Genomic DNA, 55,167 nt, shown 5'->3' with positions numbered 1-55,167 from the left:
GTCCTGCGGGTCGGCCACGCGGCCCAGAGGGATGCGGTCCAGCACCTGCTTGCGTGTCTCAGGATTCTCCAGCCAGTGGCGCGCCATCTCGGTTTGCACCACCGTCGGCGCGATGCCGTTGACGGTGATGCCGTGCGGCGCAAGTTCACTCGCATGCTGGCGTATCAGCATGACCAGGCCGCCTTTGCTGCTGCTGTAGGCCGAATAACCGCGGCCGCGCAAACCGAGCTGTGCGCGCACTGAGAGCAAATGCACCTGCGCGCCGCCCTTGCCGCCTTCAATCTGTTTTTTCGCCGCGGCCTGCGCGAGGAACATTGCCGCCTTGAGGTTGACCTGCAGCACTTCGTCAAAGGCTTCTTCGGTCACCTCCAGCAAAGCCTGCTCGCGCTGCATGCCGACGCAGTTGACCAGGATGTCGAGCCTGCCCCACTGCGCGGCCACCTTGTCGACGGAGGCCTGCATGCGCGGCACCGAATGCGCGTCCATGGCAAGGCCCATGGCCTCGTGGCCCGCCGCCTGCAAGGCCGAGGCCACGGCCCGCGCCTTGGCCTCGTCGCGGCCCGAGACCGCCACGCGCGCGCCGGCCATGGCCAGGCCCCAGGCAATCGCCTCGCCGATGCCGCCGTAGCCGCCGGGCACATAGGCGGTTTTGCCGCGCAGGTCGAACAGGCCCGTCAGGGCTGTGCTGAAGTCGATGGAAGGTGTGATGCTGCTCATGGATGGCGAAATTGTGGGCGCAAAGCGCGCGGGCGGCGAAAGGGCTTTCCCTCACTCTCAATCCATCAGCAGGCCGCCATTGAGGTCGATGATTTCGCCGGTGATGAAACCCGACAGCGGCGAGGCCAGGAAGCGCACCACGTGCGCGAACTCCTCGGGCTCGCAGAAGCGGCCGACCGGGATGTCTTTCAGCAGCTTCTGGCGCTGCTCCTCATTGAGCTGTTCGGTGATCATGGGCGTCTTGACGTAGGCCGGCGCGACGGCGTTGGCCGTGACACCGAAGGGCGCGAGTTCGCGCGCCAGCGAAAAGGTCAGCGAACTCATCGCGCCCTTGGACACCGAATAGGCCGTGCCCGCCGTCAGCCCGCCGGTCTTGGCCGCCAGCGAACTGGTGTTGATGATGCGGCCGAAGCGCCGCGCCTTCATCGCCGGCACCACCTGCTGTGCGAGGTAAAACGCGCCGTCCAGGTTGGCGCCCAGCACGCGGCGCCATTCACCGGCCTCGGTGGCTTCAACCTTGTTGTTGGAAAGGATGCCGGCATTGTTGACCAGGATGTCGACAGCGCCCAGGGCTTCGACGATGAGCGCATGGCCCTCGCTCACGGCGGCAGGGTCGCTGATGTCAAACGAGAAGGGCAAGGCGCGCGGCCCGAGTTCACCGGCCAGCGCGCGGTTGCGCTCGTGGCTTACGTCGACCATCGCGACCTTGCAGCCGTCCTCGAGCAAGGCCTTGACGACGGCCAGGCCCATGGTGCCTGCCGCACCCGTGACCAGCGCGACTCTATCTTGTAGCGGTTTCATTCAAATACTTTCTGCGATTAACAGTGACAGGGGGCGTCAGGCATCCAGGACGCTTTTCTTCCCGAAGAGACCGCGCGAGCGGAAGGTGACCACGGCGATAAACAACAAATACATGGACATCAACGACCACTCGGATGCATAAGATCCCGTGAGCCCCACCACCATGCCGACCATCAACCCCGCAATCACCGCACCCCACAGCGAACCCACGCCGCCCAGCACGATGATCAGGAAGGCCGGCACCACCGCATCCACACCCACATGCGGGCGTATGCCCCAGATGGGCGCCATGACGACGCCGGCAATGGCCGCCAGCGCCACACCCAGGCCGAAGACGAAGAGGCGCAGGCGCGACAGGTTGATGCCCAGGGCGCGCACCATTTCGCTGTCATGCGCACCGGCCTTGATGATGGCGCCGTAGGGCGTCTTCTGCAAAAACACCCAGAGCAGCACGATCATCAGGATGGCGAAGCCGCTGGCGAAGAAGCGGTATTTCGAATAGACCAGGTCGCCCATCAAAAAGGCGCCGGAGATCACCTCGGGCAGCATGATCTGCTTTTCCGACGAGCCCCACACCAGGCGTATGCCTTCCTCGATCACCAGCGCGGCGCCGAAGGTCAGCAGCAGGCCATAGAGCGGGTCGCGGCCGTAGGTGCGCCGCATGCACAGCTCCAGCAGCATGCCGAAAATGCCGACAAAGACAGGCGCAAAAATCAGCGCCACGCCGTAGCGCGTGCCCAGCGGCAAGGTCATGTACCAGGCCTGCAGGTTGGGGAACATGCCCAGCTGCGGCGCGATCAGGAACAGCGCGAAGTACATGCCCAGCGCGAACAGCGAGCCGTGCGCGAGGTTGATGGTTTCCATCACCCCCACGATCAGCATGAAGCCCAGCGCGATGAGCGCGAACAGCAGGCCCAGCGAGACGCCGTTGACGAGGTGCGGAATAAGCTGAAACAGGAAATCCATGTCGGTCTTTATAGGTTGTAGGCCAGGCAGTCAGGGTCCGTAGCCTGGCGTAGCGGCACAGGACCCGTTGCATGACTGCGGGCTGTTTCAGACTTCGTAGCTGGGCGTCGCTTCGTAGCTCTCGAGCTTGCAGGCGCCGGTGGCGTCCTTGTCCATCACGTCCTTGGGCTCGGCCTGCGTGAGGATTTTGAAGATGTCGTCCTTCTCGGCGGGCTGGTCGTTGTAGCTGGCCATGTAAATCGTCTGCTGGCACTGGTGGGTGACCGGGTCCATCCACGCGTCGTAGTGCTGCAGGCGGTCGGCCGCGCTCATCTTGCGGCCTTCAAGTTTCTTGATGACCGCGATGTTGTTGGTGGTGCCGGCTTCTTCCACGCAGCGCAGCAGTTCGCGCGTGGCCATGTAGCCGTTGTGGTACACATTGCCCGGCACGCGAATCGCCATGCCCGGGAACTGCTTCTGGTAAGCCGCGACGAATTCCTTCACGCCGGGCAGGTTCAGGCGCCAGTACCAGGTGGTGCCGAAGACGCCGAAGATGGCCTCGGGGCCCAGGCCGTAGACGTCGGGCCAGTCCTGCTGGTTGTTGATCCAGGCCATGCTCTGGTTCATCTTGAGCTGCACCACCTGCTGGCGCAGCGCCTTGATGTCGTCGCCGCCCACCGCCGTGGCCACCACGTGGGGCTTGAGCTGCTGCAGCTTGAGCAGGTAGGACGAAAAGTCGCGGGTGTTCTGCGGCACCAGCAGTTCTTCCACAATCTTGCCGCCGTTGGCTTCGACGATGGCGCGCGTCGCCTTGGAAGTGGTGTGGCCCCAGACGTAGTCGTTGGTCAGCAGCACCCAGTTGCGGCCGCTCGCCTTGATGGCGTTCTTGACGATGGCGTTCGAGAAGTTGGTGCCGTTGCCGTCCCAGACGAACTTGGTGCGGTGGCAGTCCTTGCCGGCTTCGGTCGGGCTGCTGGAGTTGGTGTTGAAGAAGATCGTGCCGTACTTCTGCGCGACCTGCGAGATGGCGTTGGACACGCCCGAGTGCACCGCGCCTATCAGGAAGGAGGCTTCGTTGCGCGTGATCATGCGCTCGGCCACGCGCGAGCCGGTGGCCGGCGTGGTTTCGGTGTCGATGTGGATGGCCTCGATGCGCCGGCCCAGCACGCCGCCCTTGTCGTTGAATTCCTTGATGGCCATCATGGCGCCCAGGCGCTCTTCGGCGCCCGAGGCCGCGTACAGGCCCGAGGCGTCCATGGTGAGGCCAATGGTCAGCGGTTTTTTCTGGCCGGTCTGCGCCCAGGCGTGGTTGTGTTTCCAGGGGCCCATGAAGGGCGCCGCGCCGTACAGGCCCGCGCCCACCAGCGCCAGGCTGGAGTGCTTGAGCAGCGCGCGGCGCGAGGTGGCCTTGCTGTCGGGTGCCGGTTCAGGGCTTGTGTCGTTGTTCTTGATGTCGCTCATGGTTCTTGTCTCCTGCTTGTTAAGGGGTGGTTTAACGGGGAACGATCTTGACGTCGTTGAGTTTTTCCTGTGCTTCGAAAAGGGAGGCGATCAGCTTGTCGCCGAAGCCGGCGTTGCTGGCCTGGATCAGGCTCTGGTGCGTGGCCTCGCCCATGAAGCTGGCGACGGGCAGCATCTCGGCCAGGTGGGTGTAGTAGCGCAGGTCCTTCTGCGCGTTGGCGATACCGAACTTGAAGCCGGTGACGTCGCCTTCCTTGAGCGTCTTGGTCGCCATCATCTGGAAGATGCCGCAGTTCACGCCGCCGGCCGAGATCACGTCATAGAGGCGGTTCAGGTCCAGCCCGCTTTTGGCCGCGACCGCGAAGGCCTCGGCAATCGACGCCGCAAAACTCATGGCCATCATGTTGTTGACCAGCTTGAGCACATGGCCGTGGCCGGGCGGGCCGACGTGGAAGATGTTTTCGCAGAAGGCCTTGAGCACCGGCTCCAGCGTCTTGAAGTCTTCCGGCTCGGCGCCCACCATGGTGTTGAGCCGGCCTTCCTCGGCCTCTTTCGGCGTGCGCGCCAGCGGCGCATCGACCAGCTTGATGCCCTTGGCCGCGAGGTCGTTGCGGATGCGGGTGCTGGAGGCCGGCTCGGCCGTGGAGGTGTCGACCACGATCAGTCCCTTGCGGCCGCCCTCGAGCAGGCCGTCCTTGCCGTAGACGATCTCCTCGACCTGGGGCGAGCCCGTGACGCAGATGAACACGATGTCGCTGGCCTGCGCGCATTCGGCGTTGGTCTTGGCTTCCTTCGCGCCGGCGGCGACCAGGTCGGCCAGGTTGTCGCGGTTGCGGTTGACCTTGAAGGTCAGGCCGAAGCCTTTGGCCAGCAGGTTTTTGGCCATGCCGTGGCCCATCATGCCGATGCCGATAAATCCGATTCTGGGGGTGCTCATGTTGTCTCCGTCCTCTTTCTCTTTGTTGCTTGTTTGATTGATTGATCCAGGGATGCCGGCGCTCAGTTCACGGCCTCGGCCGCGCCCGCGGGGGCGCCCACCGGTTTGCCCGCGCGCGCCTGGTCCCACAGCACGATCAGCCGCGCATAGCGCTCGGCAATGTCCTTCACGACCGCCGCATCGTCCATGGCGCCGGAAAACCAGCCGTTCGCGGCGTCGGCAAAAATCGAACGCCCCACCGCGAAGCCGCGGCAGATGGCGTGCGGCGCCGCGATGCGAAAGCTCTGGTCGAGTTTTTCCTCGCTGGCTTCCAGGCCCAGCACCAGCACGCCGCGGCAATGGGCATCGTGCTGGTGGATGACCGTGGCGGTCTTTTCCCAGCCGGCCGCGCTGGCGGCGGGCGGCAGCTTCCACCAGTCGGGGAAGATGCCGGCCTCGTAAATCTGCTCCAGCGCCAGCGGCACGGTGTCGTCGTCGCAGGGCATGTCCTTGGGCGGAATCACCTCGACGAGGAATTCGTGGAAGCTGTCCACCGCGGCGCGCTGCAGGTCGGCCAGCTTGGCCAACTGGGCTTCGCGCAGGGCCGGCTTGTCGTGCGGGTGGTAATACACCAGGCATTTGGCGACGTGCTCGCCGGGCCAGGTGCGCATCGCCGCGCCCAGGCCGGCGCCGGCTTCGAACTGCAGCGGGCGCGAGCCCGGCAGCTCGACCGGCCGCGCCACCCACCAGCCCTTGCCGGTGACCGAAGGAAACACGTCTTCGCCGAAGCGGCCGTCGACGATCACGCCCACACCGGCGCGCTGGGCCGCGCCGCGGCGCGCGCCTTCGGCGATCAGCGCTTTGAACGGCGGTATGCGATCGTTGCCCGCGCCGTGGCGCGCGGCCAGCTCTTCCAGCTGCATGCGGTGGTCGAAGGCCAGGATGACCAGTTCCTCCCAGCGGCGCGTGCGCGTGCTGGCGCGGTGCAGGTGTTCAAGCTGTGCGTCTTCGCGCAGGCGGCGTGTGGCCGAGCCGTGCACCAGGAAGAACTGCAGCTCTTCCCAGCTGGCCATGGCCGGCGCGCAGCCGTGGCGCGAGACCACCAGCGCGCCGCAAGCATTGGCATAAGCGCAGCAGCGCGTGAGCGGCTCGTCGCGGATCCAGCCGCGCAGGAAACCCGACATGAAGGCATCGCCTGCGCCCAGCACGTTGTAGACGTCGACCGGAAAGCCCGGGCCTTGCAAACCCTTTTCCAGCGAATCGGGAATCTCGCCGTCGAACACCACGCAGCCCATGGGCCCGCGCTTGACGACCAGCGTGCCGGCCGTGAGTTCGCGCAGGCGGCGCAAGGCGGCCAACGTGTCGGTGCTGCCGCCGGCGATATGGATTTCTTCCTCGGTGCCGACCACCAGGTCGCACTGGCCGATGATGGTTTGCAGGTGCGCGCTGACCTCGCCCGAAGGCACGAAGCGCTGCTCGCCCATGCCGGGGCTGGTCAAGCCCCACAGCACGGGGCGGTAATCGATGTCCAGCACCACGCGCGTGCCGGCGGCTTTGGCCAGCGCCATGGCGCGGGTGCAGCTTTCATAGGTGAGCGGCTGCGACAGGTGCGTGCCGGAAATCAGCAGCGCCTTGGACGAGGCGATGAAGGCCGCGTCAAAGTCGTCCGGGCTGATGGCCATGTCGGCGCAGTTGTCGCGGTAGAAGATCAGCGGGAAGGTGTCGCGGTCCTGGATGCCGAGGAAGACCAGCGCCGTGAGGCGCTTGGGGTCGGTGGCCACATGGCTCACGTCCACACCTTCGGCCGCCAGGGTTTCGCGCACAAAGCGGCCGTTGTGCTCGTCGCCCACGCGGGTCAGCATGGCGGGTTTGAGGCCCAGGCGCGCCACGCCCACGGCGGTGTTGGCAGGCGAGCCGCCCAGGTATTTGGTGAAGCTCTGCATGTCTTCAAGGCGGCCGCCGATTTGTTCGCCGTACAGGTCGACCGCGGCGCGGCCCACGCAGATCAGGTCCAGCGGGCGGTTCATGCGGCCCCCTTGCGCACGGCCTTCACGGCAGTCTTCGAAGCCTTGGCCGCCGGCTTGCCCCTGGCCTTGGCCGGGCTTTGCTCGGCCAGCTGGTGGCCGGTGCTGACCACCAGCGCCTGCGCCAGGCACAGCGGCGCGACCAGCGAGCGGAAAGGCTTGGACGAATCGTCGGCCAGTTCCAGGCAGACCTTGGCCGAGGCCTTGAGCGGCGACAGCGGGCCGTCGGTGATGGCGATCACCGAGGCGCCCATCTTGGCGGCGATGGCGGCGGCCTCGATGACGTCGGGCGAGTAGTTGCGAAAACTCGCGGCGATCAGCACGTCGCCGGGCTCAATGGAGCGCAGGCTTTCGCGCAGCATGCCGCCCATGCCGTCGAGCAGGTGGGTGCGCAGCTCAAGCTGGCTCAAGGCATAGGCCAGGTAGCCGGCCACCGGGAAAGCGCGGCGCTGGGCCAGCACGTGGATGCGCGAGGCAGAAGCCATGAGCTTGACGGCGGCCTTCAGGTCGGCCTGGGCAATGGTTTCTTCCAGGTGGCCGAGTTCGGCCACCGATTCACCGACCAGCTGGTGCAGGATGCCGGCGGGCGCGCGCTCGCCGTTGACCTGCTTGCGGCGCATCTGCTCGATGCGTTCGCGGTAGCTGTCGGAGCGCTCCAGCAAATGGCCGCGAAACACCTGCTGCATTTCGGAAAAGCCGCCGTAGCCCAGCGCGTTGGCGAAGCGGATCATGGCCGACGGCTGCACCTCGGTGGCCTCGGCCACCGTCGCCACCGTGCCCAGCGCCAGGTCGTTGGGCTGCTCGAGCGCGAAACGCGCGATGCGCTGCAGCTGCTTGGACATGTCCGGGTAAGTCCGGCCAATCAGCGCTTTCAATTCTTCGTAGGTTGTTGCAGAGTCCATGGTCATCGGTTGCCTCGGGAATGCGGCTGGGCCGCTTGGGCTTGCACAGCATCAAAATAGAATAAATGTTCTTGCATGTTTTAATAATAGAACGTACATTCTGTTTTGTCCAGCACTTATTTCAAGTTTTCTTTCCAGGTTTGTCCAGTCCCATTCCACATACCAACTACCAAGAGACACATTTCCCATGCAACTCGCTTCCGGCCGCGCGCCGCTGATCCCCTTACCAATGCTCGCCACCCTGCTGGTGCTGCTGTCCACGCCGCTGTGGGTGGGCCGCGTCGGGCTCTACCAATACCTGGCCCTGGAAATCATGATCTGGGTGCTGTTCGCCATGGGCTACAACCTGCTGCTCGGCTTCACCGGCCTGCCCTCCTTCGGGCACGGCGCGTTTTTCGGCGTGGGCGCCTATGCCTTCGGTTTGCTGCAGCTCAAGGTCTGGCCCAACCTGTGGTTCGACCTGGCCGGCGCGGTGCTGGTCACGGCCGTGCTGGGCGGCATCGTCGCGCTGTTCATCTCGCACCGGCGCGGCATTTATTACGCGCTGCTCACCATCGCCTTCGGCCAGGTGTTCTGGTTCGTCGCCAACAAATGGCACACCGTCACCGGCGGTGAGGACGGGCTGCTCAACATCAAGCGCCTGCCGGCCGATTTCGGCTTCGTGTCCTTCAACCTGTCGGGCAACAACGCGCTTTTCTTCTTTTGCCTGGCGCTGTTCGCGCTGGTGCTGCTGGGCCTGTGGCGGCTCATCCATTCGCCGCTGGGCCGCATCTTCAGCGCCATCAAGCAGAACGAAATGCGCGCGGCCTTCGTCGGCTACAACGTGTGGCTCTACAAATGGCTGGCCTTCACGATCTCCACCGCGGTCGCCGGCCTGGCCGGCGCGCTGTTCGCCATGGCGCAGCAGTCGGCCTACCCCAACGTCATGAGCCTGCATAACTCGGGCTTCGTCGTGATGATGGTGCTGATAGGCGGCGGCCTCGTGAGCTTCTGGGGCCCCGTCATAGGCGCGACCTTCTTTATCCTGGCGCGCGACCTGCTGGGCGCCTACACCGAAACCTGGCTGCTCTGGTACGGGCTGATCTTCATGGCCATGGTGCTGTTCAAGCCCGAAGGCATCGCCGGCGCATGGCAGGCCTGGAAGGCCAGGCCGCGGCGCAACGCGCTGGTCAACAACAGCAAGGCAGCCCCCGCGGCGGGAGGTGCACTGTGAAGCTCTTTGAGGCCAGCGGCCTGTCCAAACGCTTCGGCGCCCAGGTGGTGCTGCAGGACATCACGCTCAGTTTCGAAGAGGGCCAGCTCAACGGCATCATGGGCCCCAACGGCGCGGGCAAGACCACCTGCTTCAACGTGCTGACGGGCCGCTACAAGCCCGACCGCGGCCGCGTGACCTTTGCCGGCGAAGACATCACGGGTTTGTCGCCGCGCGAGATCGCGCGCAAGGGCGTGTCGCGTTCCTTCCAGATCATGAACCTGTTCGACAGCTACACCGCGCTGGACAACGTGCTGGTGGCCACGCCGCACGTGCGCAAGCAGGGCTTCAACCCCTGGCGCGACCTGGGCGCCGACAGTACGGCGCAGCAGCTGGCCGCCGCCATCCTCGAACGCGTGGGCCTCAAGGGCAAGGAGCGCACGCTGGCCAGCAGCCTGTCTTACGGCGAGCGCCGCGCGCTGGAAATTGGCGTGGCGCTGGCGGCCGAGCCGCGCATGCTCTTCCTGGACGAACCCACCGCCGGCCTGGGCGCCGAAGGCACGGCGCGCCTGATGGAGCTGGTGAAAGAACTCAAGCGCCAGCTCACCATTGTGATCATCGAACACGACATGAACTTCCTCTTCAAACTCGCCGACCAGATCTCGGTCATTCACTGGGGCCAGGTCATCAGCCAGGGCACGCCCGACCAGCTGCGGCAAAACGAATGGGTGCGCCGCTCCAACCTGGGAGCGCTGGCATGAGCGCGGTCCTCAAATCCGTCATACAGACCGTCTCCGAACCGGCCGACATGCTGGCCGTGGAGCGCATAGACACCTTCTACGGCGAGACGCAGGTGCTGTTCGACGTGTCGCTCAAAGTCGGCGCCGGCGAAGTGGTGGCGCTGCTGGGCCCCAACGGCGCGGGCAAGACCACGCTGCTGCGTTCCATCCTGGGCCTGACGCCGCCGCGCAAGGGAAGCATAGCGTTCGACGCGCGCGACATCACACGCATGCCCACGCACGAGATCGCCAAGGCCGGCATGGGCTGGGTGCCCGACGACCGCCGCATCTTCCCGACGCTGACGGTGGCGCGCAACCTGGCCATCGCGCGCAAGGCCACGCGCTTCCGGTCCTGGCACGAAAAAGAGTGTTTTGAAATCTTCAGCGCGCTCGAGTACCTGATGCACCGCGAGTGTGAAAACCTCTCGGGCGGCGAGATGCAGATGGTCGCGATCTCGCGCGCGCTGCTGGGCTCGCCCGGCCTGGTGCTCTTCGACGAACCCAGCCAGGGCCTGGCGCCCAAGGTGGTGCAGGACGTGATGAAAACCATCAGCCGGCTCAAGGCCGAAGGCATCGCGGTGCTGGTGGTCGAGCAGAACGTGCAAAGCGCGCTGCAGGTGGCCGACCGCGCCTATGTGATGAACCAGGGCGTGATCGTCCACGAGGGCCCCGCGGCTCAATTGCGTAACGACGCCGTGCTGTGCCGGCAACTTTTGGGAGTTTGAGCCAGCATGAGCCATCCACTTTTACGCGTCGAGAACGTCGCCAAGCAATACCAGCGCGGCCTGATCCGCAAGACGACCACCTTTTCACTGAACGCCGACTTCGAGGTGAGCAAGCCTTGCGTGGTCGGCGTCATGGGCCCCAACGGCTCGGGCAAGACCACGCTGTTCGAGCTGATCACCGGCAGCAACCTGCCCAGCGCGGGCCGCGTGCTGGTCAACGGCCAGGACATCCACCAGGTGCGCACACGCGAGCGCGACCGGCTGGCCATCCACTACCACCAGTCCTACCAGGTGCGGTCCTTTCAAAAGACCAAGCCCGACTTCATGCTGGCGCATGCGCAAAGCGATTCGCCGCTGGTGCATCTGTTCGACGAGCCGCAGTTCAACACGCAGGACGGCTACATCGGCTTCATGCTGGACTTCTTCGCGAAGCTCAAGGCCAACGGCCGGCTGGTGTTTTTGTGCCTGCACCCGAACGAGCCCTACCACGTCGACATCCTGCGGCAGTGCTGCGAGCGTTTCATCTTTGTGCAGAAAGGCGCGGTCAGCGAGGCGCCCGATTTCGACACGCTGGCGCAGGACGAGAAGGTGCGGACCTATTTGGGCGCGTTGGCGCCGGCGCGCTGATTCGCGAAGGCCAGGTACCAGTCCAGGCAGGCCGGGTTGGCCATCGCGTCGCGGTTCACCACCTTCTCGAGCGGCTGGCCCAGCAGCAGTTTTTTGATCGGCAGCTCCTGCTTCTTGCCCGACAGCGTGCGTGGAATCTCGGGCACGGCGAAGATGTCGTTGGGCACAAAGCGCGGCGACAGCGCGGTCTTGACCGCGTGGTTCAACCGCGCCTTCATGGCCTCGTCCAGCGTGTGGCCGGGGCGTAGCACGACAAAAAGCGGCATGTAACTTTCGCGGCCCAGGTATTCAAGGTCCACCACCAGCGAGTCCAGCACTTCGGGCAGCGCCTCGATGGCGCTGTACAGCTCGCTGGTGCCCATGCGCAGGCCGTGGCGGTTGATGGTGGCGTCACTGCGGCCGTAAATGATGCAGCTGCCCGAGGGCGTGACCTTGAGCCAGTCGCCGTGCCGCCAGATACCGGGGTAGGTGTCGAAGTAGCTCGCCAGGTAGCGCTGGTTGTCCTTGTCGCCGACGAAGTAAAGCGGCATGGAGGGCAGCGGCTGCGTGCAGACCAGTTCACCGACCTCGCCGACGACGGACTCGCCCTTGTCGTTCCAGGCCTCGACGGCACAGCCCAGGATGCGGCACTGCATTTCGCCGGGGACCACGGGCAGTTCGCGGTTGCCGCCTATGAAGGCCCCCGCGAAGTCCGTTCCCCCTGAAATATTGCACCACCAGATATCAGGGTTGCCGATCTTCGTGAACTGCGCCGTTCCCCAGCGCTGTGTGTCCTCGCTGAGCGGCGATCCCGTCGTGCCCAGCGTGCGCAGCCGGCCCAAGTCACCGCACTGCGCGACGTCAACGCCCGCCTTCATGCAGTTGGCAAAAAAGGCCGCACCCGCGCCGAAGAAGGTCGCGCGTGTGCTCGCGACAAAGCGCCACAGCGTGCTCCAGTCGGGTTTGTCCTTGTTCGTGCCGGCCGGGTTGCCGTCGTAGATGCAGCAGGTCGTGCCGTTGAGCAGGCTGGCGGCCTGCACGTTCCACATGATCCAGCCGGTGGAGCTGTACCAGTGGAAGCGTTCGGGGTTCGCGGGGTCGGCATGGCTGGGCGCCAGGTCGTTGTGCAGGCGCAGCAGCGCCAGCCCCACCAGCGCCACGCCGCCGTGGCTATGAACGATGGGCTTGGGCAGGCCGGTGGTGCCGCTCGAATAAACAATCCAAAGCGGATGCTCGAAAGGCAGCCAGAGCGGCTCGAAGGCGGCGGTCTGCGCATCGTCACGCGCGACGGCATCCGCAAAGCGCGCATGGCCGGCCGGCAAACCCGATGCCGGAAGAATCTCATGAATGAGCACGTGCGTGACGCTGGGCAGCGCCGCCACCAGCTCGGCCACCGCCTCGCCGCGCGCCATGTCGCGCCCGCCGTAATGCACACCGTTGCAGGCGATCAGCACCGTGGGTGCGATCTGGCGGAAGCGGTCGAGCACGGCGGGCGTGCCCATGTCGGGCGCACACACACTCCAGACCGCGCCCAGGCTGGCCGTCGCGAGGAAGGCGACCATGGTCTCGGGCGTATTGGGCAGGTAGGCGGCCACGCGATCGCCGGGCTGCACGCCTTGCGCTTTCAGGTGCAGCGCCAGCGAAGCTGCCTGGCGGCGCATCTCGGCCCAGCCCAGTTCCCGCGGCGCGTCACCCGCGGCCAGGCTGGCTTCGCCGTGGCTGACGATGGCCGGCACACCGGCCGCTTCGGCTGCGGCCGCATGGCGGAACACCTGCTGCGCGTAATTGCCCTGCGCGCCGGGAAACCATTCAGCCCCCGGCATGCTGCGCCGGCCCAGCACTGCCGTATGCGGCGTGGGCGACTGGACCTCAAAGTAGTCCCAGATGCTTTGCCAGAAAGCGTCAAGGTCGCTGACCGACCAGCGCCACAAGGCTTCGTAGTTGTCGAAGGACAGGCCGCGTGTGGCCTGCAGCCAATTTTGGTAATGGCGTATCTGCGGAACAGGGGTCATGCAATAAGCTTACCCCGCGCCGGCCTCTCCACGCGTCGGGGATTCCCCCGTTGAGGCCGGTCTCTTACACCAGGGCCCGCAGCACCGCGTCGAGTTCCACGATGCCTTTGCGCGGCGTGTGCTCAAAGGACAGCCAGCCTTCGTTAAAGCCATCGAGCATGCGCATGCGCGGCTCCGGGTTCTTCATGCCCTGCGCGCTAAAGCTGGCCTGCCAGGTCTCGCGCGGCACCGCTTCAGCCCGCACCCCGGTGCGCAACAAGGGGGCAAGGCCGGCGGCGATGTCGTTCGGTGAATAGCGACTCGGTCCTTCAAGCTCGACGACACGGTGGCCTGTCCACCATTGCTGAAGGAGTTCAGCCGCCGTGCGGCCCACGTCGGCGGTGGCGACCATGGGAATCGCGCGGTCCAGCGGCTGCAGGAAGCTGGGGATGACGCCACTGTCGCGCGCGGGCGCCACATCCCAGGCGGCGTTTTCCATGAACCAGGCAGGCCTCAAGAAGGTCACCGGCATGGGTAAATTGCCCAGGCCTTGCTCCAGCAAACCCAGCTGACTCAGCAAGTTGGACTGTGTCGCCTGGGCGCCCACCGTCGAGATGCAGACCACGCGCGCCGGCCGCGCGGCCGCCAGGGCGCCTTGCAGCGCGGCGACGATGCGGCGCGTTTCCGTAAAGCCGGGCGAGGGGTCAAAGTGCGGCGGCAACAGCACAAACACCGCTTCGGCGCCCGTGAACGCTCGCGTGAGTGAGGCCTCGTCATTCATGTCGGCGAGCACTACCTCGCAACCCTGGCCCGCCCATGCCTGGCCCTTGGCCGGGTCGCGCACAACGGCCCGCACCGGTTTGCCTGCCGCCAGTAAAGTCCGCGCGACAACGCCGCCCACCTTGCCGGTAATTCCCGTGATCACATACATATTCGTTCCCTGGTTGCTGCGGCAAACACCGCGATGGACGAATTCTGGGCAAACCGCACCTATTTGGCGATAACATGAATGGCATTTGATTCATGACTGATTGGCATGTATGAACGGATTTGACGAGCGCATGCTCAACGGCATGGGCGTGTTTGCGGCCATCGTCGACGCCGGCACCTTTGCCGCCGCGGGCGAGCAGCTGGAGATGTCGCAGCCCGGCGTGAGCCGCGCCGTGGCACGCCTGGAAGCGCGGCTGGGCATACGCCTGTTCGACCGGACCACGCGCGCCATCTCGCTGACCGACGAGGGGCGCCGTTTTTACGAGCAGGTCATACCGCTGATGGCGGGCCTGGAAGAAGCCGCGGCCACGGCGGCCGGCGGCGCGACGGCGGTGCGCGGGCGCCTGCGCGTCAACGTGGACCCTTTCTTCTCGCGGCTGGTGCTGGGCCCCCGGCTCGGGTCTTTCATGGCGCGTTACCCGGAGCTGCAGCTGGACCTGGTGACCCGAGACCAGCTCGGCGACATGGTCGCCGACGGCTTTGACCTGGCGGTGCGCTTCGGCAACGCGGCGTCGTCCAGCCTGGTCTACCGCCGCCTGCTCGATTCGCGCATGGCCACCGTCGCGAGCCCCGCCTACCTCAAGAAGCACGGCCGCCCGCTGACGCCGCAGGAACTGGACCGCGGCTCCTCGCATGTCTGTATCGACTTCCGCAATCCCGAAACGGGCAAGCCCTTTAGCTGGGAGTTCCACCGCAAGCGCAAGAAGATCGAGATCTGGCCGGGCGCGCGCCTGACCGTCAACGACGCGGGGACGCTGCTGAGCGCCTGCCTCGCGGGCTACGGCATCGCGCAGATCATGACGCTGGGCTCGGAGGCTTTGCTGGCCAGCGGCAAGCTGGTGGAGCTGTTTCCCGACTGGCCGGACGAGCACTTCCCGCTCTACGCGCTGCATCCGTCGCGCCACCACCCGCCCGCCAAGACGCGGGCCTTTCTGGACTTTGTGGTCTCGCTGGCGCAGGAAGCTCGCGATGCGGCCTGAGGACGGGCTATGGACGATTTACTGCGACGGCAGCGCCGTGCCCAACCCGGGCCGCATGGGTATGGGCGCCGTGCTCACCGCGCCTGACGGCACGCAGCACACGCTGTCCCTCCCGGTTGAGGGCAGAGGCTGCAACAACGAAGCGGAGTTGCGCGCGCTGATGGCGGCCCTGCAACTTGCAAAGCAGGGCGGGGCAACCGCTTTGGTGATCCACTGCGACAACAGCGTGGTTGTTGAACAACTGGCCGGAACCGCCCTGGAGCCTTTTCTGCGCCTGGCCCCACTGTTTGACGAGGTGCGCGCCGAACTACGCTCTTTCGCGTCGGCGCGGCTGGTGTGGATACCGCGCCACCGCAACCGCGAGGCCGACGCCCTGGCGCGCGCGGCCGTGGGCTTGATGCCTAAAAGCCCCGCTCCTGTTGGCAAGCGCCGGCGTTAACGGCGGACGCGGATGCTTCGTTCCGGCGCGAAGCATGGCCATGCTGTTGCCGGGTACAAAGGGAGAACTCCACACCTCACCCCGTACACCGCCATGACCAAAGAAATCATTCGCGTCGAACCCCTGTCCACTTACCTGGAGCGATGGAAGGCGCCCACCTCGGTCGTTACGCGCCATGGCGACACGGTCTATGTCTCCGGCCTGCCGCCGTTTGACCCGGCCACGGGCGAAGTGATTGACGCGTCCATAGAGCGCCAGGCCGAGCTGGTGCTGGAGCAGATGAAGCTCTGCCTTGAAACGGCGGGGTCGTCGCTGGGCCAGGTGCTGAAATGCAATGTCTACTGCACTTCGGTCGAGAAGTTCGCGGCAGTCAATGCAATCTATGCCCGCTACTTTCCGCAAGACCCGCCGGCCCGGATTTTTGTCTGCGTGCCCGCCTGGCCGGGCCGCTTTGACATTGAGATGGATTGCGTCGCGGCCTGCTGAGGCAGCCAAAAACCGGGCCACAGGCAGGGATTTGCACTTTCGCACAATCGTGCTAATATCCGCGCCATGGACGCCAAGACCCAGAAAAGCGAGATGACCCGGACCGCGATCATTGGTGCGGGGATAGACCTTGCTTCGGCGGAAGGCCTGGAGGCCATCACCTTGCAGGCGGTGGCCGACCGCATCGGCATTTCCAAGAGCGGCGTGTTCTCGCGCATAGGCTCGCGAGAGGCTTTGCAAAAGGCCGTGATCGAGGAATACGGCCGGCGTTTCCTGGCCGACGTGTTTGTGCCCGCCATGCAGCAGCCCAAGGGCCTGCCGCGGCTGGACAGCATCGTGCAGCGCTGGATCGTGCGCATGCGCGATGTGGAAATCGAATCGGGCTGCATCTACACCGCGGGCGCCTTCGAGCTGGACGACCGCGAAGGCGAGCTGCGCGAGACCCTGCTGGGCCAGGTGACCCGCTGGCGCGCCGCGCTGAGGCGCACCGTGCTGCAGGCGGTGGAGGCCGGCCACCTGCAGGCCGACACCGACGCCGAGCAGCTGGTGGCGGAGATTTACGCCCTGTCCATGGGCTTGTTGCACGATGCCCGTTTCCTGCGCGACACGCGCGCGGCCGAACGGGCCCAGGCATCCTGGAAGCGCCTGCTCAAAAGCTACCAGGCAGAGGCAGCGACCCAAAAATAAGAGACAAACAAGCGCGGAAAGGGCAGCCACGCCATTTCCGGATATGTCGGCAAGTTCTAATTTCGCACGACTGTGCGGAGAAATGAGGAAATCATGTTGATCCTGATCATTGCCCTGGGTGTATTTTTCGGCGCCCGCGCCGTGATGGCGGCCCTGGCTTCGCTGCGCGGCCTGCCGCGCAGCAACGAAGACTGGGTCTGGTACTGAAGCGCGGAGGCGATACGCCATGACACGCACTTCCCTGCAAGCCACCTCGGCCTTCTACAACGCCAGCCCGCTGACGCGCATCTTCCGCTGGGGCCTGGGCGCTTCGCAGCAGCTGTGGCCGGCGCTGGCCGTGCGCGCGGCCTACCGGCTGTTCGGCACGCCGCTGCCGCCCAAATGGATCAGCCGCCGCCGAAGCTGGAGCCCCGAATGGCACATCGAGCAGTGGCCGTTTGAGGACGCCAGCCTGACGCTGTATTCGCGCCCCGCCGCGCCGCAGGGTCCCGTCGTGCTGCTGGTGCACGGCTGGGGCGGCCATGCCGGGCAGATGCTGGCGCTGGCCGATCAATTGAGCGCGCAAGGCCTGCGGCCTGTCATGGTCGAGATGCCGGCGCACGGCCGCAGCGGCGGCTCGGTCAGCAACCTGCCGCAGTTCGCGCGCGTGCTCGAGTACGTGGCGGCGCGCCTGCAGCAGCAAGGGCACACGCTGCGCGCGCTGGTGGCGCATTCGCTGGCGGCCAACGCCGGCGCCTATGCGGCCAGCCGCGGGCTGGCGGCCGGCCGCCTGGTGCTGCTGGCGCCGCCGGCCTCGCCGCTGGAATACACGCGGCTGTTCGCGCACGTGTTCGGCCTGCGCGAAACCACACGGGCGGCCATGCAGCGGCGCATAGAGGCGCGCGAAGGCGTGTTGATGCCGCAGTTCGAGCCCGCCGCGGTCGGCCCGCGCATCACGCTGCCCACGCTGGTGGTGCATGACCGGCAGGACAGCATCAACCGCTTTGCCGACGGCGTGGCCTACAGCGAGGCGATTGCGGGCGCGCGCCTCGTCGCCACCGAAGGGCTGGGCCACCGCAAGATCCTCAAAGACGACGGGGTGCTGCGCGAAGTGGCCGCCTTCCTGGCCTGACCGGGGTTGCTCCTTCTCCCTCCGGGAGAAGCTTGGCCTGTCCTGAGCCTGTCGAAGGGGGATGAGGGCTGGCGGCGCTTGCGCAACGCCCTGCGTGGTTGGAGGTCGCTGGCCCTCACCCTAGCCCTCTCCCGGAGGGAGAGGGAACAAGACAAGGTGGCCGGGAATTTGGAGTGACTCTGCGCCGCGCAGCCGTCCTACGGCGTGCGGCAGCGGCGTCCCACAGCGGTGGAACGACGGAGAAAAGACAGTAGCGGGACATTCCGGCAGCCCGCCGCTTTTCTCCATTTTTCTTTCCTGCCCTGCTGATGCCCACGACCTCACCGATGCACACAGCCCTCGTCCATCTCGGCGCCTGGCTGCGCTATGCGCATTACGAATTCACCACCGTCACACCCGCCACGCAGGCGCGCGTCAACGCCAGGCCGGGTACCGGCAAGGCCCGCACCCTGCGCGGCGTGTTCGGCTGGAGCCGGCCTTTCGATTCCACGCTGCTGCCCGCCGATGCCTTTGAAGCGATGCAGTCGGGCAACCTGCTGGAGCCGCAGGCCGGGCTGTTTCGCAGCACGGTGCGCTTTTCCAGCCTGGGCCGCATGCTGTTCGCGCACAGTGCCTACCCGACGCAGGGCGCCGACGCGGTGTTCTTCGGGCCGGACACCTGCCGCTTTGCCGCGCTGATCGAAAGCACGCTGCGTGAGCAGCCGCTGAAAGAGGGCGCGCGCATCCTCGACGTGGGCTGCGGCGCGGGGCCCGGCGGGCTGGTGGCTGCGAAGCAGAACGGCCTGCCGGCGGAGCTGGTGCTGGCCGACATCAACCCGCAGGCGCTGGCCTATGCGCGTGCCAATGCCGAGCTCAACGGCATGGCAAACGCGCAGTGCCGGCAAGGCGACCTCTACGGCGCGGCCGATGGCCAGTTCGACCTCATCGTCGCCAACCCGCCCTACCTGGTGGACCCGGCCGGGCGCACCTACCGCAACGGCGGCGGCAGCCTGGGCACCGGCCTGGGCGAACGCATCGTCGCCGAAGGCATCGCGCGGCTGCGCCCGGGCGGGCGCTTGCTGCTGTACACCGGCGTGCCCATCCTGGAAGGCCACGACCCCTTCCTGGTCGCGGTGGAACCGGCTCTCAAGCGCGCGGGCTGCCGCTTCGACTACCGCGAACTCGACCCGGACGTCTTCGGCGAGGAGCTCGAGACGCCGGCCTATGCCGCGGCCGACCGCATCGCCGCGGTCGCCCTTACCGTGTGGCAGCACGGCGAGGCCCGGCCATGAGGTTTCTCGGCATAGGCGACTACAACGACCTGGGCGCGATGTATTACGGGCTGGCGCGGCGCGGCCATGAGGTGCGCGTGTGCGTCGCGAACCCGGCTTACCGCGACGTTTACGGCGGCATGCTGGATTTCACCGCCGACTGGCAGGCCGAACTCGGCTGGCTGCGCGAGGCCGGCGAAGACGGCATCGCGCTGTTTGAATCGGCCACGCAGGGCCAAACGCAGGACGCGCTGCGGCGCGAGGGCTTCCAGGTCATAGGCGGCAGCGCCTTCGGCGACCGTCTGGAGGCCGACCGCGCCTTCGGCCAGCAGGTGCTGCAGGGTTTCGGCCTGCGCCTGGCGGTGACCCACGGTTTCACGGCCTATGCGCCGGCGCTGGACTTCCTGCGCCGCAAGGGCGGGCGCTATGTGCTCAAGTTCAACGGCGCCGACAACCCGCGCACGCGCAACTACATCGGCGAACTCGACGACGCTTCGGACATGCTGGCGCTGCTGGCCACCTACGCAGCCTACCCGGGCACGCGCGAGCAACCCGACTTCGTGCTCATGGAGTTTGTGCAGGGCGTGGAGGCCGGCGTCGGCGCCTACTTCAACGGCAGCGAGTTTTTATCGCCGGCCTGCCTGGACTTCGAGCACAAGCGCTTCTTCACGGGCGAACTCGGCGAGTTGACCGGCGAGATGGGCACCATCGTGAGCTACCGGGGTTCGGACAAACTCTTTGCCGCCTCGCTCGCGAAGATGGCGCCGCTGCTGCGCGAAGGCGGCTACTGCGGCTACATCAACCTCAACATGATCGTCAACGAAGAAGGCCTGTGGCCGCTGGAATTCACCAGCCGCTTCGGCTACCCGGGCTTCGCGATCTGCGAGGCGCTGCATGAAGAAGCCTGGGACCGCATTTTCCGCCGCATGCTCAGGAAGGACGGCCTGCAGGTCGCCACGCGCGCGGGCTACGCGGCCGGTGTGGTGCTGACGGTGCCGCCCTTTCCCTACACCCACGGTTATGACGAATTGTCCAAAGGCGCACCGCTGAGCTTCCGCCCCGGCATGACGGCGGCGGACCACGCGGCGCTGTATTACGCGGAGGTGGAGCGCCGCGGCGGGCACCTGGTGACCAGCGGCAGCACGGGCTATGTCGGCGTGGCCACCGGCACCGGCGACACGGTGGGCGCGGCGCGCGACGCGGCCTATGCACTGGCGCGCCAGGTGGTGCTGCCCAACCTGCGTTACCGCACCGACATCGGCGAACGCGTGGAGCGCAGCGACCTGCGCCGGCTTGCCGAATGGGGCTGGCTCTAGGAGCCGCCGAAATTTTTTGACATACCCACCGTAGGAAAGCGCCCACGGTCGGCGGCGCGAAGAACCTATACATAGGCGCGGGCGGCGAACGAATACTGGCCTTTCGTTCAACTCCTCCCCAAGCTTCCTTATGTTTGTTGCCGCCCACGAATGGTCGCCCCCGCGAAATGCGCAACGCCACGCATCCGGCGAGCTTTCTCGCGCCCACCATGACGGACGCTTGCGGCATTTGTATGAAAGCCTGTTGCAAGGTGAACCCGGCGACGCGCTGCGACATGCGGCCCGCGCCTTTCTGCAAACGGAACTGGCGGCGGTGCAAGACCAGGACTGCGACCTGCCCGCGTCGCCGCAGGATTTGCCGGCCTGGATGCACAACGCCGCCCAGTTGGCCCATGCGCAATACCTGGCCTACCTGGAAGAAAGAAAAGCCGGCGCGCCGCGCCGCTACTTCAGCAACCGCGCGCATGCGCTGCACTTTCTGCGCGGCGTGGCGCCGACCAAGCTGGTCGACGGCGCCTGGCTTTACGGCCTGCTGCGCCACTGGCGCAACCCGCGCTTTGGCGACCTGGTGCGCACCTACCTGGAAGAGCTGGGCGACGGCTTGGCCGGCAAGAACCACGTGCTGCTGTACCGCAAGCTGCTGGCGCAGCACGGGCTGGATCCCGTCACCGGGCTGGACGACGACGCCTACCGGCAAGGTGCGCTGCAACTGGCGCTGGGCTGGAGCGCGGAAGAATTTTTGCCCGAGGTGATCGGCTTCAACCTCGGTTATGAACAGTTGCCGCTGCACCTCCTGATCACGGCTTACGAACTCAACGAGCTCGGTATAGACCCGTATTACTTCACGCTGCACGTCACGGTCGACAACGACGACACCGGCCATGCGCGGCGCGCGGTGCAGGCCGTGCATGAGGCCCTGCCGAAACTCGGTGGCAGCGAAGATTTCTGGCGCCGTGTGCGCAAGGGCTGCAAGCTCAGCGGGGCCGGCATGGGCACGCGCGAGGTCATCGCCGGCTTCGACATTGATGCCGAGGTGCTGCGCATCCTCTCGCAGAAAAGCGCGGCCGGCCATGGCGCGCATTCGGACTACTGCCGAGTCGCGGGCCGCAGCGTGAACGACTGGCTGTCGCAGCCGGCGCACATTCCCGGTTTCCTGGTGGCGCTGCAGGATGCGGGCTGGATCAAGCTCGGCGCGCCCGCGAACGAGAGCCGCTTCTGGGGCCTGCTGCAAGGTGAGCGTGCCGAGATGTTCGGTGTGTTCAGCCCCTATGAGCTGCAGGTGATCCATGACTGGCTGCGCGGCGACGCCAGCGCGGACGGGCAGGCCTATGCGGAATCGGCGCCCACCGGCCCGCGCCGCGCCAGCTTTCGCGCGGCGGCCCGGCTGGCGGCGCTTCGGCAAGCCGGCGGCGCCGGCATGCCGGACGGCGAAGACCTGCTCGACAGCGACCTGCAGCAGCTGAAGCAGCAACTGGCCGCCACGCCGGATGCGCCGGCCGCCGCGCAACTGCTGGTCGAAGCGATGTCGCCCAGCACGCACTGGACGCCGGCCGGCCTCTACGCAACCCGGCTGTTCCAGCAGACCTTTGCCTGACGTCGCTGCGCCGCTTTAAAGTGGCGGCCTTGTGCGCCACCGCCATTGCCCCTAGCATTGCCTCACTTAACAATCGGAGGAGATGCCATGGCAATGTTCGACTGGACGGAAAAAAGCAGCGCGGTGCTGCAACAAGGCGGCGTGATCGGCCCCGATGAACGCCTGCCCTGGCCGCAGACCGCGGTGATGGGCGTGCAGCACGTCATCGCGATGTTCGGCGCCACGGTGCTGGCGCCTATTCTCATGGGCTTTGACCCCAACATCGCCATCCTGATGAGCGGTATAGGCACGCTGATCTTTTTCCTCGTCACAGGCGGCAAGGTGCCCAGCTACCTCGGCTCCAGTTTCGCCTTCATCGGCGTGGTGATCGCCGCCACGGCTTATGCGGGCAAGGGCCCCAATGCGAACCTGGGCGTGGCGCTGGGCGGCATCATCGCCTGCGGCGCGCTCTACACGCTGATAGGCGTGGTCGTGCAGTCCATAGGCACGGGCTGGATTGAGCGCTTCATGCCGCCCGTGGTCACCGGCGCGGTGGTGGCCGTGATCGGCCTGAACCTGGCGGGCATTCCCGTCAAGAACATGGCCGCGAACAACTTCGACGCCTGGATGCAGGTGGTGACCTTCGTCAGCGTGGCGCTGGTGGCGGTGATGACGCGCGGCATGGTGCAGCGCCTCTTGATCCTGGTCGGGCTGATCTTGGCCAGCGTGATTTACGCGGTGCTCACCAACGGCCTGGGCCTGGGCAAGCCGATAGACCTCTCGGGCATCGCCAACGCGGCCTGGGTCGGCCTGCCGGGCTTCACGGCGCCGGTGTTCAGCCTGAACGCGATGCTGCTGATCGCGCCGGTGGCCATCATCCTGGTGGCGGAAAACCTGGGCCACATCAAGGCCGTGACGGCCATGACCGGAAAGAACCTGGACGCCTACATGGGCCGGGCCTTTATCGGTGACGGCGTGGCCACCATGGTCTCGGGCGGCGCGGGCGGCACGGGCGTGACGACCTATGCCGAGAACATCGGCGTGATGGCCGCGACCAAGATCTACTCGACCGCCGTCTTTGTGGTGGCGGCGTTGATTGCGGTGGTGCTGGGTTTCAGCCCCAAGTTCGGCGCGCTGATCCAGGCGATTCCGCTGCCGGTGATGGGCGGCGTGAGCATCGTGGTGTTCGGCCTGATCGCGGTGGCCGGCGCCAAGATCTGGGTCGATAACAAGGTGGATTTTTCGGACAACAAGAACCTGATCGTCGCGGCCATCACGCTGGTGCTGGGCACGGGCGACTTCACGCTGCGCTTCGGCCAGTTCGCGCTGGGCGGCATAGGCACGGCGACCTTTGGCGCGATCCTGCTCTACGCATTGCTCAATCGCAAACGCTGAACCACGCCACAACAAAAAAGCCCCGGCTGGTCGACGACCAGCCGGGGCTTTTTCATGCCGGCGTGGCGGCCGGGATCAGCCCAGGAAACGGCCGGCGGAGCCCAGCACGCCCAGGTCCACAAATTTGGAACCCACAAAAGGCGCGGCGGCGGCGTAGTCCACGCTGAAGCCGCCCAGGTCGAACTTCTGCAGGCCGGCCAGCGCGGTGCGCAATTTCGCGCGCGTCAACTCACGGCCGGCGCGCTCCAGGCCCTCGGCCAGCACGCGGGTGTTGACGTAGCTCTCCAGGCTGCCCAGCGAGAACTCCGTCTGGCCGATGGCGCGCATCGCGGCCTGGTAGTCGCGCACGACCGGGCTCTTGGCGCGGTAAGGATCGGGGAACACCATGGTCAGCGCCAGGCCCGAACCGGCGGCGCCCAGCGCCTTGAGGCCGTCGGCGGTCAGCGTGACGCTCAGGCCCGCGACCGGCAGCATGGGCGAGGCTTTCTTGAGCGCGGCGATCAGCCCCACCGACGCGGCGCCCGCCGTGCCCAGCAGCACGGCGCCCGGCCTGGCGGCGGTGATCTGGCTCACCACCTCGCTGAGGTTCCTGCCGTCGGTGGCCAGCGCGGCTTGCGCCACCGCCTTGGCGCCCTGCGCCTGCAACGCCTGCACGGCGTCGGCCAGCACCTCCTTGCCGAAGCCGTTGTCCAGCTGGACGATGGCCAGGTCCTTGATGCCCATGCCCACGAGCTTTTGCACCAGGCGCCGGGCTTCGTCGGTGTAGCTGGCGCGCACGTGGAACACGTTGCGCATGCCGGGCTTGCGCAGCGAGGACGCGCCCGTCATCGGCGCGACGTAAGGCAGGCTGGACTCTTCAATCAGGGGCAGGATGGCCGCATTGTTGGGCGTGCCGACGCAGGACATCAGCGCGAACACGCTGCCCTCGCTGATCATCTTCTTGACGTTGTCCACCGTGCGCTGCGGCACGTAGCCGTCGTCCATCATCTGGAACTGCAGCACGCGGCCGTTCACGCCGCCCCTGGCGTTGATCTGGCCCATGGCGGCTTCCACGCCGAGTTTGAGGTCCACGCCAAAGCCGGCCAGCGGGCCGCTGAGCGCACCCGACGAACCGATGCTGAGGGCCTTGGCGCTCAGGCCGTCCTGGGCGTGGGCGCTGCGGATGAAAGCGGGGGCGGCGGCGAGCGCGGCCCATTGAGGGGCGAGCGAAAGAAAGCGGCGGCGAAACATCGCGAAGTTCTCCGGAACAGGGTGGCCCGGCGGGCCAAAAAGAAACAGGGCCGGATAGGCCTTGTTCAGAACACCGGCTGGGATAACAGCCAGGTTGGTTTAAATCGGAAAAATCTCGCTGCCTGCCCATTTCATGACGCCGCGGGGCGCTTGCCTGGCGGGGCTGGCAAAGGCTTGTGAATAACGGAAATGTCAACGCCCCGGCCAGCCCATAGACGGGCCCGGGGGCTTTAACCCAGCATGGCGGTTAACCGATAAAGCGGCCGCTGGCGCCCAGCACGCCGAGATCCACAAACTTCGACCCCGCGAACGGCGGCGCGGCGTAGTCGACGCTGAAGCCGCCGAGGTCGAACTTCTGCAGGCCGGCCAGCGCGGTGCGCAATTTGGCGCGCGTCACGTCGCGGCCGGCACGTTCCAGGCCCTCGGCCATCACGTAGGTGTTGATATAGCTCTCCAGGCTGCCGAGCGAAAACTCCTGTTGCCCGATGGCGCGCATCGCGGCCTGGTAGTCGCGCACCACCTGCAGCTTGGCGCGATACGGGTCGGGGAACACCATGGTCAGCGCCAGGCCGGCGCCGGCCGCGCCCAGCGCCTTGATGCCGTCGCCAGCCAGCGTGACGCTCAGCCCCGCGACGGGCAGCATGGGCGAGGCCTTCTTGAGCGCGGTGATCAGGCCGACAGAAGCAGAGCCTGCGGTGCCCAGCAGCACGGCGCCGGGTTTGCCCGCGACGATCTGGCTCACCACCTCATTGAGGTTCTTGCCGTCAACGGCCAGTGCCGCCTGCGCGGCCGCTTTTGCACCCTGCGCCTGCAAGGCGCGGTTGACGTCGGCCAGCACTTCCTTGCCGTAGTCGTTGTCGAGGTAGACGACCGCAAGGTCCTTGATGCCCATGCTCACAATCCGCTGCACCAGGCGCTGGGTTTCTTCGGTGAAGCTGGCCCGCACATGGAAGACATTGCGCATGCCGGGCTTGCGCAGCGACGAGGCGCCCGAGCGCGGCCCGACGTAAGGCAGGTTGGACTCTTCGATCAGCGGCACGATGGCAGTGTTGTTGGGCGTGCCCACGCAGGACATGAGCGCAAAAATGCTGCCGTCGCCGATCATTTTCTTGACGTTGTCGGCGCTGCGCTGCGGCACATAGCCGTCGTCCATCATCTGGAATTGCAGCACGCGGCCGTTCACGCCGCCCTTGGCGTTGATCTGGCCGATGGCCGCGTCCACGCCCAGCTTGAGTTCGGCGCCCACGCCGGCCAGCGGGCCGCTGGTCGCACCCGTGCTGCCGATGGTGATGGCCTTGGCGCTCAAGCCCTCCTGGGCATAGGCATTGCGGACGAAAGCGGGGGCGGCGGCAAGCGCGGCCAATTGAGGGGCGAACGAAAGAAAGCGGCGGCGAAACATCGCGAAATTCTCCGGAACGGGGTTGGCCGGCGGGCCAAAAAATGAGACAGGCCCGTACAGGCCTGTTCACGACACCGGCAGCGATCACAGCCAGGTTGGTTGAAGTCTAAACAAGCCCTAGGGGAAACCCTGATGCAAAACTGACAGCTCACCCTAAATTCGGGCAGCGTCCGGGCGCGAAGAGATGCGGAGGGGAAAGAGAGGGGGAAAGGTGAAAGCCCGCATGCCGGAGCGGCAGCCGGTCTCTGCCTGGCGCCTCAGTTCAGGGCGCGGCGCGGCGCGTGGCCTGGGCCAGCGCGGCTTTGGTGAGCTTGAGTTCGTGCTCCAGGTCGGCGCGTTCGCCGATCTGCTGCTCCAGCACCTCGTTGACCTGGGCCAGGTCTTCGGCGGATTCCTGGATGCGGGTTTCCAGGGCGTCGGTTTTTTCCAGGGCCTGGGCCACGTCGCCGGTCTGCACGTGGGGCGGGATTTCCTGTTTGAGCACGGTGTTGATCACCAGCAACTCGGCAGCCGACTGCTCGACCGTGTCTTTCACGGACTCGTTCTTGTCCAGCGCGCGTTGCAGGGGCGTGTCAGCGGATGCGGAGGCGGCAGAGGGCTGCTGGGGCATGTCAGTGGCCTTGATGGAAATTGCAAAATCGTTGCCGATGGGAGTCCTCCGGAAAAGCGAGGGCTTACAAACGGCGATGCGCGGGAGTCGCGGACGATTTTACGCGCTTAGTGCGCTGGCACACATTCAAAGGCTTTAGCCGGGCTGGGGTATACACCCGGGAGCCAGGCTAGCGGGCTTTTGCGGGCTTGGCCGCGCGGGCCGCCGGTGGTGGCGCGGAAGCCGGCGTGGCCGGCGCCGGGCTGAAGATCTTGCCTAGCGTGGCGCCTATGCGGGCGCCTATCGCCGTGCCCACGCCCGGCAACACGGCGGTGCCCACCACGGCGCCCGCGATGGCGCCGGGGGGCACGGAGAATTTCACCTTGTCGAGCGGCCCGCTGACGGTCAGCGGAACGCCCACGATGCCGTCCACCAGGTCGACGGCGAATTCGGCCTCGATCTGGCGGTTGGCGATTTTGGCCTCGCCCGATGCGGTGAGTGAACCCGAAGTCGCCTTGAGGTCCGTGTAAGTTGCCACCATGCCCTGCGGCGTGTTTTGCGTGTCCAGCCGGCCGGTGACCGAATCCAGCGGCGTCTGCCCGTCGTGCTCCTTGCCGGCCGTGCGCACGGCCTTGTCGAGGTCAAATCGCAGCAGCGTGGACTTGCCCATGGTGAAGGGTGTTTGTGTGTGCAGCGTCTGCGCGAGCTCGCCCACCGTGTCGCCGTTGGCGGAAAGCGTGGTGTCGCCCGAGGCCTTGCCGCCTATGACGGAGCGGCGGTTAAAGGCGGCCAGCGCGCTTTCGATCTCGATGCCCTGCGGCTTGAGCTTGCCCTCCAGGTGCATGCGGCCGCCGGCGCGGAAGTCCAGCCGGACTTCGCCGTCCGCCGTGCCGCCGCCCACATGGATGCGCGCGGCCCAGCGGTCGTCCTGGCCCTGGCGGGTCAGCACCAGATCGGTGACTGGCGTGAAGCCGGGCCGGCGCAGCGCGGCCTTGCGCGGGCGCCAGCCGGGGTCGAAATCGATCTCGCCGTCGTACACCACGGCGATGCCGCGGCGTGAAACCCAGGTGACGTCGCTGAATACGAAGCGCGCCAGCGGCAGTTCTTCGGTGGCCATTTCTTCTTTTTCACGGCCGCCGCCCAGGCCCCGCAGTGACAGCTGGGGCACCACGGCGCCTTCCAGCTCGGCCCGGTCTATCTTGATGCGGCGCTGCCACAGCGCGAACAGGTCCGGGTAAGCCGTGAGTTTTTTGATCAGGATGGGCTGGGGCTGGTCCGTCGCGACGTCCTCGATCACCACGGCGGGCGAGGGTAACAGCCGCCAGTGCAGCGCGCCCACGCGGACCTTGACGCCCAGCTGCCGCTCCAGTTCCACCGAGGCGCGACGGGCCAGTTCCTCGTCGGGCGGAATCAGGCGCAAGGCGACCACCCAGGCCGCGCCCACCACCAGCACCGCAATACCCAGGCCCAACAGCCATTTGCCCTTGCGTGTCATTGAAGCGCCCTTTTCATGCTGCCCAGCTTAGACCGCGGCGCGGCTGTTGCCGAGGCGACAAGGTGCCCACCTTCTGTAGGCCGCCAGCTTATAGAGTCTTATAGAGTCGGGTATTCACACCCCCCTGGAGCCTCCCGCCATCATGCGCATCTGGAAACAAGCCATCTCCGTCGAACTGCTGACCGCCTCCACGGCCGATACCGCCGTGACCCATCTGGGCATTGAATTCCTGGAAGTCGGTGACGACTTCATTCGTGCGCGCGTACCGGTGGACCGCCGCACCGTGCAGCCCTACGGCCTGCTGCACGGCGGCGTGGCTGTGGCGCTGGCCGAAACCCTGGGCTCCTGCGGCGCGGCCTTCGCGGCGCCCGAGGGCCACCGCACCGTGGGGCTGGACATCAATGCCAACCACCTCAGGGGCACGACCAGCGGCTGGGTCACCGGCATCACACGGCCGGTGCACATAGGCCGCAGCACCCAGGTCTGGCAGATCGAACTGACGAACGACGCGGGCGAGCTGACCTGCGTGTCACGCATCACCATGGCCGTGCTGCTGCCTAAATAACAAAACTCGGCTCCTTCAGTAACTTCTTAGTTGTTTTGGCTATTTAAAAGGAATTAATCAGTAGTTCCTCAAACAAGGGCTGCTGCCCACAATCCGGTGTTTGACCTCTTTCAACACCGCGCCGCGCGCGCCCTCGCCACCATGAATTTCCAGCAACTGCGCTCCATGCGCGAGGCCGTGCGATGCAACTTCAACCTGACCGACGTGGCCAATGCCCTGCACACCTCGCAGCCCGGGGTGAGCCGGCAGATACGCGAACTGGAGGAAGAACTCGGCATTGAACTCTTTGTGCGCGCCGGCAAGCGCCTGACGGGCCTGACCGAGCCGGGCGCCCATGTGCTGCCCATCATCGAGCGCCTGCTGCTGGAGAGCAGCAACCTGAAAAAAGCCGGCCAGGAATTCATGTCGCAGCAAAGCGGCCTGCTGTCCATCGCCGCCACGCATTCGCAGGCGCGCTACGCCCTGCCGCCGGCCGTGCAGGAATTCCGCGCCCAGTTCCCCAACGTGAAACTGCATTTGCACCAGGGCTCGCCCAAGCAGGTGGCCGACATGCTGATGTCGGGCGAGGTCGACGTGGGCATCGCCACCGAGGCGCTCAACGACTACCCCGACCTCGTCGCCCTGCCCTGCTACCGCTGGACGCATTCGGTCATCGTGCCGCCCGGCCATGCGCTGCTGGACGGCCCGCTGACGCTGGAGAGCCTGGCGCGCTTCGCGCTGATCACCTACGACACGGGCTTTACCGGCCGCTCGCACATCGACCAGGCCTTCACGCAACGCGGCCTGGCGCCCAACATCGTGCTGACGGCTATGGATGCCGACGTGATCAAGACTTACGTGCAGCTGGGCATGGGTGTGGGCATCGTGGCCTCCATCGCCTACGAGGCCGAACGCGACACCGCGCTGCGCGCGCTGGACGCGGGCGCGCTGTTCGGCATCAACCTGACCAAGCTGGCGGTGCGGCGCGGCAATTATCTGCGCGCGTATGTCTATGCGTTCATCGAGTCCTTCGCGCCCACGCTGAGCCGCGCCGTGGTCGAGAAGACCCTGAGCGACGAGCCGGGCGCCGCGAGCTACGACATCTAGGGCCTCCAGGCGCTTCGTTGCCAGGAGCGGCGCGCGTGCATACAATGGGCCCAGCTTGTCGGGGTGCCAAAGATCTTCCGTAAGGAATGTCGAGGCTGAGATCGCAGTATGCGAGACCCGCTGAACCTGATCGGGATTATCCCCGCGTAGGGAACAACGCAATTGGCTCCGGCATTCCGTAGCGGCACCCCACAGACGCCGCCCATGGACCCTCCGGCTCCCCAGCAGGCACCCCACCTCCTGGAGAACCACATGGCCAAAACCCGACTCACCGTTGACACCCAAGACCTCACGAGCCGCATCACGCGCGCGCCCTTTCCCGGCTCGGCAAAAATCTACATCGAAGGCTCGCGCCCCGACATCCGCGTGCCCTTTCGCGAAGTCACGCTGACGGACACCCTGGTGCACGAAGGCGCCGGTGAGCCGCGCCGCGAGGCCAACCCGCCGCTGCGCCTCTACGACGCCTCGGGCGTCTACACCGATCCGGCCTCTCCCATCGACATCACGCGCGGCCTGCCGCCGCTGCGCGGCGCCTGGATCAACGAGCGCCAGGACACCGAAGCCCTGCCCGGCATCAGCAGCGCCTACGGCCGCGAACGCCTGAACGACCCGGCGCTGGCCGCGCTGCGCATGGCGCATGCGCCCGTGCCGCGCCGCGCCAGGGCCGGCGCCAACGTGTCGCAAATGCATTACGCGCGCAAAGGCATCATCACGCCGGAGATGGAATACATCGCGGTGCGCGAAAACCTGGTGCGCGCGCAGCTGGCCGAGCGCCTGGCGACCGAACGTTTGCCGAAAAAAGGCCATTCCTTCAACGCGTCCATCCCGAAAGAGATCACGGCCGAGTTCGTGCGCGACGAAGTGGCGCGCGGCCGCGCGGTGATCCCGAACAACATCAACCACCCCGAGAGCGAGCCGATGATCATCGGCCGCAACTTCCTGATCAAGGTGAATGCCAACATCGGCAACTCCGCGGTCACCTCCAGCATCGAGGAAGAAGTCGACAAGCTGGTGTGGTCGATACGCTGGGGCGCCGACACGGTGATGGACCTCTCGACCGGCGAGAACATCCATGAAACCCGCGAATGGATCCTGCGCAACTCGCCGGTGCCCATCGGCACGGTGCCGATTTACCAGGCACTCGAAAAAGTCAACGGCAAGGCCGAAGACCTCACGTGGGAAATCTTCCGCGACACGCTGATCGAACAGGCCGAGCAGGGCGTGGACTACTTCACCATCCACGCCGGCGTGCGCCTGGCCTATGTGCCGCTCACGGCCAACCGACTGACGGGCATCGTCTCGCGCGGCGGCTCCATCATGGCCAAGTGGTGTCTGTCGCACCACAAGGAAAGCTTTCTGTACGAGCGCTTCGAAGAGATCTGCGAGATCATGAAAGCCTATGACGTGTGTTTCTCGCTGGGCGACGGCCTGCGTCCGGGCTCGATTGCCGACGCGAACGACGAAGCGCAGTTCGCCGAGCTGCACACGCTGGGCGAGCTCACGCAGATCGCCTGGAAGCACGACGTGCAGGTGATGATCGAAGGCCCCGGCCACGTGCCGCTGCAGCTGGTGAAGGAAAACGTCGACAAGCAGCTCGAGGCCTGCTTCGAAGCGCCCTTCTACACGCTGGGCCCGCTGATCACCGACATCTCGCCGGGCTACGACCACATCTCCTCGGCCATGGGCGCGGCCAACATCGGCTGGTACGGCACGGCCATGCTGTGCTACGTGACGCCCAAGGAGCACCTGGGCCTGCCGAACCGCGACGACGTGAAGCAGGGCCTGATCGCCTACAAGATCGCCGCGCATGCGGGCGACCTGGCCAAGGGCTACCCGGGCGCGCAGATGTGGGACAACGCGGTGTCCAAGGCGCGCTTCGAGTTCCGCTGGGAAGACCAGTTCCGCCTGGCCATCGACCCCGACACGGCCATGGCCTACCACGACGAAACGCTGCCCAAAGAGAACGCCAAGGTGGCGCATTTCTGCTCGATGTGCGGGCCGAAGTTCTGCTCGATGAAAATTTCGCAGGAGGTGCGCGAGTTCGCGCGCCTCAACCCGGCAACGACCACGCTGGCCGCGCCCGGCGTGATCGCGATCAAGCAGGTGCACAGCGGTTTTGAAGAGAAGGCCAAGGAGTTCCGCGAAGGCGGCAGCGAGATTTATTCTTGATGTAATGACCTCTTGTTCCCTCTCCCTTTTCTCCATCCCCTCTCCCTCTGGGAGAGGGTTAGGGTGAGGGCTCCCCGAATTCCAATGGACTCCTCTTTTTCATCCGCCGCTGGCCCCCACCCCAACCCTCCCCCAGAGGGGGAGGGAGTGAAACCATGAAAACCCTCCACATCGGCATCGCGGGCGCGGGCCTGGCCGGCCGTACGCTGGCCTGGCGCCTGCTGCGCGCCGGCTGCCGCGTGAACCTGTTTGATGCGCGCAGCCGCGGCGACCTCGCCACGGCCTCCATGACGGCGGCCGCCATGCTGTCGCCGCTGGCCGAACTCGCGGTATCAGACGACGCCGTTTTCGCGCTGGGCCAGCGCTCCATGCAGCTGTGGCCGCAGTGGATTGCCGAACTCGCTGCCGAAGGCCTGCCGGTGTATTTCCGGCGCGAAGGCACGCTGGTCGTTGCGCACGCGCCTGACCAGAGTTCGCTCGCGCATTTCACCGGTCTCTTGCTGCACAAGCTGCCCGAGGCCGCGCGCGCGCAGGTGCACACGCTGGACGCGGCCGCGCTGGCCCGCGCCGAGCCGGCGCTGGCCGGGCGCTTCGGCAGTGGCTTGATGCTGGACGGCGAGGGGCAGCTGGCGAATGACCAGTGGATGGCCGCGCTCGCGGTGGAGATAGACCGCCTGGGCGGCACGTGGCTGGAAGGCCGGGCCGTCGACGCCGTGGAAGACGGCCATATCGCATGCGGGGGACAGTCCTACGGCGTGGACGTCGCGGTCGATGCGCGCGGCGTGGGCGCCAGGGAGAGTTGGCCGCAGTTGCGCGGCGTGCGCGGCGAGGTGCTGACGGTGGAATGCAAAGGTGTGAGCTTGCAGCGGCCGGTGCGCCTGATGCACCCGCGCTACCAGCTGTATGTGGCGCCGCGCCCGAACCACCAGTTTGTGGTCGGCGCGACCGAACTGGAGTCGGAAGACACGGGGCCTGTGACCTTGCGCTCCACGCTGGAACTGGGCAGCGCCTTGCACAGCCTGCACCCGGCTTTTGGCGAGGCAAGAGTGCTGCGCCTGGCCGCGGCCTTGCGCCCGGCGCTGGACGATCACCGGCCTACGGTGTCGCAACGGGATGGCGTGTGGCACATCAACGGCCTGTACCGCCACGGCTACCTGTGCGCGCCGGCGCTGGTGGACGGCTTGGTGCACCAACTAGTGGGACAGCACAATGGATGACATGACAACACCGGGAATTTCGATGAAGGTCTCACTGAACGGCGAAGCGATTGAAACCGACGCGCCAACTTTGCAGGCGCTGCTGCTGGCGCGTGGCTATGAACTTCAAGGCGCGTTTGCCTGCGCGGTGAACAGCACCTTTGTGCCGCGTCCCAAGTGGTCCGAGTGCGTCTTGAACAACGGCGACCGCATCGACATCGTCACCCCCATAACCGGAGGCTGAATGGACACGCCCACCACTTCTTCCCCCATCGCCCACGGCAGCCCCTGGACGGTTGCCGGCGTCACGCTGTCCAGCCGTTTTTTCCTGGGCACTTCGCACTACCCGTCGCCGCAGGTGCTGGGCGATGCGGTGCGCGCCAGCGGCACCGAGGTGCTGACGGTGGGCCTGCGCCGCCTGCAGCCCGAGAGCGGCGGCGGCAACAGTTTCTGGCAGCGCGTGCAGGCCATGAACTGCCGCATCCTGCCCAACACGGCGGGCTGCCACAGCGCCGAAGAAGCCATCACGCTGGCCCAGATGGCGCGCGAGATTTTCGGCACGCCGTGGATCAAGCTTGAAGTGATTGGCGACGACTACACGCTGCAGCCCGACACGGTGGCGACGCTGCAAGCCGCGACCACGCTGGCCAAAGAGGGCTTTGCCGTGTTCGCCTACACCACCGACGACCTGGTGATGGCGCAGCGCCTGCATGCGGCCGGCTGCGCGGCGGTGATGCCCTGGGCCGCGCCCATAGGCACGGGCCGCGGGCCGCTGAATCCCTACGCACTCGAAACCCTGCGCCGGCGTCTGCCCGATGCGGTGCTGGTGGTCGACGCCGGCCTGGGCCGGCCTTCGCATGCGGCGCAGGTGATGGAGCTGGGCTTTGACGCCGTGCTGCTGAACACGGCGGTCGCGCAGGCCGGCGACCCTGTACGCATGGCGCGCGCCTTTGCCGACGGCGTGGCGGCCGGGCGCGCGGCGTATGAGTCCACACCCATGCCGGAGCGCGCGGCGGCGCAGGCTTCGACACCGACGGTAGGCGTGCCGTTCTGGCATGCACCCTGATGCTTGCGAGGCCCTCACTTTCTTGCTCCCTCCCCCTCTGGGGGAGGGTTGGGGTGGGGGCCAACACGGCAAGCGCGCTCCAAATGCTTCAGCTTCCCTTTCACAGAGCCCCATCCCAACCTTCCCCCAGAGGGGGAAGGAGCAATAACCGGAATGACCGCCATGAATCCAGCTCCCTTTGCCCCCCTCACCGGCCCCATCGGTTTTTACCCCGTCGTGCCCAACGCCCGCTGGGTGCAGCGCCTGCTGGACTGGGGCGTGCGCACCATCCAGTTGCGCATCAAGGCGGCTGACCATGAGGATGCGGAAGACATCGCGTGGGAAGTCCGCACCGCGGTGGCGGCCGGGCGCGGCGTGCCGGGCGCGCAGGTCTTCATCAACGACCACTGGCAGCTGGCGCTGGAGTACGGCGCTTACGGCGTGCACCTGGGACAGGAAGACCTGGACACGGCCGACATCAGCGCCCTGCGCGAGGCCGGCCTGCGCCTGGGCCTGAGCACGCACACGCCGGCCGAACTCGCGCGGGCCAAGGCCGTGCAACCTTCGTACCTCGCGATAGGCCCGGTCTACCCAACCACACTCAAGGTCATGCCTTACGAGCCCGTGGGCCTGGAGCGCCTGAAGCTGTGGGTGAAGGACGCCGCGCCCTGCCCCGCCGTGGCGATTGGCGGTATCTCGCTGGCGCTGATGGAGGGTGTGATCGCCTGCGGCGTCGATGGCGTGGCGGTGGTCAGCGCGGTGACGCTGGCCGCGGACCCTGAGCAGGCTGCGCGCGAAGGCTTGCGGCTGGCCGGTTCTTGAGAAAACCTCACGGCGCGGCGGCAGGCACCGGCCATGCCAGCCGCGCTGCCTCTTCGGCCAGCCGGATACGCTGCCGGCTCGGCATGGGGCGCATCGCCAGAATCACCCACTGTGTGCGCGCCACGTTGATCTGGCCGGTCTCAGCCCAGCGCCGTGCCTCCATCCCGGGGTTGTGAAGCATGGCGGCCATCCAGGCGGCCTGCGTGGGGCTGAGTTCATGGGCCGCGCGGCCAAAGTAGCGCCTTGACGCGGCCTCGGCGCCGCAAAGACCCGGGCCCCAGGGCGCGTGTGCCAGGTAGAGTTGCAGGATGCGCGGTTTGCCCAGCGTCCGCTCCATTTCGACCGCGTAGAGCAACTCGCGCAGCTTGCGCACGGGGCTGCGCTCGCCGCCGGTGATCAGCAGCTTGGCCAGCTGCTGCGGCAGCGTGCTGCCGCCGCGCTCGATACGGCCGTCTTGCCCCGCGCTCTGGTTGTGCGCCAGTGCGGCGGCGAGTTCGGCCAGGTCAAAGCCGCCATGCTCATAAAACCGCTGGTCTTCGGCGGCCACCACGGCGCGCGCGAGCCAGCTGCCGGTGGTGAGGCGGCCGGCGCTTTTGCCGCAGGCCGAGCGGGCCGTGACCAGCGCTTCGGTACCCAGGCCGCCGACCTGAAAACCTTCGACTTGCGGCACAACGCTGAGGCTCGCGCCCGGCAGGACCAAGGTGGCCTGCAGTGCAAAGCGGCCTTCGATGCGAGCCCGCGCGACTTCAGGAATGGCGGCGCTGAACAGCGCGTAGCCGTCGGCAACAGGCGTCATCGGCAACTGCAGGCGCAGCCGCAGCTGGTCGCGCGCCAGCTCGCCATGCCAGGTGGCGCGCAGCTTGCCGGAGCTTACTTCGCCATCGAGCGAGCCGCCGCGCCGGCGCACGGTGAGCTGCACTTCGTCGAAGGTGAGGGAATCTTTGCCCAGCCCAGGCGCCTGCACCTTGCACGGCGCGCAGCGCAACGCCAGCACCTGGCTGTGGGGCAACCATGTCATGTGAACCGGCCCGGCGCGCGTCCGCAAGGTCCGCCCCTGCAGCAGCGGCCCGACCCACGGAGCGGTGGCCAGCCGGATCAGCGATGGCACACCGGCCTGCAGTTGCACGGGGCCGGCGCGCAGCGGTATGGCCCACTCGCCTGGAAGCGGCGCGAGCACGGCCCTGGCCGCGCCGTAGAGCGCCAGGAGTGCCGCCACCAGCATGGCCAGCACACCCAGCGGCACCCAGACCCACAGGTTTGCCCGGCGGGGCTTCAAAGCGGCCTTGCGACGGTGATGGCTTGCCAGGGGCCTTGCGACCGGCCCATGGCGGCGGACCAGTACCAGGCCGAGGTGTCGGTGAAGCCCTGGCCCTTGGCGTCGACAATGCGTTCGCACACCCTCAGGCGCTGGCCACTGCCGGCTTGCCCGCGCGTGGCTTCAAAGCAGCGCCAGAGCTGCCGCTGGCGATCAAGCTCCAGCTGCTGGGCCGCGATGCGGTAGCCCAGGCCCTGGTAGCAGTCGGCCGCGGGGTGCAGCATGCGTGTCGGCTTGTCGACGCCGCGCAGCACCAGCACCTGCCAGCCTCCCGCATCGATAGACCCGTCGGCGCCGCCGCCCTCCGCAGGCGCTGTTTCGTCGTGGCGCGGCTCGATGGCAAAGCGCGCCAGGCTGCCGGGAAAATTCCGGGCAAAGCGCTGCTCGACTTCGCTGAGCGCCAGTGGCCGCAGCGGCGCACCCTGCCACTGCGCGGGCAGCTCACCGCCGGCGCGTTGCTGCGGCTGCGCCATGCCGGCCGGCCGCGAGAGCACGGCGAAGGCACTCCACAACATGCAGGCCGGCAGCAGCGCAACCCAAAGTGTCTTGTGCAGCACACGGTTGACGAAGCTGTTCTCAAACATGGCGATTCCTTTCGGGGCGGCTCATCACCCAGGCAATGGCGCCGCACACACCGGCCAGCACGAACAGGCCGACGCCTTCATGGGCCCAGCCGGGCAGGTGCCGGCCCGAAGCTTCGGCCGCCACCAGGATGGTGTTGCGCACGATGTTGCCGCCCAGCACCAGCACGCTGACGGCGGGCAGGCGGGTGAAAAAGGCGCGGTTGCCGCGCGCCAGGTAAAGCGTGACCACGCAGGCGGTGAAGTAGCCGAACCAAGCCATCTGCACACCCGAGCAGGGCGCGTCGACGATGACCAGGTGGCCGTCCACACGCAGGCTGGCGCCTCTGCGCTCTACGGCATGGCTGGCCATCAGCAGCCAGCGGCTGGCCTCGGCGGTGATCACGCGCAGCGGAAAACCGGCGTAGAACTGCAGCGAAGCCAGCAGCGGCAAGGCCAGCACCGACAGGCCGAACATGGGCGCCGTCGCTACGGTAGTGGGCAAAAATGCCGCCAGGCCCGCAGCCAGTGCCAGCACTGCCATCAGTGACACCGCCAGCGGCGGCAGCATGCCCTGCATGGCCGTTGCGAGCACCGCGCCGGCAAGCGCCATGGCAAGCCAGCCCAGCGGCGGTGCGGCACGCAGCCTGCGGCGGCTGCGCCAGGCCAGCCACCACAGCGCGGTCAGCGCCAGCAGCCCGAGCGGGTCGTCCGAGCCGTCCTGCATGCGCCTGCCCATCCAGAGCCAGGTCGGCCAGAGGGCGGCGACCAGCAGGGCCAGCCAGACACCGGCCGGCGCGGTGTCGATGCGGATGCCCCAGCGCACGAAGGCGGGCATGCCGACCAGGCGGTGCATGGAGAGAAGGGCAGGCAGCGTCATGGTGTTTCTCCTTGAGGGCCGGGGCATGCTCAGGCGGTGAAGCGGACGGCGCCGTCATGCCGCGCGTTGCGCCGCTGCCGCTCGCGGCGCGCCAGCATGGCCAGCACCGATAGCAGCACGACCACGGCGCCCCAGGTGGCGGGTTCGGGCGTGCCGGGCACTTCAGCGCCTATGGCCAGGTTGCTCACGCCGTGGGGCAGGGGCGACGGCTGGTTCACGGCGGCGGCATCCTGCGGCTGCGTGTTGCGCACCACCTGGTCCACGGCCAGGAAGCTGGTGTACTGGGTCAGCAGGTTGTACTGAAGGCCCAGTTCGGTGATGCGCTGGCGATGGGCGTCACCGCCTTCCAGCGCCTCCTGGTCCGACAGGCCGGCAATGCGGTGGCGTGCCCACAGGTAGCGCAGCGCCGCCATGTCCTGCCCCGCGGCAGCCGACACGGGCACGGCGTTGCGGTAAGGGCCGCTGGCGCCGTGGCCTTCGATAACCACCTGGCTGCCGGCGTTCAACGGGCCGCGCCATTTTCCGAACACCACGACCGGGCGTTCGCCAAGCACATCGGGCAGCTGGGCCGGCTCGACGTCATAGACATCGAGCCCTTCGAAGCGGGCCTTCACGCCGGTGAGCACGGGCGACTCGATCATCTTGCGAAAACGCCTGGCTTCGTCTTGCGCTTCGGACGGCTGCGTGATGATGAAAGGCTGGCCCATGCCGGCACGGGCCAGCCCCTCCATCAGGTGGCGATTCACCGAGGAGCCTATGCCGAAGGAAAAAAGGTTGGCCTGCGAGAGGTTGCGCCGCACCAGCTCGAAAGCTTCACGTTCCACGGAGACGTAGCCGTCGGTGACCACCACCACGGTGCGCGAGACGTCGGCGGCCTTGGGCTCGGCATAAACGCGCTTGAGCGCGGGAATCAGCTCGGTGCTGCCGCCGCCGCCCATCTCGTTGATGGTGCGGATCGCCTGCTCGATATTGGCCTGGGTGGCGGGCACGGACTTAGGGCTGAGAAAGCGGTTGCTGCCGGAAAACAGCATCACGTTGAAGGTGTCGCTGGGGCGCAGGTTGCCGATCAGCTCGCGCAGCAGCACCTTGGCGGTCTCCAGCGGAAAGCCGTGCATCGAGCCCGAGATGTCGACCACGAAGATGTAGTCGCGCGGGTTGATGGTTTGCACCGCGACCTGCTTGGGCGGCTCGATCATGGCCAGGAAGAAGTTTTCGCCGTTGCCCTTATCGCCCTGGTAGAGCATCACGCCCGACTCGATGCGCTCGCCGGCCAGCCGGTAGTCGAGGATGAAGTCGCGGTTGTTGCCGCTTTTCGCGTCGCTGCCGGGGCGCAGCGACACACTGGCGTGCCGGTCGCCTTCCCCGTCTTTTTTCACGTCGACGGCATGGGAATTTGAGCGCACCTCTTTCAGGCCGATCGGCGTGGCGATCTGCACCTTGATGTCGAAGGCGGTGGCGGAATCCTGGCCGGCCGGCAGATAGGGTTTGCTGATCCACTGCGCCTGGGCCTGCTCTGATTGCGGGCTGTTGTAGCGCGGGCCGACCACCGTGGGAAAGACGAACTGGTAGTTGCCCGCCTGCGGCACCAGCAGCTCGGTGTAGCGCAGCTCGACCTTGATGTCGTCGCCCGGCAGGATGTTGGCGACATTCATCTGGAACACATTGGGCAGTTGCTGCTCCAGCAATGCGGCGGTCTTGCCTTCTTTCTTCGCGCTGTCGTATTCGATGCGGGCCTGCTGTTTTTCGCGGATGTTGGCGGTGATCAGCCGGTCGGCCAGGCGCACGTTCATGCCGTAGACGGCGGCGCGGGTCGACCCGGGGAACACATAGCGCGCTTCGATGGCGCGCCGGCCCTCGTTTTTGTAATGCTGCGTCACGGTGACGTCGGCGATGACGCCTGAAATCCGCACGTCGACCTGGGTGGACTTGAGCGGAAGCTGGTCCAGGCCGGGCTCGTCGCTCTTGACGAAGAAGTAGGGGCTTTCGGTTTTTTTCCGAGGTGCCGCACTGTCCCTGGTTTCCTGGGCGCATGCCGGGCGCATCGCCAGGGTGATGAAGCAGGCTGCGGTGGCGACAGTCGCCGTGGCGGCCCACAGCCAGCGCGCCGCGGCCGCATGGGGGGACAGGGTTGGTTCCATAAAAAGCTCCTTGGCAGGCGTGCGACAGTGCACGGAGCCAAGCATCGGCGGCGCCCGGGAAGGCGGTTTGAAGCTTTCGGGAAGCCTGTGTGAAGTTCGCGTGAAAATGCCGTAGGCGTGTGCGGCCGCTGCCGGCTACATGGCCGCGCGCGGCAGCGACAGCGTGGCCAGGGCCCCGCCGCCCGGCGCGTTGGCCAGCTCGATGCGGCCGTGATGAAGCGAGGCGATTTCTTTCACGAAGGCCAGGCCCAGGCCGGTGCTTTTTTTGCGGGAGTGGGGCCGGGCCAGCGAGTAAAACTTTTCGAACACCTTGTCCTGGGCGTATTGCGGGATGCCCTGCCCATGGTCTTGCACCTGGATGCGCACCACGCGCGCGCTGCCGTAGAGCGAGAGGGTAACTTCACCGCCGTCGGGCGAGAAGTCGATGGCGTTGTCCAGCAGGTTGCTGACGGCGCGCCGCAGCAAAAAGGCATCGCCTTCCACGGCGGCGTCTTCCGGCGCATCGACCTTGACGCGGATGCCGCGCGGTGCGGCGGCGTCTTGCGCGGCGCCGGCCAGCTCTTCCAGCAAGGGCTTGAGCGCCACGGGCGACACCTTGTCCAGCGAGCGCCGTGTTTCCAGCGCGGTGAGTTCCATCATCCGGTCCACCATCTCCTGGATGCGCCCGGTCTCGCGGCTGATGTTGGCCAGGAAGCGCTCGCGCTCGGCCTGTGGCATGCCCGGTTCCTGCAGCAGCTCGGCCGCGCCGCGGATGGCCGACAGGGGACTCTTCACTTCGTGGGTCAGCGTCTGCACGTAGTCGGCCACATAGTTGCGCCCAGCCAGGGCATCGCGCATCTCGTCGTAGGCCGCGCCGATCACACCGAGCGCGCGCCGGCCCAGCCGCGGCAGGTTGAGCGAACGCTGGGCCCGCACATAGCGCACATAGTCGGCGATCAGGCCAAAGGGCCGCACCAGCCAGACCGACACAATGACCGCCAGCAGCAGCACCGCGAGCACGGACACCAGGCCGACGTAAAGGGTTTTCTCGCGCGCGGCCGAGACGAACTGCCCAAAACTCGTCACGGGCTTGCCCACCGCCGCAACGCCGATGATCTCGTTGTTCCAGCGGATGGGCGCGCCCACGTACATCACCGAACTGAGCGGGTCGCCTTCGACGTCGGGGGTGGTGCGCGCACCGTAGTCGCCGCGCAGCGTGTAGCTGACGTCGCGCCACTGCGAGAAGTCGGCCCCCGGCGCCTGGCCGAGCGAATGAAACAGCAGCCGGCCCGAGCGGTCGGTGACATAGGCGCGCAACTCGACCCGGGTTTTGGTGACCGAATAGATCTGCGAGAGAAATTTCCGCGCGTAGAGCGATTTGAACAGGGGCTCCAGCCGTGCGGTGTCGATGGCGCCGGCGCGCACGTCCTGCTCGACCAGGGTGGCCAGCAAGTGCGAGCTTTCCACCAGCGACTCTTCAGCGGACTCGCGGTAACGCGGGTCGATGTCCGCCACGACGCGGTACAGCATGAAGGCGATGCCCACCGCATAAATCAGCAGGATGCCGATGAAGATGCGGTTTCTTTTGGTCACGGGGCGGGGAGGTCTTCGGCCAGCGCGTAGCCCGAGCCGCGCGAGGTACGGATGGGCTCGGTGTGCGGCGCCACGGCTTTGAGCTTGGCGCGCAGTGTCTTGATGTGCGCGTCTACCGTGCGGTCCAGGCTGCCGCTGCCGTCTTCCCAGACCTTGTCCAGCAGCTCGTCGCGCGTGTAGACGCGGCCGGGCTTGAGCACCAGCAGGCGCAGGATGCCGTACTCATAGCGCGACAGCTCCAGCGTGCGGCCATAGAAGCGGATCTGGCGTCGCTCTTCGTCGAGCACGAACGGCGCGGCGGTGGCGGCGGATACCGTTGAGGGCCGCGCGGCCGCTGGCGGTGGGCGCACGCTGCGGCGCAGGATGCCGCGCACCCTTGCCACGAGTTCGCGTGGCGAGAAGGGTTTGGCGATGTAGTCGTCGGCGCCGAGCTCCAGGCCGACCACGCGGTCGATCTCGTCGCTGCGGGCCGTCAGGAACAGCATGGGCACATGGGCGCCGCCGGGCAGGGCCTGAAGGCGCTTGAACAATTCAAAGCCGTTGAGGTCGGGCAGGCCCACGTCCAGGATGGCGAGCGCCGGTGTTTCGGCGGCAAATTCCTGCAAAGCCTGCTGGGCCGTGCTGCACCACACCGGCGCGAACCCGTCGGTGGCCAGCACATACTGGATCGTGTCGGCGATGCCGGACTCGTCTTCGACCACAAGGATGCGCGGCTTGTTGAGCATGGGCGCTATCGTAGCGCCTGCGTGCTGCCGCCAAAGCAGCGGGGTTCAGGGTGGCGAAAACCGCTGCCAGGCTTCGGCCCAGCAGCAGGTATGGGTGAACGCCGGAACTTCGATCAGCCTGGGCCTTTCCGCGGCCGCAAAACGATCCACAAAAGGCTGCACGGCGGCCCTGCCGGCCACCCTGTCCTGCTGGCCGACAAAATGGATTTGCCGCAGGCCGCGCAGCGCCGCCCATTCATCGGCGGGGTTGAGCGAACCTTGCAGCGGCGAAAGGCCTTGCGCGCCTGTCCAGGCCTCATGGTCCAGCACGGCAGCCACGGTGACCAGCAGCGAAACATCCTGGCGCCGCGCGGCCAGCAAAGCCGCGACCGCGCCGCCGCCGGAATAACCGACCAGCACCAGCCGCTGCGCACCAAACATCGCCTTGAGTTGCGACAGGCCCTGGTCCATGGCGGCAATGATTTCCGGCGAGAAGCGCGCTTGCGTCCAATGCGAAACGCGGCAGTTGCCGGAAGCCAGTGGCGCATCGAACTGGCAAGGCCGGGCCAGGTAAGCGCTGAGACGATGGCGCTCGGCCAGCGCCAGGCGCAAGGCGATGGGCTCGACAGGCGTCGGGTCGGCGGACGGTGTGCGAGGGTCCAGCCAGGCCAGGCCGTCGCCTTCGATAAAGACCGCGAGTTCGGGCGTTGGTTGTGGCGCGGGGTGCAGCGCCAGCAGGCGGAAGTCACTGGCCGCCAGCGTGCTGGCCTGCCAGCCCGAGGGCGTGGCCAGGGCCAGCGCTGACTGCCGGCGCGCTTCGGGGCTGGTCGTGGCGCAGCCGGCGAGCCCGGCCACCACGGCGAGGGCGGCCAGGAGAACCGTGAGGCGCTTGACGATGTTCAGAACGCCCACATGGCGCGCGCCGACAGCTGGTGGCCCAGGTAACCGGACCTGACTTCGGCGTCGTAGCGCAGCGTGAAGGTCACGCCCTGCGCGCTGACGCTGCGGTAGCCCACGCCCAGCTGCAGCGAATCGCGGCCGGGCTGCACGCCGCCGGCGACAAAGCCCGGGCCGCCGGCGACGAACGAGGCCTTGATGTCCGGCGTGTTGGCGAACTCGTGCAGGTAACGCGCGCGCAGCTGCAGCGAGCTGGTGCCGGACAGCGCCCGTGTGAGCTCGGTGCCGAGCACCGACTGCAGGCTGCTGGCGCTGTTGGAATCCACGCGCTGTGCGGCGACGCTGCCGGTTTCGGTGTAGCCGTCGGTGGCCAGGTAACCGGCGCGGCCGCCGGCCAGCCAGCGGCCCGACCACGAAGCGCCGAGTGTGAAGGGGAAACCCACTTCCACGCGGGCGCCGGCCTGCCAGCCCTTGTAGTCGCCCTTGGCGATTTCGGAGAAACCGGGGAAGGCCACCTGGCGTTCGCTCTTGTAGTTGTTGTAGCCCAGCAGCACCGAGGCGTCGAGCGTCATGTCCGCGCGGTTCTGGCTGAAGTAGCCGACCAGGTTAAAGGCCTTGACGCGCACCTGGTCGCCTTGCGCGGCGTCCTTGCCGTCGGTGCCGGCCTCGGTGTAGGCCAGGGACATGCCCATGAGTTCATTGGCCGAGCGGTCGACCTCCAGGCCGGTGGCCAGGCCGTAGGCGTGCAGCTTGTAGCCGGGGCCGCCGTTGCGCGCATCCTGGCGGCCTTGCCCGCCCGTGCCCTGCAGCCACATGCGGCGGCTGGTATCGCCGCCGGCGGCCAGGCCGGTCTGGCCCTGGGCCAGCGCGCCGTCGCGGCCGGCGTCCATGCGGCTTTCCAGCGAGGAGAAGATGGTGCCCGTGGCGAGCTGCGAGGCCTGCTGGGCGCCACGCGCGGTGTCGGGCGCGATCTGCGCTAGTGCATCGCTGACCGCTTGCGTCGTGGGCAGGGTTTCCAGCGCGGCGAACAGGCTGTTGGCGCCGCCGCTTTGGCCCAGCGCTTCCAGCGCGGCGCCCATGCTTCCCAGGTTGGCCGGCGCGAGGGCGCCCAGTGTGGTGGCGCGCTGCGCGGTCAGCACCAGGTCGTTGCCCGATTTGGCCAGCGTGTAGTTGACCAGCGCGGTATTGGCCACCACCAGGCCGGCGGGCGTGGCGTTCAGGCCGCCGGCGGCGGAGACCAGGGTGTAGGCGCCGCCGGCCACATAGCCGCGCGGGACGGGGCGGATGGTCGCACCGTTGGCGAGGGTAGCGCTGCCGGTGACGCTGATCTTGTCGGAAACGTTGCCACCGCCTATGCCGGCTTCCAGCACGCCGCTTGCGCCTTGCGCGAAGTTGCCGCCGACCGCGATGCTGCGCGGCGCTGTGTCGGTCGCGGCCTTGAAGGTGCCGTTGACCGTGAAGTTGCCGGACAGGGACAGGGCGCCGTTGACCTGCAGCGTCGCGCCGCTGTCGACCTGCACGCCGGCGACCGGGCCCAGGCCGTAGGTGAAGGTGGTGCTGCCGTTGCGGACGATGAAGTTTTCAAAGCCAATGACGGCGCCGGGCGCGAAGGACTGGGTGCCGCCGGTTTCCAGCGTGTCGGTGCCGCTGCCGCCGTCGACCGTGCCGACGATGACGCCGGTGCTGCCGCCATTGAACAACGCGACCGTGTCGTTGCCCGCGCCCATGTCGATGGCCAGGCCATTTTTGCCTTCGATGCGCCCGTAGTTGGTCAGGGTGTCGTCGCCGCCGCCCATCTGGACGGCCGCGGCCGGCGCGGTGCTGGCGCCGAGGTCGACGCGGACCGCGTCCTTGCCGCCGGTGATCACGCCGGTCGCCAAGTTGGTGAGACTGTCGTTGAAGTTGCCGACCAGGCCGATGGCCACGCCCTTCTCGGCGGTGATCGTGCCTTCGTTGGAAATCTTCACGGCGCCGCCGGTGGCCGTGGCGGTGCCGCGCCCGGCCGCGATCGCCGTGCCGTTGGCGCCGTCGTCGACCAGGATGCCCTTGGACTGGCCGAAGATCGTCGCGCCTGCGTGGTTGATGATGGTGCCGCCGCCGGCGGCGATGCCGTCCGCGCCGTTGGGGTTGCCGCCTGAGTCGAAGCCGCCCGCGCCCAGGCCTTCGATGCGGCCGTAGTTTTCGACATAGGCGATGCCGTCGATGTCCACGCCGTCGCCGTCGCCGTTGCTGGTGGTGCGGCCCAGGCCTTCGTGGTCATAGACCTTGCCGGCGCCCGCGTACTTGCCGGTGATGGTGCCGTAGTTGATGACCACGCCGTGGCCGTCCAGGCCCACGCCCGAGCCGTTGTTGCCGGTGAGCACGCCGCCGGCGTAGTTGATGACGACAGGGTTGACGATCTTGACGCCCGAGGTGGTGACGCCGCCGGAGACCCGGTCGAAGGTCACACCGTTGGGGCCGGTGGAGGTCACGATCAGGCGGTCGGCGCCTATCAGGTTGGCGTCGGCCGCGGTGGCGACCGGGTCGCCACCGTCGATGCCGTGGCGCGGGCCGGTGATGCTGCCGTAGTTGAGGATGACGACGTTGGAGCGGGCGTTTTCAATCGCCACGCCGTCGGCCGCCGAGAGGTCGGCGACGCACAGGTTGACGGGCGTCTTCAGGTAGTTCGGGCAGCTGGTGTTGACCACGCCGGTCGAAAAAATGCTGCCGTAGTTGGTCAGCGTGAAGTTGTTGCCCAGGCGTATCGCGTCGTTGGCGTCGGAGCGGATGATGGCGCCGGTGTTGCTTGCCGAGCCGTTGATGATCTGGTTGTTGGTCGAGGTGTAGGCCGCGTCGGCCTTGATGGCGCGGCTGCCGCCCGGCGTCGTGCTGGTCTGCCAGATGGTGCCCTGGTTGTTGATGATGTAGCTGCCGGCGGGGCGGTTCAGCCGTATCACTTCGCCGCCCACGGCGGTGATCACGCCGCCCAGGTTGTTGGTGATGGTGAGGTTGGGCGTGCCGGTGTTCGCGTCTATCGTGCGGCCGGTGCCGGTCTGGCTGATGGTGCCGGAGTTGGTGATGGACGAGGTGCCGGCGTTGACGGTGATGGTGCTCGTCGCACCGCCCACCGACAGGATCCCGCCGCCCAGCACGGTGCCGGCAGCACCCGTGAGGGTCTGTGCGGTGTTGTTGGTGACGCCGGGGTTGACGGTGAACTGGGCATGCGCCGGAATCGCGAAGAGGGCTTGCAAGGCCACGGCGACGGGCAGGAGGCGAAATCGGTACGTTGTTTTCATCAGGGCGCTTTTTGTAACAAAGCGCTGATGGTGAAGGCCGATTGTGACGAAGCGATTAAACGCGGCGAACCGGCCGCTGCCGCAAAGGGTTTGTTGTTCCAGCGATAAAGAGCCAGTGGCAAAAAAGAAAAAAAGGCTGCGGGGTCAAACCCTGCAGCCTTTTTTTGCGGTGAACGCCGGCCGTGATTACGCTGCCAGCGCCGGGTAGTCGGTGTAGCCTTTTTCGCGGCCGCCGTAAAAGGTGTTTTTGTCCGGCGTGTTGAGCGGCGCCTTGGCGCGCAGCCGCTCCACCAGGTCGGGGTTGGCGATGTAAGGCTTGCCGAAGGCGACCAGGTCGGCGCCGTCGGTGATGGCTTTTTCGGCCAGGGCCTGGTCGTAGCCGTTGTTGACCATCCACGCGCCCTTGCCGCCGGCGCTGCGGTAGGCGGCTTTCAGCGCCTTGTAGTCGAATGGGCGGTCTTCGATTTCACGCGGGCCGCCGGTGGCGCCCTCGATGACGTGGATGTAAGACAGGTTCAGGGAAGCAAGCTGTTTGACCACGTATTCAAACAGCGCTTGCGGCGTACTGTCGTTCACGTCGTTGGCCGGGGTGACGGGCGACAGGCGTATGCCGGTTTTGCCGCCGCCGACCGCGTCCGCCACGGCGCGCGTGACTTCCAGCAGCAGGCGGGCGCGGTTTTCAATACTGCCGCCGTAGTCGTCGGTGCGCTTGTTGCTGCCGTCTTTCAGGAACTGGTCCAGCAGGTAGCCGTTGGCGCCGTGGATTTCCACGCCGTCAAAGCCGGCGGTCTCGACCGCATTGCGTGCGGCGGCGGCAAAGGTGTGGACGATGCCCGGAAGTTCGCCGGCGTCCAGCGCGCGCGGTTCGGAGGTTTCAACAAAGGTCGGCACGCCGTCCTCGATCAGCACCGTCTTGGTTTTGGCGGTGATGGCCGAAGGCGCGACCGGCTTGCCGCCTTCAGGCTGCAGTTTGGTGTGCGAGACGCGGCCCACGTGCCACAGCTGTACGACGATCTTGCCGCCTTTTTCATGCACGGCGTGGGTGACTTTTTTCCAGCTGTCGAGCTGCTCGCTGCCGTACAGGCCCGGCACGTCCGAATAGCCCTGGCCCTGGTGGCTGATGGCGGTGGCTTCGGTGATCAGCAGGCCGGCGCTGGCGCGCTGGGCGTAATAGGTTTGCGCGATGTCGGGCGGGATGGCGTTGGGCGAACGGTTGCGCGTGAGCGGCGCCATGACGATGCGGTTGGCCAGCTCAAGGTCGCCGGCTTTGTTGGTGTCGAAGAGGGTAGGCATGGAAAGGTCCTGAAGTCGGGAATGGGGTTGTGAATTTAAAACAGGGCCAGTTTGGCCCTGATCTGATTGGCGTGCCCAACACGGGTTGCTGAATTCATGATAGATGGAGCCCCGCGGACAAAACCGGCGGGGGCCGCGGAACCGGCTTTGCCGGGCCGCAGGCGCCGCCCCCTCGAAGGGGGGAACAGGCTACACGCAGTGAGCCTGGACGGGGGTGGGCTTACTTCGTCAGGCCTTCATGCTTCATGGCCGCCTGCACCGCAGGGCGGGCAGCAACGCGCTCACGGAAAGCCGCCAGGTTGGCAAACCCCGAAATATCCACCCCGACTCGGGGCGCCCAGTTGGTGACGGTGAAGAGGTAAGGATCAGCCACGCTGAAAGCATCGCCCATCAGGTATTGCTTGCCGGCAAGCTGCCCGTCCACCCACTTCAGGCGCGACATCAGCTTGTCGATGACGATGGTCTTGTACTCGGCCGGCGTGGCGGCGTTGAACAGCGGGCTGAAGCCCTTGTGCAGCTCGGTGCCGATGAAGGTCAGCCACGATTGCATCTTGTAGCGCTCCAGCGTGCCGTTGGCGGGCGCGAGTTTTTTCTCGGGCACCTGGTCGGCGATGTACTGCACGATGGCCGGGCCTTCGGCGATGCGCGTGCCATCGTCGAGCTCGAGCAGGGGCACGTAACCCAGGGGGTTGATGGTGTAGTAGTCGGTGCCGTCGTCCAGCTGGTGGGTCTTGGTGGGTGCGGCCACATGCTCGAACTTCAGGCCCGACTCATGCAGCGTGATGTGCGGGGAGAGGGAGCAGGCGCCGGGGGAGTAATAAAGCTTCATGGTGCGTCCTTTGTGTTGCGGGGAAACTGTGCTGTACAGCCCCTGATGCTAGCCGCAACCGGCAATTTTTGCTGCAGGCCGGGACGCCGTTCGCCATTCCCGTGCCGCGCCCCGCCACAATAGCCGCATGGCAAAAGTTTTCAAATGGCTGGTGTTCCTGGCCCTGGGTTTGATGGTGTTGCTGGCGGCGGTGGCGTTCACGCTGCACCGCTGGGTGAGCACCGACGATTTCCGCCAGCGCGTGGAGCGCGAGGCCTCGGCCGCGTTGGGCGTGCCGGTGGCGCTGGACCGCGTCGCGGTGGACGTCTGGCCGCTGCCGGCGGTGGCGCTCAGCGGCATTTCGGTGCAGAGCAAGCCGCCCCTCACGCTGGGGCGCGTGGAGGTGCGGCCGCAGTGGCAGCCGCTGCTCAAGGGCCGGCTGGCGGTGTCCACCCTGCTGGTGCGCAAGGCCGTGCTGCCGCAGCAGGGCATTGACGCGGTCTTGCTGCTGCTGCAAAAGAAAAAAGCCCAGCCCGCGGCCGCCGCTCCCGCGCCAGGCGCACAGGCCGCGGAGGCCGCGCAGGCGCCCACGGACTGGCTGCCGCGCCGCACCGTGCTGGACGAGGTGACCTGGGTCAATGCCACGGGCGCGCGCACCACGGTGAACGCCGAAGCCACGCTGGGCGACGACGGCCTGCCCGACATGGTGTCGCTCAAGCGGGTCCAGGGCAACCTGCAGGGGCTGGAAGCCAGCCTCAAGCGCGAGGAGGCCAAGGAGGCCCAAGCCGGCGCCGCGGGCGATGAATGGGCGCTGCGCGTGGACGTGGGCGGCGGCAAGGTGGAGGGCCGGCTGGGCCTGAAGAAAGTGCCGGTGGGTACTTCGGCGCGCGAAGAGCTGCAGTTGCAGGGCAAGCTGCAGACGCAGGGCGTCGAGGTCTCGGCCTTGACCGCGCCCAGCAAATCCCTGACGGGCCGGCTGGAGGCGACCACGACGCTGAGCGCGCGCGCCGCGACCACGGGCGCGCTGGTCGAGGCGCTGCAAAGCCAGACCACCTTCACGGTGCGCAACGCGGTGCTCAACGGCCTGGACCTGGCCAAGGCGGTCAAGACCATAGGCCTGAGCCGCGGCGGCCAGACGCAGCTGGACACGCTGGCGGGGCAGGTCAGCACGCACGGCAAGGCGGCGCAGCTGAGCAACCTGGTGGCGAGTTCGGGCGCGCTGAGCGCGACCGGCGAGGTCGCCATCTCGCCGGCCAAGGCGCTGAGCGGCCGCGTGAGCGTGAACCTGGCCGGCGATAGCAAGCTGGGCAGCGCCCTGGGCGGCGCGGTGGGCGTGCCGCTGGTGGTGGGCGGCACGCTGGACAAGCCCGAAGTCACGCTGTCGCGCTCGGCCCTGCTGGGCGCGGCCATAGGCACGGTGCTGATGCCCGGCGTGGGCACCGGGGCGGGCGCCGGCGTCGGTGAAAAACTCGGCAACAGCATTCGCGGACTCTTTGGCAAATAAGCCAGTCATTGCGATGAAATAAGGCTGTTTTGCTAGAAAAATCATAGCGAGTGGCAGGAGCTGCGCCCTTGTCCTACAGCGGCAAGCGGGCGCTGCTGATGGGTCGCGGACGCGCGCACTTTTAGCATGGGACATCACCGCGATGGTTCCGTTTACATGGCGCCAACGCGGTGCGCAGACCCCCGGTCTCGCCTGGCGCCATTTGCGCATGCGGCCGGGCCCCTCACCTTCCACAGGAGGCCAAGATGCTCAAGTACGCGATTATTTTTGCCCTGATTTCACTGATTGCCGGCGCCCTCGGTTTCGGCGGCGTGGCGGCGGGCGCGGCCGGTATTGCCAAGATCCTGTTCGGGCTGTTCCTGATCCTCGCCGTCGTGTTCCTGATCCTCGCTGCCCTCGGCGTGGGCGCGGCGAGAAAAGCGCTGAAGTAAATGACGCCTCGCGTGAACCCAGCCAGCGCGGCGCCCACCATGGTGTCGCGCTTCCGGCAGCGGCTGTTCCAGCCGTGGTCGGGGCCGCGCGCCACGGCATCGGCGCCGGATTTGCCGCTGCCCATCGCCAAGCGCAAGCTGGGTTTCCAGGCCAGCATCGCTGAATTCCTGCTCGTCAACCGCCTGCGCGCGCGCCGGCCAGCCGAGCCTTCGGCCGACGTGCTGGAGCGTGCCGCGCGCATTGTTTTTGTGACCTGCCAGAACTGGTTTGCGCCCGCGCCAAACCGGAACGTCAGCCACCGTACCCGCCTCTGAGAGAGGGTGGTTTTGCCCTTTTCTTTATTTGCCCGCCCAGGCTCCTTTCACGACGCCCCGTTTTATGCACACCACCCTGATCGATTTGCTGCTGGAGTATGAAGTCAGCGCACCGTCGCATTTCCTGTTTCACATCGAGACGGCTTTTCATGAAAGCCATCACGCGGTGGAGGAGCGGCTGACCATTACCCCCAGCATGAAGGTGCGTAACTTTTCCGACGAACGCAGCGGGAACCGTTTCATCCGGCTGGACGCGTCCAAGGGGGTGCTGTCGGTCAATTACCACGCGCGCATGGAACTGCATCCGGCGCCGGTGCCGCTGCACCTGGACGAAACGCCGGTGACGGCCGTGCCCGACGAAGTGCTGCGCTACCTGATGCCCAGCCGTTATTGCGAATCCGACGTGATGAGCCGTGCCGCGCAGCAGCTGTTCGGCCATCTGCCGCCCGGCATAAGCCGGGTGCGCGCCATTGAAAACTGGATCCACGACTCGATCGGTTATCTGCCGGGCTTCAGCAATTCCACGACCACCGCGCAAGAGGTGTTTGTGCAGCGCGCGGGCGTCTGCCGTGACTTCGCGCACCTGGGCATCACGATGTGCAGGGCGCTGAACATTCCCGCCCGGCTGGTGGTGGGCTATGTGCATTTCGAGGAACCGCCTGAGGACTTCCATGCCGTGTTTGAAGCCTGGCTGGACGGCCGCTGGGTGATCTTTGACCCGACGCGCATGGCGCCCATAGACCGCCTCGTGCGTGTGGGCACCGGCCGTGACGCCAAGGACGTGGCTTTCGCCACGATTTTCGGCGGCGTGCAGATGCTGCGCAAGGAGCTGACCATCACCGAGGGGGACCTGCTCCCCGCGGGCGCGGGCGACGTGCCGGCACCGGCGCTGTCTGTCGTCGTCGGCTAGGAGCCTGGACGGCAGAAGGCATCGAAGCGAAAAGCGAGCCCAGCGAGGACAGTTTTTGCCGGGTTTGCAGACCCATAGCCGTAGCTATGGGGCAAAAAAGCCGGTGAAAAATGGACCGCTGCGCTCGCTTTGCAGCCGATGCTCCTTCTGCCGCCCAGGCTCCTAGCGCGCCTGCGGGGCCTGCCCCGCCGCAATCCCAGGCGCACCGCGGCGCTTGAGCACCAGCAGCCCGAACAGCGTGGCGGTGATGTACATGCTGAAGGAATAAATCGCCGCCGGCAGCGCCAGCTGGACGTTGTTCAGCACGGCCAGCGCGATGAAGATCGCCAGCGTCGCATTGTGGATGCCGATCTCATAGCTGATGGCGGTGGAAATCGCTTTGTCCAGCCCCGTCGCCCGCGCCACGTAATAACCCGCCAGCAAACTCACGAGGTTGAACGCCAGCACGGCCGGGCCTATGGCCGCGAAGCCGCCGCTGAGCGCCTGCCATTCCTTGACGACCGCACCCACCGCCACGACCACCAGCACGATGATGCTGAAGATCTTGGTCGGGTTCTCGCTGCGCGCGGCCCAGCCCGGCTTGACGGTGCGCAGCCACATGCCGACGGCCACCGGCACCAGCACGATGACGATGACCTCCACCACCTTGCCGAATTGCAGCGGCACCACCTGCCCTGTCTTCGCGAAGGTATTGATGGCCCAGTTGGCGATGACCGGCATGGTGACGATGGACAGCAAGGTGTTGATGGCGGTCAGCGAGATGTTCATGGCCACGTTGCCGCCGAACAGATGGCTGAACAGGTTGGCCGAGATGCCGCCCGGCGAGGCCGCCAGCAGCATCAGCCCCACGGCAAACAGCGGCGGCACATTCAGCAGCACGATGATGGCGTAGCAGGCCACGGGCAGGACTATGACCTGCAGCACCAGCGCGACCACCACGGCTTTGGGGTATTTGAGCAGGCGCGTGAAATCCTCGACCTTGAGCGTCAGGCCCAGGCCCAGCATGACCAGCGCGAGCGCCACGATGAGCAGCTGCGCAACCAGGGGTGAGCCGCTCATGATTTGTAGCTTTCATCGAGTTTGTCGAGCTTGCGGATCAGCGAGGGCCAGACAAAAGCCCCGCCCATGCCGCCGGTCTGCACACGCATGGCCTCGGCCACGCCCTTGACGATGAGCGGGTTGACCTCGGTGAGCGGGCCGCCGGCCTGCGCATCGAGCTGGATGCGGCAGGTGTTCTCGAAGGTGTACATGCTGAGGAAGGCGTCGGCAATCGTCTTGCCCACGACCAGCAGGCCGTGGTTGCGCAGCATCAGGAAGTTGGCGCTGCCGAGGTCGGCCTGCAGGCGCGGCTTTTCGTCGTCGCGAAAGGCCACGCCCTCATAGCCGTGGTAGGCCAGCGAGGCCAGCACAAAGGTGGACTGCTGGCTGATGGGCAGCACGCCGCACTGCTGGGCGCTGACGGCGACGCCGGCGCGCGTGTGCGTGTGCATCACGCAGCCGGCATCGGCGCGCGCCTCGTGCACGGCGCTGTGGATCACAAAGCCGGCCGGGTTCACCGGGAAAGGCGAATCGATGAGCTTGTTGCACTGGCCGTCGACCTTGACCAGGCTGGACGCGGTGATCTCGTCGAACATCAGGCCGTAGGGGTTGATCAGGAAGTGGTGCTTGCCGGCGCCGGAGACCGACTCGGGCAGCTTGGCGCTGATGTGGGTGAAGACCAGGTCGCTCCAGCCGTACAGCGCGGCAAGGCGGTAGCAGGCGGCCAAGTCGCAGCGCAGTTGCCATTCTTCGGCGCTGACGACTTCCTTGAGGGATGGGATATGCATGATTTGTCTCCGTGGCATGTTTGGGGGAAAGGGCGGTCTTGAAGCTGCCTTGTTTGCACGATACGTTGTCGCTTGACGGCGAACTGTCAAAAATTTGACAATTGGCCGCATGCCTATCGTTCCCGCGACACCCTCCCCGCCTGCCCCGCCGTCCCTGATGGACCGCATGTCGGCCAACCCCTGGTTTGGCGCGCTGCCGCTGGCGGACCGCGAGGCGCTGCTCGATTCCGCCGAGCTGCTGCGCCTGCGGCCCGGCGAGATGCTGTTCCGCCAGGGCGATGCGCCCGGCGGCTTTTATGGCCTGCTGGGCGGCCGGCTCAAGATCTCTTCATTGCGTGAGGACGGGCGCGAGGCCATCCTGGTGGTGCTGGAGGCCGGCAACTGGATAGGCGAAATCTCGCTGATGGACGGCGAGCCACGCACCCACGACGCCACAGCCCAGTCGGCGGTGGAAGTGCTGGTGGTGCCGCAACCGGCCTTTGCCGCGCTGATGGAAGGCGCGCCCTTCGCGCGGGCCGTTGCCGGCCTGCTGGCTGCGCGCGTGCGTTCGCTCTACGGCATGCTGGAAGACGCGGCGCTGCGCTCGACACGCGCGCGCGTGGCGCGCCGCCTGCGGCTGCTGGCGCACGGCGACGCCACCCAGGCGCTGAAGGCGCGGCCGGTGGTGCCGGTGTCGCAGGAAGCGCTGGCCATGATGCTGGGCATCAGCCGGCAAACGCTGTCGGTGGAACTCAAGGCCATGGTGGCGCAAGGCGCCATCGCGCTGCGCTACAGATGCATCGAAATTGTCTCGGCGGCGCGGCTGGAAGCTTTAGGCAATATGTCGCGTTAGCGCGGGGCGTGTGTCGTTTTCAAGCTGGGCCAGCCAGCGCATCGCGGCGCCCGCATCGGCGCCGCACATCTCCGCAGCCGGCATGAGCTGCCCGCACACGGCAGGCCGTTCTGGCCGGCCGAAGATCAGGCACTGGTTGGCATCACCCAGCTGCACGCAGCGCACGCCGGCCGGCTTGCCGTTTGGCATGCCGGGAATGGCGGAGCTGATGGACGGCGCGATGCAGCAGGCGCCGCAGCCGGGGCGGCAGTTCATGGTGGCACTCAGTCGGGCTTGATTTTCGCGCGCGCCACCACCTCTTTCCAGCGCGCCTGTTCGGCCTTGATGAAGGCGCCGTACTGCGCGGGCGTGTCGCCCACGGGCTGGGCGGTGTCGCCGCGCAGGCGTTCGGTGGCCTGCGGGTTGCGCATGGCCTTGTTGCAGGCTTCGGCGATCTTGTCGATGGCGGCTTGCGGCATGTTGGCGGGCGCATTGAGGCCGTACCACTGCGTCATTTCAAAACCGGGGTAGCCGCTTTCGGCCACCGTGGGCACGTCGGGCAATTGCGACAGGCGTTCTTTGGTGCCGGTGGCGATGCAGCGCAGCTTGCCGGACTTGATGTGCGCCAGGATGGCGGGCGCGCCCACGCTGGCGGCTTCGAGCCGGCCGGCCAGCAGGTCGGTGAGCTGCGGGCCGGTGCCGCGGTAAGGCACGTGCAGCACAAAGATGTTGGTGGCGACCTTCAGGTACTCAAACGCCAGGTGGCCGGCGCTGCCGTTGCCGGCCGAGCCGTAGTTGAGCTGGCCGGGTTTGGACTTGGCGAGCGCGACGAACTCTTTGAGGTTGTTGGCCGGCACGTTGGCATTGACGACGTAGAGGCTGGGCACCTTGGCCAGCAGCGAGATGGGCTTGAAGTCCCGGTTGGTGTCGAAGGGCAGCTTGTCGAAGATGAAGGGATTGACCGCCATGGTGCCGATGTGGCCCAGGATGATGGTGTGGCCGTCGGTGGAGGCCGCGCATTCCTGCATCGCGATGTTGCCGCTGGC

52 protein-coding genes and 1 riboswitch (2 of these 53 only partly in view) are annotated in these 55,167 nt (G+C 66.8%); of the genes, 25 read left to right on the top strand and 27 right to left on the bottom strand.

Annotated elements, in window-relative coordinates:
- The 7 genes from ACLV8F_RS04110 to ACLV8F_RS04080 all read right to left on the bottom strand — a co-directional run.
- A protein-coding gene (locus ACLV8F_RS04110; RefSeq protein ID WP_411882974.1) for an SDR family NAD(P)-dependent oxidoreductase crosses the window boundary here: on the bottom strand, positions 1 to 717 show its 5' portion. Its footprint begins 96 nt before the window's first position; only the first 717 of its 813 coding nucleotides appear in the window; its start codon is at positions 715 to 717; the stop codon falls past the left edge of the window.
- A gap of 57 nt (positions 718 to 774) precedes the next feature.
- A complete protein-coding gene (locus ACLV8F_RS04105) occupies positions 775 to 1,518 on the bottom strand; it encodes an SDR family NAD(P)-dependent oxidoreductase (protein WP_411882973.1) in 744 nt (247 codons plus the stop codon).
- Positions 1,519 to 1,554: 36 nt separating this feature from the next.
- The gene (locus ACLV8F_RS04100; protein ID WP_411882972.1) at positions 1,555 to 2,484 is read right to left on the bottom strand and encodes a branched-chain amino acid ABC transporter permease; all 930 of its coding nucleotides are present in this window, start codon (positions 2,482 to 2,484) and stop codon (positions 1,555 to 1,557) included.
- An 87-nt stretch (positions 2,485 to 2,571) separates the two neighbouring features.
- Entirely contained in the window at positions 2,572 to 3,924 is a 1,353-nt protein-coding gene (locus ACLV8F_RS04095) for an ABC transporter substrate-binding protein (protein ID WP_411882971.1), read from the bottom strand.
- Positions 3,925 to 3,955: 31 nt separating this feature from the next.
- Positions 3,956 to 4,861: an NAD(P)-dependent oxidoreductase gene (locus ACLV8F_RS04090; protein ID WP_411882970.1), complete on the bottom strand. Its 906-nt coding sequence runs from the start codon at positions 4,859 to 4,861 to the stop codon at positions 3,956 to 3,958.
- A 62-nt stretch (positions 4,862 to 4,923) separates the two neighbouring features.
- Positions 4,924 to 6,867, bottom strand: a complete 1,944-nt coding sequence (locus ACLV8F_RS04085) for a bifunctional 5-dehydro-2-deoxygluconokinase/5-dehydro-2-deoxyphosphogluconate aldolase (RefSeq protein WP_411882969.1) — start codon at positions 6,865 to 6,867, stop codon at positions 4,924 to 4,926.
- Positions 6,864 to 7,766, bottom strand: coding sequence for a MurR/RpiR family transcriptional regulator (locus ACLV8F_RS04080; RefSeq protein ID WP_411882968.1), 903 nt, complete (start codon positions 7,764 to 7,766; stop codon positions 6,864 to 6,866). Before ACLV8F_RS04080 ends, ACLV8F_RS04085 begins: the two co-directional genes overlap by 4 nt.
- A 187-nt stretch (positions 7,767 to 7,953) precedes the next feature.
- On the opposite strand from ACLV8F_RS04080, the gene ACLV8F_RS04075 reads away from it, so the two are divergent.
- The 4 genes from ACLV8F_RS04075 to ACLV8F_RS04060 are packed head-to-tail and all read left to right on the top strand — an operon-like array spanning position 7,954 to position 11,089.
- Positions 7,954 to 8,979: a branched-chain amino acid ABC transporter permease gene (locus tag ACLV8F_RS04075; RefSeq protein WP_411882967.1), complete on the top strand. Its 1,026-nt coding sequence runs from the start codon at positions 7,954 to 7,956 to the stop codon at positions 8,977 to 8,979.
- Positions 8,976 to 9,719: an ABC transporter ATP-binding protein gene (locus tag ACLV8F_RS04070; protein ID WP_411882966.1), complete on the top strand. Its 744-nt coding sequence runs from the start codon at positions 8,976 to 8,978 to the stop codon at positions 9,717 to 9,719. The genes ACLV8F_RS04075 and ACLV8F_RS04070 overlap by 4 nt, the downstream gene beginning before the upstream one ends.
- Positions 9,716 to 10,462, top strand: coding sequence for an ABC transporter ATP-binding protein (locus ACLV8F_RS04065; RefSeq protein ID WP_411882965.1), 747 nt, complete (start codon positions 9,716 to 9,718; stop codon positions 10,460 to 10,462). The genes ACLV8F_RS04070 and ACLV8F_RS04065 overlap by 4 nt, the downstream gene beginning before the upstream one ends.
- Positions 10,463 to 10,468: 6 nt before the next feature.
- Positions 10,469 to 11,089: an ATP-binding cassette domain-containing protein gene (locus ACLV8F_RS04060; RefSeq protein WP_411882964.1), complete on the top strand. Its 621-nt coding sequence runs from the start codon at positions 10,469 to 10,471 to the stop codon at positions 11,087 to 11,089.
- Here the strand turns inward: ACLV8F_RS04060 and ACLV8F_RS04055 are convergent.
- Entirely contained in the window at positions 11,059 to 13,080 is a 2,022-nt protein-coding gene (locus ACLV8F_RS04055) for an acetoacetate--CoA ligase (RefSeq protein WP_411882963.1), read from the bottom strand. The two genes, ACLV8F_RS04060 and ACLV8F_RS04055, sit on opposite strands and share 31 nt — an antisense overlap.
- A gap of 64 nt (positions 13,081 to 13,144) precedes the next feature.
- On the bottom strand, positions 13,145 to 13,990 hold the full coding sequence (locus ACLV8F_RS04050) for an NAD(P)H-binding protein (protein ID WP_411882962.1): 846 nt from the start codon (positions 13,988 to 13,990) through the stop codon (positions 13,145 to 13,147).
- 109 nt (positions 13,991 to 14,099) lie between these two features.
- Here ACLV8F_RS04050 and ACLV8F_RS04045 point away from each other — a divergent pair, with 109 nt between their 5' ends.
- The 9 genes from ACLV8F_RS04045 to ACLV8F_RS04005 all read left to right on the top strand — a co-directional run bounded on the left by ACLV8F_RS04045 (position 14,100) and on the right by ACLV8F_RS04005 (position 23,286).
- Complete coding sequence (locus ACLV8F_RS04045; RefSeq protein ID WP_411882961.1) at positions 14,100 to 15,029, top strand: LysR family transcriptional regulator; 930 nt, start codon at positions 14,100 to 14,102, stop codon at positions 15,027 to 15,029.
- Complete coding sequence (locus ACLV8F_RS04040; RefSeq protein ID WP_411882960.1) at positions 15,019 to 15,468, top strand: ribonuclease HI family protein; 450 nt, start codon at positions 15,019 to 15,021, stop codon at positions 15,466 to 15,468. The genes ACLV8F_RS04045 and ACLV8F_RS04040 overlap by 11 nt, the downstream gene beginning before the upstream one ends.
- A 93-nt stretch (positions 15,469 to 15,561) precedes the next feature.
- Positions 15,562 to 15,954, top strand: a complete 393-nt coding sequence (locus tag ACLV8F_RS04035; RefSeq protein WP_411882959.1) for a RidA family protein — start codon at positions 15,562 to 15,564, stop codon at positions 15,952 to 15,954.
- A 66-nt stretch (positions 15,955 to 16,020) separates the two neighbouring features.
- Complete coding sequence (locus tag ACLV8F_RS04030; RefSeq protein ID WP_411882958.1) at positions 16,021 to 16,641, top strand: TetR/AcrR family transcriptional regulator; 621 nt, start codon at positions 16,021 to 16,023, stop codon at positions 16,639 to 16,641.
- 226 nt (positions 16,642 to 16,867) lie between these two features.
- On the top strand, positions 16,868 to 17,752 hold the full coding sequence (locus ACLV8F_RS04025) for an alpha/beta hydrolase (protein WP_411882957.1): 885 nt from the start codon (positions 16,868 to 16,870) through the stop codon (positions 17,750 to 17,752).
- 326 nt (positions 17,753 to 18,078) lie between these two features.
- Positions 18,079 to 19,023: a methyltransferase gene (locus ACLV8F_RS04020; RefSeq protein WP_411882956.1), complete on the top strand. Its 945-nt coding sequence runs from the start codon at positions 18,079 to 18,081 to the stop codon at positions 19,021 to 19,023.
- On the top strand, positions 19,020 to 20,318 hold the full coding sequence (locus ACLV8F_RS04015) for a phosphoribosylglycinamide synthetase C domain-containing protein (RefSeq protein WP_411882955.1): 1,299 nt from the start codon (positions 19,020 to 19,022) through the stop codon (positions 20,316 to 20,318). Before ACLV8F_RS04020 ends, ACLV8F_RS04015 begins: the two co-directional genes overlap by 4 nt.
- A 130-nt stretch (positions 20,319 to 20,448) precedes the next feature.
- Positions 20,449 to 21,912: an iron-containing redox enzyme family protein gene (locus ACLV8F_RS04010; RefSeq protein ID WP_411882954.1), complete on the top strand. Its 1,464-nt coding sequence runs from the start codon at positions 20,449 to 20,451 to the stop codon at positions 21,910 to 21,912.
- Positions 21,913 to 21,999: 87 nt separating this feature from the next.
- Positions 22,000 to 23,286 (top strand): solute carrier family 23 protein, encoded by a 1,287-nt coding sequence (locus ACLV8F_RS04005; RefSeq protein WP_411882953.1) that lies wholly within the window; start codon positions 22,000 to 22,002, stop codon positions 23,284 to 23,286.
- Between the two features lie 75 nt (positions 23,287 to 23,361).
- Here ACLV8F_RS04005 and ACLV8F_RS04000 read toward each other — a convergent pair whose 3' ends face one another.
- The 4 genes from ACLV8F_RS04000 to ACLV8F_RS03985 form a co-directional block, all read right to left on the bottom strand.
- Entirely contained in the window at positions 23,362 to 24,516 is a 1,155-nt protein-coding gene (locus ACLV8F_RS04000) for an ABC transporter substrate-binding protein (protein ID WP_411882952.1), read from the bottom strand.
- Positions 24,517 to 24,763: 247 nt separating this feature from the next.
- Positions 24,764 to 25,915: an ABC transporter substrate-binding protein gene (locus ACLV8F_RS03995; RefSeq protein WP_411882951.1), complete on the bottom strand. Its 1,152-nt coding sequence runs from the start codon at positions 25,913 to 25,915 to the stop codon at positions 24,764 to 24,766.
- A 262-nt stretch (positions 25,916 to 26,177) separates the two neighbouring features.
- Positions 26,178 to 26,525, bottom strand: coding sequence for a hypothetical protein (locus tag ACLV8F_RS03990; protein ID WP_411882950.1), 348 nt, complete (start codon positions 26,523 to 26,525; stop codon positions 26,178 to 26,180).
- A 169-nt stretch (positions 26,526 to 26,694) separates the two neighbouring features.
- The gene (locus ACLV8F_RS03985) at positions 26,695 to 27,999 is read right to left on the bottom strand and encodes a glycine zipper domain-containing protein (protein ID WP_411882949.1); all 1,305 of its coding nucleotides are present in this window, start codon (positions 27,997 to 27,999) and stop codon (positions 26,695 to 26,697) included.
- Between the two features lie 142 nt (positions 28,000 to 28,141).
- Here ACLV8F_RS03985 and ACLV8F_RS03980 point away from each other — a divergent pair, with 142 nt between their 5' ends.
- From ACLV8F_RS03980 to thiE, 7 genes are all read left to right on the top strand, one after another.
- On the top strand, positions 28,142 to 28,564 hold the full coding sequence (locus ACLV8F_RS03980; protein ID WP_411882948.1) for a hotdog fold thioesterase: 423 nt from the start codon (positions 28,142 to 28,144) through the stop codon (positions 28,562 to 28,564).
- Between the two features lie 141 nt (positions 28,565 to 28,705).
- Positions 28,706 to 29,650 (top strand): CysB family HTH-type transcriptional regulator, encoded by a 945-nt coding sequence (locus ACLV8F_RS03975; RefSeq protein ID WP_411883018.1) that lies wholly within the window; start codon positions 28,706 to 28,708, stop codon positions 29,648 to 29,650.
- 49 nt (positions 29,651 to 29,699) lie between these two features.
- Positions 29,700 to 29,820, top strand: a riboswitch (TPP riboswitch).
- A gap of 82 nt (positions 29,821 to 29,902) precedes the next feature.
- Positions 29,903 to 31,819 (top strand): phosphomethylpyrimidine synthase ThiC, encoded by a 1,917-nt coding sequence (thiC, locus tag ACLV8F_RS03970; protein ID WP_411882947.1) that lies wholly within the window; start codon positions 29,903 to 29,905, stop codon positions 31,817 to 31,819.
- A gap of 155 nt (positions 31,820 to 31,974) precedes the next feature.
- Positions 31,975 to 33,036 carry a glycine oxidase ThiO gene (thiO, locus tag ACLV8F_RS03965; protein ID WP_411882946.1) on the top strand — a complete coding sequence of 354 codons (1,062 nt, stop codon included), beginning with the start codon at positions 31,975 to 31,977 and terminating at the stop codon, positions 33,034 to 33,036.
- A 22-nt stretch (positions 33,037 to 33,058) separates the two neighbouring features.
- Positions 33,059 to 33,259 carry a sulfur carrier protein ThiS gene (gene thiS / locus ACLV8F_RS03960; RefSeq protein ID WP_411882945.1) on the top strand — a complete coding sequence of 67 codons (201 nt, stop codon included), beginning with the start codon at positions 33,059 to 33,061 and terminating at the stop codon, positions 33,257 to 33,259.
- Entirely contained in the window at positions 33,260 to 34,081 is an 822-nt protein-coding gene (locus tag ACLV8F_RS03955; protein WP_411882944.1) for a thiazole synthase, read from the top strand. It abuts the gene before it with no gap.
- A gap of 162 nt (positions 34,082 to 34,243) precedes the next feature.
- Positions 34,244 to 34,882: a thiamine phosphate synthase gene (gene thiE, locus ACLV8F_RS03950; protein ID WP_411882943.1), complete on the top strand. Its 639-nt coding sequence runs from the start codon at positions 34,244 to 34,246 to the stop codon at positions 34,880 to 34,882.
- A 7-nt stretch (positions 34,883 to 34,889) separates the two neighbouring features.
- On the opposite strand, the gene ACLV8F_RS03945 is transcribed toward thiE, so the two are convergent.
- The 10 genes from ACLV8F_RS03945 to gstA form a co-directional block, all read right to left on the bottom strand.
- Entirely contained in the window at positions 34,890 to 36,158 is a 1,269-nt protein-coding gene (locus ACLV8F_RS03945) for a biosynthetic peptidoglycan transglycosylase (protein ID WP_411882942.1), read from the bottom strand.
- Positions 36,155 to 36,781 (bottom strand): hypothetical protein, encoded by a 627-nt coding sequence (locus ACLV8F_RS03940; protein ID WP_411882941.1) that lies wholly within the window; start codon positions 36,779 to 36,781, stop codon positions 36,155 to 36,157. Before ACLV8F_RS03940 ends, ACLV8F_RS03945 begins: the two co-directional genes overlap by 4 nt.
- The gene (gene xrtQ, locus ACLV8F_RS03935) at positions 36,774 to 37,637 is read right to left on the bottom strand and encodes an exosortase Q (protein WP_411882940.1); all 864 of its coding nucleotides are present in this window, start codon (positions 37,635 to 37,637) and stop codon (positions 36,774 to 36,776) included. The genes ACLV8F_RS03940 and xrtQ overlap by 8 nt, the downstream gene beginning before the upstream one ends.
- A gap of 29 nt (positions 37,638 to 37,666) precedes the next feature.
- Positions 37,667 to 39,775, bottom strand: a complete 2,109-nt coding sequence (locus ACLV8F_RS03930; protein WP_411882939.1) for a VIT and vWA domain-containing protein — start codon at positions 39,773 to 39,775, stop codon at positions 37,667 to 37,669.
- Positions 39,776 to 39,910: 135 nt separating this feature from the next.
- Complete coding sequence (gene creC / locus ACLV8F_RS03925) at positions 39,911 to 41,347, bottom strand: two-component system sensor histidine kinase CreC (protein WP_411882938.1); 1,437 nt, start codon at positions 41,345 to 41,347, stop codon at positions 39,911 to 39,913.
- Complete coding sequence (gene creB, locus ACLV8F_RS03920) at positions 41,344 to 42,072, bottom strand: two-component system response regulator CreB (protein WP_411882937.1); 729 nt, start codon at positions 42,070 to 42,072, stop codon at positions 41,344 to 41,346. The genes creC and creB overlap by 4 nt, the downstream gene beginning before the upstream one ends.
- A 45-nt stretch (positions 42,073 to 42,117) precedes the next feature.
- Entirely contained in the window at positions 42,118 to 42,963 is an 846-nt protein-coding gene (locus ACLV8F_RS03915) for an alpha/beta hydrolase (protein ID WP_411882936.1), read from the bottom strand.
- Positions 42,951 to 46,223, bottom strand: a complete 3,273-nt coding sequence (locus ACLV8F_RS03910; protein WP_411882935.1) for an autotransporter domain-containing protein — start codon at positions 46,221 to 46,223, stop codon at positions 42,951 to 42,953. Before ACLV8F_RS03910 ends, ACLV8F_RS03915 begins: the two co-directional genes overlap by 13 nt.
- Before the next feature lie 186 nt (positions 46,224 to 46,409).
- Entirely contained in the window at positions 46,410 to 47,516 is a 1,107-nt protein-coding gene (locus ACLV8F_RS03905; protein WP_411882934.1) for an alkene reductase, read from the bottom strand.
- 220 nt (positions 47,517 to 47,736) lie between these two features.
- Positions 47,737 to 48,345 carry a glutathione transferase GstA gene (gene gstA, locus ACLV8F_RS03900; RefSeq protein WP_411882933.1) on the bottom strand — a complete coding sequence of 203 codons (609 nt, stop codon included), beginning with the start codon at positions 48,343 to 48,345 and terminating at the stop codon, positions 47,737 to 47,739.
- Positions 48,346 to 48,472: 127 nt separating this feature from the next.
- Here gstA and ACLV8F_RS03895 point away from each other — a divergent pair, with 127 nt between their 5' ends.
- From ACLV8F_RS03895 to ACLV8F_RS03880, 4 genes are all read left to right on the top strand, one after another.
- Positions 48,473 to 49,828 carry an AsmA family protein gene (locus ACLV8F_RS03895; protein WP_411882932.1) on the top strand — a complete coding sequence of 452 codons (1,356 nt, stop codon included), beginning with the start codon at positions 48,473 to 48,475 and terminating at the stop codon, positions 49,826 to 49,828.
- 245 nt (positions 49,829 to 50,073) lie between these two features.
- Positions 50,074 to 50,259 (top strand): DUF1328 family protein, encoded by a 186-nt coding sequence (locus tag ACLV8F_RS03890; RefSeq protein WP_411881494.1) that lies wholly within the window; start codon positions 50,074 to 50,076, stop codon positions 50,257 to 50,259.
- Positions 50,260 to 50,271: 12 nt separating this feature from the next.
- Complete coding sequence (locus tag ACLV8F_RS03885) at positions 50,272 to 50,574, top strand: hypothetical protein (protein ID WP_411882931.1); 303 nt, start codon at positions 50,272 to 50,274, stop codon at positions 50,572 to 50,574.
- 64 nt (positions 50,575 to 50,638) lie between these two features.
- Complete coding sequence (locus ACLV8F_RS03880) at positions 50,639 to 51,484, top strand: transglutaminase-like domain-containing protein (protein ID WP_411882930.1); 846 nt, start codon at positions 50,639 to 50,641, stop codon at positions 51,482 to 51,484.
- A gap of 162 nt (positions 51,485 to 51,646) precedes the next feature.
- Here ACLV8F_RS03880 and ACLV8F_RS03875 read toward each other — a convergent pair whose 3' ends face one another.
- Both ACLV8F_RS03875 and ACLV8F_RS03870 read right to left on the bottom strand, forming a co-directional pair.
- Complete coding sequence (locus tag ACLV8F_RS03875) at positions 51,647 to 52,543, bottom strand: bile acid:sodium symporter family protein (RefSeq protein WP_411882929.1); 897 nt, start codon at positions 52,541 to 52,543, stop codon at positions 51,647 to 51,649.
- Entirely contained in the window at positions 52,540 to 53,310 is a 771-nt protein-coding gene (locus ACLV8F_RS03870; protein ID WP_411882928.1) for a class II aldolase/adducin family protein, read from the bottom strand. The genes ACLV8F_RS03875 and ACLV8F_RS03870 overlap by 4 nt, the downstream gene beginning before the upstream one ends.
- Before the next feature lie 109 nt (positions 53,311 to 53,419).
- On the opposite strand from ACLV8F_RS03870, the gene ACLV8F_RS03865 reads away from it, so the two are divergent.
- On the top strand, positions 53,420 to 54,142 hold the full coding sequence (locus ACLV8F_RS03865; RefSeq protein WP_411882927.1) for a Crp/Fnr family transcriptional regulator: 723 nt from the start codon (positions 53,420 to 53,422) through the stop codon (positions 54,140 to 54,142).
- Here ACLV8F_RS03865 and ACLV8F_RS03860 read toward each other — a convergent pair.
- A complete protein-coding gene (locus ACLV8F_RS03860; RefSeq protein WP_411882926.1) occupies positions 54,122 to 54,397 on the bottom strand; it encodes a YkgJ family cysteine cluster protein in 276 nt (91 codons plus the stop codon). The genes ACLV8F_RS03865 and ACLV8F_RS03860 overlap by 21 nt on opposite strands.
- A gap of 8 nt (positions 54,398 to 54,405) precedes the next feature.
- Positions 54,406 to 55,167, bottom strand: the 3' portion of a protein-coding gene (locus ACLV8F_RS03855; protein WP_411882925.1) for a Bug family tripartite tricarboxylate transporter substrate binding protein. 240 nt of this gene lie beyond the right edge of the window; 762 of the gene's 1,002 nt are visible here — the last part of the coding sequence; its start codon lies beyond the right edge, outside the window — the gene reads right to left on this strand; it ends in the stop codon at positions 54,406 to 54,408.

Origin of the sequence: Polaromonas sp. YR568 (assembly GCF_943369675.1) — a bacterium.
Lineage (GTDB): Bacteria > Pseudomonadota > Gammaproteobacteria > Burkholderiales > Burkholderiaceae_C > Polaromonas.
Note: the sequence above shows the minus strand (reverse complement) of the source record. Positions and strands in the feature narration are given on the sequence as shown.

What these genes read in the sequence shown, in the direction of transcription:
- ACLV8F_RS03955 (WP_411882944.1), top strand. Translation starts at nt 33,260, where the DNA reads ATGGACACGCCCACCACTTCTTCCCCCATCGCCCACGGCAGCCCCTGG.
- ACLV8F_RS03940 (WP_411882941.1), bottom strand. Translation starts at nt 36,781, where the DNA reads ATGTTTGAGAACAGCTTCGTCAACCGTGTGCTGCACAAGACACTTTGG.
- ACLV8F_RS03990 (WP_411882950.1), bottom strand. Translation starts at nt 26,525, where the DNA reads ATGCCCCAGCAGCCCTCTGCCGCCTCCGCATCCGCTGACACGCCCCTG.
- ACLV8F_RS03890 (WP_411881494.1), top strand. Translation starts at nt 50,074, where the DNA reads ATGCTCAAGTACGCGATTATTTTTGCCCTGATTTCACTGATTGCCGGC.
- ACLV8F_RS04080 (WP_411882968.1), bottom strand. Translation starts at nt 7,766, where the DNA reads ATGGACTCTGCAACAACCTACGAAGAATTGAAAGCGCTGATTGGCCGG.
- ACLV8F_RS04040 (WP_411882960.1), top strand. Translation starts at nt 15,019, where the DNA reads ATGCGGCCTGAGGACGGGCTATGGACGATTTACTGCGACGGCAGCGCC.
- ACLV8F_RS04105 (WP_411882973.1), bottom strand. Translation starts at nt 1,518, where the DNA reads ATGAAACCGCTACAAGATAGAGTCGCGCTGGTCACGGGTGCGGCAGGC.
- ACLV8F_RS04045 (WP_411882961.1), top strand. Translation starts at nt 14,100, where the DNA reads ATGAACGGATTTGACGAGCGCATGCTCAACGGCATGGGCGTGTTTGCG.
- ACLV8F_RS03930 (WP_411882939.1), bottom strand. Translation starts at nt 39,775, where the DNA reads ATGGAACCAACCCTGTCCCCCCATGCGGCCGCGGCGCGCTGGCTGTGG.
- ACLV8F_RS03975 (WP_411883018.1), top strand. Translation starts at nt 28,706, where the DNA reads ATGAATTTCCAGCAACTGCGCTCCATGCGCGAGGCCGTGCGATGCAAC.
- ACLV8F_RS04025 (WP_411882957.1), top strand. Translation starts at nt 16,868, where the DNA reads ATGACACGCACTTCCCTGCAAGCCACCTCGGCCTTCTACAACGCCAGC.
- ACLV8F_RS04015 (WP_411882955.1), top strand. Translation starts at nt 19,020, where the DNA reads ATGAGGTTTCTCGGCATAGGCGACTACAACGACCTGGGCGCGATGTAT.
- ACLV8F_RS03995 (WP_411882951.1), bottom strand. Translation starts at nt 25,915, where the DNA reads ATGTTTCGCCGCCGCTTTCTTTCGTTCGCCCCTCAATTGGCCGCGCTT.
- ACLV8F_RS04005 (WP_411882953.1), top strand. Translation starts at nt 22,000, where the DNA reads ATGGCAATGTTCGACTGGACGGAAAAAAGCAGCGCGGTGCTGCAACAA.
- thiO (WP_411882946.1), top strand. Translation starts at nt 31,975, where the DNA reads ATGAAAACCCTCCACATCGGCATCGCGGGCGCGGGCCTGGCCGGCCGT.
- ACLV8F_RS04055 (WP_411882963.1), bottom strand. Translation starts at nt 13,080, where the DNA reads ATGACCCCTGTTCCGCAGATACGCCATTACCAAAATTGGCTGCAGGCC.
- ACLV8F_RS03910 (WP_411882935.1), bottom strand. Translation starts at nt 46,223, where the DNA reads ATGAAAACAACGTACCGATTTCGCCTCCTGCCCGTCGCCGTGGCCTTG.
- gstA (WP_411882933.1), bottom strand. Translation starts at nt 48,345, where the DNA reads ATGAAGCTTTATTACTCCCCCGGCGCCTGCTCCCTCTCCCCGCACATC.
- ACLV8F_RS03985 (WP_411882949.1), bottom strand. Translation starts at nt 27,999, where the DNA reads ATGACACGCAAGGGCAAATGGCTGTTGGGCCTGGGTATTGCGGTGCTG.
- ACLV8F_RS04010 (WP_411882954.1), top strand. Translation starts at nt 20,449, where the DNA reads ATGTTTGTTGCCGCCCACGAATGGTCGCCCCCGCGAAATGCGCAACGC.
- ACLV8F_RS04075 (WP_411882967.1), top strand. Translation starts at nt 7,954, where the DNA reads ATGCAACTCGCTTCCGGCCGCGCGCCGCTGATCCCCTTACCAATGCTC.
- ACLV8F_RS03895 (WP_411882932.1), top strand. Translation starts at nt 48,473, where the DNA reads ATGGCAAAAGTTTTCAAATGGCTGGTGTTCCTGGCCCTGGGTTTGATG.
- ACLV8F_RS03870 (WP_411882928.1), bottom strand. Translation starts at nt 53,310, where the DNA reads ATGCATATCCCATCCCTCAAGGAAGTCGTCAGCGCCGAAGAATGGCAA.
- ACLV8F_RS04100 (WP_411882972.1), bottom strand. Translation starts at nt 2,484, where the DNA reads ATGGATTTCCTGTTTCAGCTTATTCCGCACCTCGTCAACGGCGTCTCG.
- ACLV8F_RS03980 (WP_411882948.1), top strand. Translation starts at nt 28,142, where the DNA reads ATGCGCATCTGGAAACAAGCCATCTCCGTCGAACTGCTGACCGCCTCC.
- ACLV8F_RS04090 (WP_411882970.1), bottom strand. Translation starts at nt 4,861, where the DNA reads ATGAGCACCCCCAGAATCGGATTTATCGGCATCGGCATGATGGGCCAC.
- ACLV8F_RS04020 (WP_411882956.1), top strand. Translation starts at nt 18,079, where the DNA reads ATGCACACAGCCCTCGTCCATCTCGGCGCCTGGCTGCGCTATGCGCAT.
- ACLV8F_RS04095 (WP_411882971.1), bottom strand. Translation starts at nt 3,924, where the DNA reads ATGAGCGACATCAAGAACAACGACACAAGCCCTGAACCGGCACCCGAC.
- ACLV8F_RS04000 (WP_411882952.1), bottom strand. Translation starts at nt 24,516, where the DNA reads ATGTTTCGCCGCCGCTTTCTTTCGCTCGCCCCTCAATGGGCCGCGCTC.
- thiC (WP_411882947.1), top strand. Translation starts at nt 29,903, where the DNA reads ATGGCCAAAACCCGACTCACCGTTGACACCCAAGACCTCACGAGCCGC.
- ACLV8F_RS04050 (WP_411882962.1), bottom strand. Translation starts at nt 13,990, where the DNA reads ATGTATGTGATCACGGGAATTACCGGCAAGGTGGGCGGCGTTGTCGCG.
- ACLV8F_RS04030 (WP_411882958.1), top strand. Translation starts at nt 16,021, where the DNA reads ATGGACGCCAAGACCCAGAAAAGCGAGATGACCCGGACCGCGATCATT.
- ACLV8F_RS04085 (WP_411882969.1), bottom strand. Translation starts at nt 6,867, where the DNA reads ATGAACCGCCCGCTGGACCTGATCTGCGTGGGCCGCGCCGCGGTCGAC.
- ACLV8F_RS03880 (WP_411882930.1), top strand. Translation starts at nt 50,639, where the DNA reads ATGCACACCACCCTGATCGATTTGCTGCTGGAGTATGAAGTCAGCGCA.
- ACLV8F_RS03860 (WP_411882926.1), bottom strand. Translation starts at nt 54,397, where the DNA reads ATGAACTGCCGCCCCGGCTGCGGCGCCTGCTGCATCGCGCCGTCCATC.
- thiS (WP_411882945.1), top strand. Translation starts at nt 33,059, where the DNA reads ATGAAGGTCTCACTGAACGGCGAAGCGATTGAAACCGACGCGCCAACT.
- ACLV8F_RS04060 (WP_411882964.1), top strand. Translation starts at nt 10,469, where the DNA reads ATGAGCCATCCACTTTTACGCGTCGAGAACGTCGCCAAGCAATACCAG.
- ACLV8F_RS03905 (WP_411882934.1), bottom strand. Translation starts at nt 47,516, where the DNA reads ATGCCTACCCTCTTCGACACCAACAAAGCCGGCGACCTTGAGCTGGCC.
- ACLV8F_RS03865 (WP_411882927.1), top strand. Translation starts at nt 53,420, where the DNA reads ATGCCTATCGTTCCCGCGACACCCTCCCCGCCTGCCCCGCCGTCCCTG.
- ACLV8F_RS04035 (WP_411882959.1), top strand. Translation starts at nt 15,562, where the DNA reads ATGACCAAAGAAATCATTCGCGTCGAACCCCTGTCCACTTACCTGGAG.
- ACLV8F_RS03875 (WP_411882929.1), bottom strand. Translation starts at nt 52,543, where the DNA reads ATGAGCGGCTCACCCCTGGTTGCGCAGCTGCTCATCGTGGCGCTCGCG.
- creB (WP_411882937.1), bottom strand. Translation starts at nt 42,072, where the DNA reads ATGCTCAACAAGCCGCGCATCCTTGTGGTCGAAGACGAGTCCGGCATC.
- thiE (WP_411882943.1), top strand. Translation starts at nt 34,244, where the DNA reads ATGAATCCAGCTCCCTTTGCCCCCCTCACCGGCCCCATCGGTTTTTAC.
- ACLV8F_RS04065 (WP_411882965.1), top strand. Translation starts at nt 9,716, where the DNA reads ATGAGCGCGGTCCTCAAATCCGTCATACAGACCGTCTCCGAACCGGCC.
- xrtQ (WP_411882940.1), bottom strand. Translation starts at nt 37,637, where the DNA reads ATGACGCTGCCTGCCCTTCTCTCCATGCACCGCCTGGTCGGCATGCCC.